Origin of the sequence: Vibrio sp. WZ-1 (genome assembly GCF_052037695.1) — a bacterium.
Taxonomy (GTDB): domain Bacteria; phylum Pseudomonadota; class Gammaproteobacteria; order Enterobacterales; family Vibrionaceae; genus Vibrio.
This window is the reverse complement of the sequence record NZ_JBQEQR010000067.1, coordinates 115,344-173,014: the sequence shown is the minus strand read 5'-3', so window position 1 is coordinate 173,014 and position 57,671 is coordinate 115,344. Positions and strand designations below refer to the sequence as shown.

Annotated in this window: 56 protein-coding genes (2 of these 56 cut by a window edge); 36 read left to right on the top strand and 20 right to left on the bottom strand. The window is 43.3% G+C overall.

Annotated features, from left to right (window positions below):
- The 3 genes in view from zwf to gnd are tightly spaced (at most 40 nt apart) and all read left to right on the top strand, a layout consistent with a single transcriptional unit that may run on beyond the window.
- Positions 1-1,475, top strand: the 3' portion of a protein-coding gene (gene zwf / locus ACTS60_RS09775) for a glucose-6-phosphate dehydrogenase (RefSeq protein WP_440888069.1). 28 nt of this gene lie to the left of the window's left edge; only the last 1,475 of its 1,503 coding nucleotides appear in the window; the start codon falls outside the window, past its left edge; it ends in the stop codon at positions 1,473-1,475.
- Complete coding sequence (pgl, locus tag ACTS60_RS09770; RefSeq protein ID WP_440888068.1) at positions 1,472-2,188, top strand: 6-phosphogluconolactonase; 717 nt, start codon at positions 1,472-1,474, stop codon at positions 2,186-2,188. The genes zwf and pgl overlap by 4 nt, the downstream gene beginning before the upstream one ends.
- Before the next feature lie 40 nt (positions 2,189-2,228).
- Positions 2,229-3,677, top strand: coding sequence for a decarboxylating NADP(+)-dependent phosphogluconate dehydrogenase (gnd, locus tag ACTS60_RS09765; protein ID WP_440888067.1), 1,449 nt, complete (start codon positions 2,229-2,231; stop codon positions 3,675-3,677).
- 358 nt (positions 3,678-4,035) lie between these two features.
- Here the strand turns inward: gnd and ACTS60_RS09760 are convergent, their stop codons facing one another.
- On the bottom strand, positions 4,036-4,746 hold the full coding sequence (locus ACTS60_RS09760; RefSeq protein WP_440888066.1) for an EAL domain-containing protein: 711 nt from the start codon (positions 4,744-4,746) through the stop codon (positions 4,036-4,038).
- Positions 4,747-4,923: 177 nt separating this feature from the next.
- A complete protein-coding gene (locus ACTS60_RS09755) occupies positions 4,924-7,227 on the bottom strand; it encodes a collagenase (protein WP_440888088.1) in 2,304 nt (767 codons plus the stop codon).
- A gap of 270 nt (positions 7,228-7,497) precedes the next feature.
- Between ACTS60_RS09755 and ACTS60_RS09750 the strand changes: the two genes are divergently transcribed.
- Complete coding sequence (locus ACTS60_RS09750) at positions 7,498-10,533, top strand: M6 family metalloprotease domain-containing protein (RefSeq protein WP_440888065.1); 3,036 nt, start codon at positions 7,498-7,500, stop codon at positions 10,531-10,533.
- A gap of 864 nt (positions 10,534-11,397) precedes the next feature.
- Positions 11,398-12,306: a LysR family transcriptional regulator gene (locus tag ACTS60_RS09745; RefSeq protein ID WP_440888064.1), complete on the top strand. Its 909-nt coding sequence runs from the start codon at positions 11,398-11,400 to the stop codon at positions 12,304-12,306.
- 47 nt (positions 12,307-12,353) lie between these two features.
- Here ACTS60_RS09745 and ACTS60_RS09740 read toward each other — a convergent pair whose 3' ends face one another.
- Complete coding sequence (locus tag ACTS60_RS09740; RefSeq protein WP_440888063.1) at positions 12,354-12,800, bottom strand: A24 family peptidase; 447 nt, start codon at positions 12,798-12,800, stop codon at positions 12,354-12,356.
- A 193-nt stretch (positions 12,801-12,993) separates the two neighbouring features.
- Between ACTS60_RS09740 and ACTS60_RS09735 the strand changes: the two genes are divergently transcribed.
- The 14 genes from ACTS60_RS09735 (at position 12,994) to ACTS60_RS09670 (ending at position 24,952) form a co-directional block, all read left to right on the top strand.
- A complete protein-coding gene (locus tag ACTS60_RS09735) occupies positions 12,994-13,242 on the top strand; it encodes a Flp family type IVb pilin (protein ID WP_440888062.1) in 249 nt (82 codons plus the stop codon).
- Positions 13,243-13,283: 41 nt separating this feature from the next.
- Positions 13,284-14,045 carry a pilus assembly protein CpaB gene (locus tag ACTS60_RS09730; protein WP_440888061.1) on the top strand — a complete coding sequence of 254 codons (762 nt, stop codon included), beginning with the start codon at positions 13,284-13,286 and terminating at the stop codon, positions 14,043-14,045.
- Positions 14,045-15,391, top strand: a complete 1,347-nt coding sequence (locus ACTS60_RS09725; protein ID WP_440888060.1) for a type II and III secretion system protein family protein — start codon at positions 14,045-14,047, stop codon at positions 15,389-15,391. Before ACTS60_RS09730 ends, ACTS60_RS09725 begins: the two co-directional genes overlap by 1 nt.
- Complete coding sequence (locus ACTS60_RS09720) at positions 15,391-15,840, top strand: hypothetical protein (RefSeq protein ID WP_440888059.1); 450 nt, start codon at positions 15,391-15,393, stop codon at positions 15,838-15,840. Before ACTS60_RS09725 ends, ACTS60_RS09720 begins: the two co-directional genes overlap by 1 nt.
- Before the next feature lie 3 nt (positions 15,841-15,843).
- The gene (locus ACTS60_RS09715) at positions 15,844-17,043 is read left to right on the top strand and encodes an AAA family ATPase (RefSeq protein WP_440888058.1); all 1,200 of its coding nucleotides are present in this window, start codon (positions 15,844-15,846) and stop codon (positions 17,041-17,043) included.
- Positions 17,040-18,305 carry a CpaF family protein gene (locus ACTS60_RS09710; protein ID WP_440888057.1) on the top strand — a complete coding sequence of 422 codons (1,266 nt, stop codon included), beginning with the start codon at positions 17,040-17,042 and terminating at the stop codon, positions 18,303-18,305. Before ACTS60_RS09715 ends, ACTS60_RS09710 begins: the two co-directional genes overlap by 4 nt.
- Positions 18,302-19,216, top strand: a complete 915-nt coding sequence (locus ACTS60_RS09705) for a type II secretion system F family protein (protein ID WP_440888056.1) — start codon at positions 18,302-18,304, stop codon at positions 19,214-19,216. Before ACTS60_RS09710 ends, ACTS60_RS09705 begins: the two co-directional genes overlap by 4 nt.
- Positions 19,216-20,082 carry a type II secretion system F family protein gene (locus tag ACTS60_RS09700; RefSeq protein ID WP_440888055.1) on the top strand — a complete coding sequence of 289 codons (867 nt, stop codon included), beginning with the start codon at positions 19,216-19,218 and terminating at the stop codon, positions 20,080-20,082. Before ACTS60_RS09705 ends, ACTS60_RS09700 begins: the two co-directional genes overlap by 1 nt.
- Positions 20,082-21,170 (top strand): tetratricopeptide repeat protein, encoded by a 1,089-nt coding sequence (locus tag ACTS60_RS09695; RefSeq protein ID WP_440888054.1) that lies wholly within the window; start codon positions 20,082-20,084, stop codon positions 21,168-21,170. The genes ACTS60_RS09700 and ACTS60_RS09695 overlap by 1 nt, the downstream gene beginning before the upstream one ends.
- Complete coding sequence (locus ACTS60_RS09690) at positions 21,167-21,709, top strand: TadE family protein (RefSeq protein ID WP_440888053.1); 543 nt, start codon at positions 21,167-21,169, stop codon at positions 21,707-21,709. The genes ACTS60_RS09695 and ACTS60_RS09690 overlap by 4 nt, the downstream gene beginning before the upstream one ends.
- Positions 21,699-22,277: a tight adherence pilus pseudopilin TadF gene (tadF, locus tag ACTS60_RS09685; RefSeq protein ID WP_440888052.1), complete on the top strand. Its 579-nt coding sequence runs from the start codon at positions 21,699-21,701 to the stop codon at positions 22,275-22,277. Before ACTS60_RS09690 ends, tadF begins: the two co-directional genes overlap by 11 nt.
- 1 nt (position 22,278) lies before the next feature.
- A complete protein-coding gene (locus tag ACTS60_RS09680) occupies positions 22,279-23,661 on the top strand; it encodes a TadE/TadG family type IV pilus assembly protein (protein ID WP_440888051.1) in 1,383 nt (460 codons plus the stop codon).
- Position 23,662: 1 nt separating this feature from the next.
- A complete protein-coding gene (locus tag ACTS60_RS09675; protein ID WP_440888050.1) occupies positions 23,663-24,226 on the top strand; it encodes an OmpA family protein in 564 nt (187 codons plus the stop codon).
- Positions 24,227-24,421: 195 nt separating this feature from the next.
- Positions 24,422-24,952, top strand: a complete 531-nt coding sequence (locus ACTS60_RS09670; RefSeq protein ID WP_440888049.1) for a chromosome segregation ATPase — start codon at positions 24,422-24,424, stop codon at positions 24,950-24,952.
- A gap of 203 nt (positions 24,953-25,155) precedes the next feature.
- Here the strand turns inward: ACTS60_RS09670 and ACTS60_RS09665 are convergent, their stop codons facing one another.
- Positions 25,156-25,362, bottom strand: coding sequence for a hypothetical protein (locus tag ACTS60_RS09665; protein ID WP_010448329.1), 207 nt, complete (start codon positions 25,360-25,362; stop codon positions 25,156-25,158).
- A gap of 271 nt (positions 25,363-25,633) precedes the next feature.
- Here ACTS60_RS09665 and ACTS60_RS09660 point away from each other — a divergent pair, with 271 nt between their 5' ends.
- Positions 25,634-27,154, top strand: a complete 1,521-nt coding sequence (locus tag ACTS60_RS09660) for a DUF1254 domain-containing protein (protein WP_440888048.1) — start codon at positions 25,634-25,636, stop codon at positions 27,152-27,154.
- Positions 27,155-27,251: 97 nt separating this feature from the next.
- Here the strand turns inward: ACTS60_RS09660 and ACTS60_RS09655 are convergent, their stop codons facing one another.
- Entirely contained in the window at positions 27,252-28,154 is a 903-nt protein-coding gene (locus ACTS60_RS09655; protein WP_440888047.1) for a LysR substrate-binding domain-containing protein, read from the bottom strand.
- Positions 28,155-28,497: 343 nt separating this feature from the next.
- Between ACTS60_RS09655 and ACTS60_RS09650 the strand changes: the two genes are divergently transcribed.
- Positions 28,498-28,635: a hypothetical protein gene (locus tag ACTS60_RS09650; RefSeq protein ID WP_167381313.1), complete on the top strand. Its 138-nt coding sequence runs from the start codon at positions 28,498-28,500 to the stop codon at positions 28,633-28,635.
- A 60-nt stretch (positions 28,636-28,695) separates the two neighbouring features.
- Here ACTS60_RS09650 and ACTS60_RS09645 read toward each other — a convergent pair whose 3' ends face one another.
- Positions 28,696-30,459, bottom strand: coding sequence for a sigma-54-dependent Fis family transcriptional regulator (locus ACTS60_RS09645; RefSeq protein WP_282064403.1), 1,764 nt, complete (start codon positions 30,457-30,459; stop codon positions 28,696-28,698).
- 247 nt (positions 30,460-30,706) lie between these two features.
- Between ACTS60_RS09645 and exaC the strand changes: the two genes are divergently transcribed.
- Complete coding sequence (gene exaC, locus ACTS60_RS09640; RefSeq protein WP_138954054.1) at positions 30,707-32,227, top strand: acetaldehyde dehydrogenase ExaC; 1,521 nt, start codon at positions 30,707-30,709, stop codon at positions 32,225-32,227.
- A 333-nt stretch (positions 32,228-32,560) separates the two neighbouring features.
- On the opposite strand, the gene ACTS60_RS09635 is transcribed toward exaC, so the two are convergent.
- Positions 32,561-33,712, bottom strand: coding sequence for an HD-GYP domain-containing protein (locus ACTS60_RS09635; RefSeq protein WP_409587718.1), 1,152 nt, complete (start codon positions 33,710-33,712; stop codon positions 32,561-32,563).
- 321 nt (positions 33,713-34,033) lie between these two features.
- Between ACTS60_RS09635 and ACTS60_RS09630 the strand changes: the two genes are divergently transcribed.
- Entirely contained in the window at positions 34,034-35,005 is a 972-nt protein-coding gene (locus tag ACTS60_RS09630; RefSeq protein WP_010448314.1) for a TAXI family TRAP transporter solute-binding subunit, read from the top strand.
- A gap of 69 nt (positions 35,006-35,074) precedes the next feature.
- Here ACTS60_RS09630 and ACTS60_RS09625 read toward each other — a convergent pair whose 3' ends face one another.
- The 5 genes from ACTS60_RS09625 to ACTS60_RS09605 form a co-directional block, all read right to left on the bottom strand.
- Positions 35,075-36,811, bottom strand: coding sequence for a methyl-accepting chemotaxis protein (locus tag ACTS60_RS09625; RefSeq protein ID WP_440888046.1), 1,737 nt, complete (start codon positions 36,809-36,811; stop codon positions 35,075-35,077).
- 156 nt (positions 36,812-36,967) lie between these two features.
- The gene (locus ACTS60_RS09620) at positions 36,968-37,738 is read right to left on the bottom strand and encodes a sulfite exporter TauE/SafE family protein (protein WP_440888045.1); all 771 of its coding nucleotides are present in this window, start codon (positions 37,736-37,738) and stop codon (positions 36,968-36,970) included.
- Positions 37,739-37,891: 153 nt separating this feature from the next.
- Complete coding sequence (locus tag ACTS60_RS09615; RefSeq protein WP_409387958.1) at positions 37,892-39,418, bottom strand: tripartite tricarboxylate transporter permease; 1,527 nt, start codon at positions 39,416-39,418, stop codon at positions 37,892-37,894.
- Between the two features lie 20 nt (positions 39,419-39,438).
- Positions 39,439-39,933 (bottom strand): tripartite tricarboxylate transporter TctB family protein, encoded by a 495-nt coding sequence (locus tag ACTS60_RS09610; protein ID WP_440888044.1) that lies wholly within the window; start codon positions 39,931-39,933, stop codon positions 39,439-39,441.
- 228 nt (positions 39,934-40,161) lie between these two features.
- Positions 40,162-41,139 (bottom strand): tripartite tricarboxylate transporter substrate binding protein, encoded by a 978-nt coding sequence (locus ACTS60_RS09605; RefSeq protein WP_440888043.1) that lies wholly within the window; start codon positions 41,137-41,139, stop codon positions 40,162-40,164.
- A gap of 284 nt (positions 41,140-41,423) precedes the next feature.
- On the opposite strand from ACTS60_RS09605, the gene ACTS60_RS09600 reads away from it, so the two are divergent.
- From ACTS60_RS09600 to ACTS60_RS09565, 8 genes are all read left to right on the top strand, one after another.
- On the top strand, positions 41,424-41,822 hold the full coding sequence (locus ACTS60_RS09600; protein ID WP_440888042.1) for a GFA family protein: 399 nt from the start codon (positions 41,424-41,426) through the stop codon (positions 41,820-41,822).
- A gap of 252 nt (positions 41,823-42,074) precedes the next feature.
- Positions 42,075-42,491, top strand: coding sequence for an NUDIX domain-containing protein (locus ACTS60_RS09595; protein ID WP_440888041.1), 417 nt, complete (start codon positions 42,075-42,077; stop codon positions 42,489-42,491).
- Positions 42,481-42,951, top strand: coding sequence for an NUDIX hydrolase (locus ACTS60_RS09590; RefSeq protein WP_440888040.1), 471 nt, complete (start codon positions 42,481-42,483; stop codon positions 42,949-42,951). Before ACTS60_RS09595 ends, ACTS60_RS09590 begins: the two co-directional genes overlap by 11 nt.
- A gap of 193 nt (positions 42,952-43,144) precedes the next feature.
- A complete protein-coding gene (locus ACTS60_RS09585; protein WP_282064424.1) occupies positions 43,145-43,462 on the top strand; it encodes a hypothetical protein in 318 nt (105 codons plus the stop codon).
- 37 nt (positions 43,463-43,499) lie between these two features.
- Positions 43,500-43,826 (top strand): YceK/YidQ family lipoprotein, encoded by a 327-nt coding sequence (locus tag ACTS60_RS09580; protein ID WP_282064425.1) that lies wholly within the window; start codon positions 43,500-43,502, stop codon positions 43,824-43,826.
- Positions 43,827-44,015: 189 nt separating this feature from the next.
- A complete protein-coding gene (locus tag ACTS60_RS09575) occupies positions 44,016-44,399 on the top strand; it encodes a hypothetical protein (protein ID WP_010448293.1) in 384 nt (127 codons plus the stop codon).
- Between the two features lie 36 nt (positions 44,400-44,435).
- Entirely contained in the window at positions 44,436-44,654 is a 219-nt protein-coding gene (locus ACTS60_RS09570) for a hypothetical protein (RefSeq protein WP_038884798.1), read from the top strand.
- A gap of 16 nt (positions 44,655-44,670) precedes the next feature.
- On the top strand, positions 44,671-45,129 hold the full coding sequence (locus ACTS60_RS09565) for a GNAT family N-acetyltransferase (protein ID WP_440888039.1): 459 nt from the start codon (positions 44,671-44,673) through the stop codon (positions 45,127-45,129).
- Here ACTS60_RS09565 and ACTS60_RS09560 read toward each other — a convergent pair.
- Together ACTS60_RS09560 and ACTS60_RS09555 are read right to left on the bottom strand one after the other, a co-directional pair.
- Positions 45,102-45,287 carry a DUF7661 family protein gene (locus ACTS60_RS09560; protein WP_440888087.1) on the bottom strand — a complete coding sequence of 62 codons (186 nt, stop codon included), beginning with the start codon at positions 45,285-45,287 and terminating at the stop codon, positions 45,102-45,104. The genes ACTS60_RS09565 and ACTS60_RS09560 overlap by 28 nt on opposite strands.
- Positions 45,288-45,322: 35 nt before the next feature.
- On the bottom strand, positions 45,323-46,141 hold the full coding sequence (locus ACTS60_RS09555; RefSeq protein WP_440888038.1) for a sterol desaturase family protein: 819 nt from the start codon (positions 46,139-46,141) through the stop codon (positions 45,323-45,325).
- A gap of 179 nt (positions 46,142-46,320) precedes the next feature.
- Here ACTS60_RS09555 and ACTS60_RS09550 point away from each other — a divergent pair, with 179 nt between their 5' ends.
- From ACTS60_RS09550 to ACTS60_RS09540, 3 genes are all read left to right on the top strand, one after another.
- Positions 46,321-47,070 carry a tRNA-uridine aminocarboxypropyltransferase gene (locus ACTS60_RS09550; RefSeq protein ID WP_440888037.1) on the top strand — a complete coding sequence of 250 codons (750 nt, stop codon included), beginning with the start codon at positions 46,321-46,323 and terminating at the stop codon, positions 47,068-47,070.
- Positions 47,071-47,242: 172 nt separating this feature from the next.
- Positions 47,243-48,151: an N-acetylglucosamine kinase gene (nagK, locus tag ACTS60_RS09545; RefSeq protein WP_010448284.1), complete on the top strand. Its 909-nt coding sequence runs from the start codon at positions 47,243-47,245 to the stop codon at positions 48,149-48,151.
- A gap of 191 nt (positions 48,152-48,342) precedes the next feature.
- Complete coding sequence (locus ACTS60_RS09540; RefSeq protein WP_138954070.1) at positions 48,343-48,840, top strand: hypothetical protein; 498 nt, start codon at positions 48,343-48,345, stop codon at positions 48,838-48,840.
- Positions 48,841-48,917: 77 nt separating this feature from the next.
- On the opposite strand, the gene ACTS60_RS09535 is transcribed toward ACTS60_RS09540, so the two are convergent.
- From ACTS60_RS09535 to ACTS60_RS09510, 6 genes are all read right to left on the bottom strand, one after another.
- Positions 48,918-49,184: a DUF2960 domain-containing protein gene (locus ACTS60_RS09535; RefSeq protein ID WP_005377584.1), complete on the bottom strand. Its 267-nt coding sequence runs from the start codon at positions 49,182-49,184 to the stop codon at positions 48,918-48,920.
- 74 nt (positions 49,185-49,258) lie between these two features.
- Positions 49,259-51,037 (bottom strand): bifunctional molybdopterin-guanine dinucleotide biosynthesis adaptor protein MobB/molybdopterin molybdotransferase MoeA, encoded by a 1,779-nt coding sequence (locus ACTS60_RS09530; protein ID WP_440888036.1) that lies wholly within the window; start codon positions 51,035-51,037, stop codon positions 49,259-49,261.
- Entirely contained in the window at positions 51,034-51,621 is a 588-nt protein-coding gene (gene mobA / locus ACTS60_RS09525) for a molybdenum cofactor guanylyltransferase MobA (RefSeq protein WP_047479398.1), read from the bottom strand. The genes ACTS60_RS09530 and mobA overlap by 4 nt, the downstream gene beginning before the upstream one ends.
- Positions 51,599-52,318 carry an energy-coupling factor ABC transporter ATP-binding protein gene (locus ACTS60_RS09520; protein ID WP_010448265.1) on the bottom strand — a complete coding sequence of 240 codons (720 nt, stop codon included), beginning with the start codon at positions 52,316-52,318 and terminating at the stop codon, positions 51,599-51,601. The genes mobA and ACTS60_RS09520 overlap by 23 nt, the downstream gene beginning before the upstream one ends.
- Before the next feature lie 43 nt (positions 52,319-52,361).
- Positions 52,362-53,060 carry an ABC transporter permease gene (locus ACTS60_RS09515; protein WP_038896930.1) on the bottom strand — a complete coding sequence of 233 codons (699 nt, stop codon included), beginning with the start codon at positions 53,058-53,060 and terminating at the stop codon, positions 52,362-52,364.
- 6 nt (positions 53,061-53,066) lie between these two features.
- On the bottom strand, positions 53,067-53,885 hold the full coding sequence (locus ACTS60_RS09510) for a substrate-binding domain-containing protein (RefSeq protein ID WP_010448262.1): 819 nt from the start codon (positions 53,883-53,885) through the stop codon (positions 53,067-53,069).
- Positions 53,886-54,228: 343 nt separating this feature from the next.
- Between ACTS60_RS09510 and ACTS60_RS09505 the strand changes: the two genes are divergently transcribed.
- Together ACTS60_RS09505 and ACTS60_RS09500 are read left to right on the top strand one after the other, a co-directional pair.
- Entirely contained in the window at positions 54,229-55,680 is a 1,452-nt protein-coding gene (locus ACTS60_RS09505) for a sigma-54-dependent transcriptional regulator (RefSeq protein WP_088880806.1), read from the top strand.
- Positions 55,670-57,671, top strand: the 5' portion of a protein-coding gene (locus ACTS60_RS09500; protein ID WP_440888035.1) for a sensor histidine kinase. 41 nt of this gene lie beyond the right edge of the window; 2,002 of the gene's 2,043 nt are visible here — the first part of the coding sequence; it begins with the start codon at positions 55,670-55,672; the stop codon falls past the right edge of the window. The genes ACTS60_RS09505 and ACTS60_RS09500 overlap by 11 nt, the downstream gene beginning before the upstream one ends.

Here is a 57,671-nt window from a genome sequence, read left to right as displayed (position 1 = left end):
TTATTTTTGGTGCTTCAGGTGACCTTACATACCGTAAGTTAATTCCTGCTCTATACCACCTTTATGCGAACAAGCAGCTTCCAGAAAATTTTGCCATTCTAGGTGTAAGCCGCACTGAGTACAGTGATGAGTCTTACCGTGAGAAGTTGAAGAAATCGCTTCAAGAAATGGAAAAAACTGAGCCAGAAACGCTGAATGCATTTATTAACCACCTGCATTACCAAGCAATCAATACATCTGACACACAAGATTACAGCAAGTTGGCGACACGCTTAGACCAACTGGCAGACGAATACCAATTCGAACAACGTAATACGCTTTTCTATCTTGCGACGCCACCAAGCCTATACAGCGTGATCCCTGCAAGCCTTGCAGCACACGGTCTGAACAATGAGGAAGATGGCTGGAAACGCCTGATCATCGAAAAACCATTCGGTTATGACCTTGAATCAGCGCGTACGTTGGACAAAGAAATCCACGAGCACTTCCAAGAGCATCAGATCTACCGCATCGACCACTACCTAGGTAAAGAAACGGTTCAGAACCTGCTTGTCCTACGTTTTTCTAACGCGATGTTTGAGCCACTGTGGAACCGTAACTTCATTGATTACGTGGAAATCACAGGCGCAGAATTCTTAGGCGTGGAAGAGCGTGGTGGTTACTACGACGGTTCAGGTGCGGTTCGCGACATGTTCCAAAACCACTTGCTACAAGTGCTAGCAATGGTGGGTATGGAGCCGCCTGCACAAATTAATGCAGACTCGATGCGTGATGAAGTGGTAAAAGTCCTTCAGTGTCTTAAACCGCTGGATGAGAACGCACTTCGTAACGACCTTGTATTAGGTCAGTACACGGCATCGGATGTTCGTGGTCAGCACCTTCCGGGTTACCGTGAAGAGAACGGCGTCGCAGACGATTCTCGTACCGAGACCTACATCGGCCTGAAAGCTTACATCAACAACTGGCGTTGGAATGGCGTGCCTTTCTACGTACGTACAGGTAAGCGTCTACCGACTCGCGTGACTGAAGTGGTTATCCACTTTAAACAGACACCACACCCAGTGTTTGGTCAAAACGCACCAGAGAACAAGCTGATTATTCGTATTCAGCCAGACGAAGGCATCCAAATGAGCTTTGGTCTGAAAGAGCCGGGCGCAGGCTTTAAAGCGAAGGAAGTGAAAATGAACTTCCATTACGCTGATCTGCAAGAAACCCAAATGCTAACTGCTTATGAGCGTCTACTTCTTGATGCCCTAAACGGTGATGCAACGCTATTTGCTCGTAGCGATGCGGTTGAAGCGTGTTGGAAATACGTGCAACCGATTCTAGATTTCAAGCAAGACCCACAAGCGCTATTCGGATACGCATGTGGTACATGGGGACCAAAAGAAGCGGACGACTTGCTACAGCGAGCTAACCGCGCATGGCGTTTCCCTTGTAAAAACCTAACAGATACGGACTACTGCGAACTATGATCAACCACAAGATCTACCAAACAGCAGAGCAGGTAGTAGAAAGCCTTGCTAACGACATGAAAGCGTTTAGCGAAATGGGCCGACCTGTTCACATCTCTCTTTCTGGCGGCAGCACACCAAAAATGCTGTTTAAGCTACTAGCAACAGAAGCTTACGCGACGTCAATTCAGTGGCAAAACCTACACTTCTGGTGGGGTGATGAGCGCTGTGTTGCGCCTGATGATGCAGAAAGTAACTATGGCGAAGCGAATACTCTACTATTTAGTCAAGTGAGCATTCCTGCTGAGAACATCCACCGCATCCGTGGCGAAGAAGATCCAGAAGCAGAAGCAGAACGTTTTGCGAAAGAGATGGCAGAAGTGATTCCAACTGAAAATGGCACTCCTGTGTTTGATTGGATCTTGCTTGGTGTTGGTGCAGATGGTCATACCGCATCACTGTTCCCAGGTCAGACAAACTACGATGATGAGAACCTATCAGTATTGGCTTCTCATCCTGAGTCTGGTCAGATTCGCGTATCGAAGACGGCACGCGTATTAGAAGCAGCGAAGCGCATCAGTTACTTAGTACTTGGCGCTGGTAAAGCAGACATTATCGAAGAGATTAACAGCTCACCAGCCCGCGTACTTCCATATCCGGCAGCGAAGATCCAAGCGAAAGCGGGTCTGACGGAATGGTATTTAGATTTAGACGCAGCGGCAAAAATCGCTTAATGCGGCCGCTAGTCGAATAAAAGACAATTGGAGAGAAACAATGAAAGGTGATATCGGTGTAATCGGCCTTGCTGTAATGGGTCAAAACCTTATCCTTAACATGAACGACCACGGCTTTAAAGTTGTGGCTCACAACCGTACTGCTGCAAAAGTAGACGAGTTCCTGGAAGGTCCAGCGAAAGGCACAAACATCATCGGTGCATACTCTCTAGAAGAACTAGTAGAGAAGCTAGAAACGCCACGTAAAGTGATGCTTATGGTTCGTGCAGGTGACGTTGTTGACACGTTCATCGACAACCTAATCCCGCTTCTAGACGAAGGCGACATCATCATTGACGGTGGTAACACTAACTACCCAGACACAAACCGTCGCGTAGCACATTGTCGTGAGAAAGGCATTCACTTCATCGGTACGGGTGTATCTGGTGGTGAAGAAGGTGCACGTTTTGGTCCTTCAATCATGCCTGGCGGCGCGGCTGAAGCTTGGGAAGCGGTTAAGCCAATCTTCCAAGGTATCTCTGCAAAAACTGACGCTGGCGAGCCATGTTGTGACTGGGTTGGTAACGATGGTGCTGGTCACTTCGTTAAGATGGTACACAACGGCATCGAATACGGTGACATGCAGCTTATCACTGAAGCTTACCAGTTCATGAAAGACGGTCTTGGTATGTCTGCAGACGAGATGCAAGCAGTATTCGCAGATTGGAACAAGACTGAGCTAGACAGCTACCTTGTTGAAATCACGGCTGACATCCTTGGCTACAAAGATGAAGACGGTGAGCCTCTAGTTGAGAAGATCCTAGACACAGCTGGTCAAAAAGGTACTGGTAAATGGACTGGTATCAACGCACTAGACCTAGGTATTCCACTTACGCTTATCTCTGAGTCTGTATTCTCTCGTTGTCTATCTGCACTGAAAGACCAACGTGTTGAAGCTGAGTCTCTATTCGGCAAGACAATCACACCTGTTGAAGGCGACAAGCAAGAGTGGGTTGATGCACTACGTCAAGCACTACTAGCATCTAAGATCATCTCTTACGCTCAAGGCTTTATGCTAATGCGTGAAGCGTCTAACGAAAATGGTTGGGACCTAAACTACGGTAACGTAGCACTAATGTGGCGTGGTGGTTGTATCATCCGTTCTGCGTTCCTAGGCAACATCCGTGATGCGTACGAAGCGAACCCAGATATCGCATTCCTAGGTTCTGATGAGTACTTCAAAAACATTCTACAAGGCAGCCTAGCAGCATGGCGTAAAGTAGCAGCGAAATCTCTAGAGTCTGGCATCCCAATGCCATGTATGATTTCTGCGCTATCTTTCCTAGACGGTTACACAACAGCTCGTCTACCAGCGAACCTGCTTCAAGCTCAACGTGACTACTTCGGTGCTCACACTTACGAGCGTACTGACCGTCCACGTGGTGAATTCTTCCACACAAACTGGACTGGTACAGGCGGCGATACAGCGTCTACAACTTACGACGTTTAATCCGCAGTCAATAAACGGATAAAAGCAAAAGGATGCCCTAGTGGCATCCTTTTTTAATGACTGTTGCAGTCTGTTTTCATTGAGTGTGAGCCCGGCGTAACGCTCTGAACCCTCATCTTGACGTCTATGGTTATATTTCGTCCTCATTTTATTAGGCGTTGTTTTAGAAAGGTGATATATACATGATTAGATTAAGGTTATTTGACCTGAAACAAAATGAATCTGATGAGAAAACCGAGATCAACACCTTAGCTGTACTACGGATTATTAAGTTTGAATGCGGCTTGAAAAAACGTCCAAAGCGGTTATGTCGGGTGTTTTAGTATCTGTGGAATACCTGAATAAGGAAAGCCTTTTGTTAGGAGCACAGCGAGACCGCTTGCCCAGATTGTAATGGGTAAGGGCGTGAATAGTGATAGCCTTGTACCAAAGATTGGCTATCCTTAAGCATCTGATGGTGCTGGACGTTTTCGACGCCTTCAAAAATCAAACCACGAGAGCAAAATGGTGCTAAGAAGTAGTTTAATGCTTGTATTGACTCTAGATCCGCGTATTTGAGGAAGCTTTTATCGATTTTGATTCGATCCCAAAAGATAGTGTCAAGAGACATATTTGCTAACTTGTTGTTGCTATGATAGTCGTCCAGCCAAATTTCGATGTTGTTTGCTTGTAACTTAGTTAAGTTCTGGTGTATTTTTTTCGATTCGGTGTAGCAATCAAGCTCACTGATTTCTAATGCGAATTTGGCGCCGTTGAAGCTTAAGAGCTTTTGTACAAAGTGCTCATCCGCCAAGCATGAAAGCTTAATATTAAAAGAGTGTCGCTGATGTGGGTATTCGGCTAGAGAGAATTGAATTTGCTGAAAAGCGAGCATTTGAATAAACGAATTATCTACAATTGAAAAGAAGACGTCGTTGTTAATGTTGTTTTTGTCAAAAGTACAAATCTTCGATAACGTTTCGTAATATTGGACTTCTTGGCTCTTAGGACAAATGATAGGTTGTATTAATGTTTCTATATCAAAGTCAGTCAATTTGAAGTTAGGCAAGTAAGATTTATTCCTTTTCATATTTTCCACTTTCTCAATCTAATATTACGACGTTATACTTACACTTAAGCATTGTTTCTTATGTTATGTCTAAAATGCTTTCGTTGGGAAATTAAGATTTATAATAGTGCTATAAATTATATTTAATGTTCATTAAGCACCGTCAAAAAACAGGGCTTAATGAACATCGTGAGAGGTTTATTTTGCGACCACAGACAGTTCGACGTCAAACTCGTCACGACCGCTGATGCTGAAATAGTATTGACCAGTTTTTATGGTGCCGTCTTCATTTTTTGGAATTGAAATGGATTCGTTGCTGCCATGAGTAAAGTTGGTCCACTCGTATTCAAAGTAGTGACATACTTTGTCGTAACAAGCATATAAATCGGCGTCACCGTTACCAGTAATCGATACTTCCAATTGATTGAAGCTCTGCGTCACGTCAACGAAGAAGAGTTTCTCTGAGAACTTCTCACCGCTAACTTGAACGTTGCTATTGAGCTCAATTTTCTTTGGCGTTTCTTTTGGCTTAGGCTTGAAAATATCCGTGTCATCAATATCTTTGGTTACTTCATCAAGCCATGAATGGAACTCTGTGCTGTAGGTAGGACCTAGTCGTTCAAGAAGTTTAACCCATTCTTTGTATTGTCCGGTACGTGAATATCCTAAAAGCTCCGTCACGTCTTCAGGATGTTTTTCTAACATAAAGCGCACGGCGAGGTAACCCCAACGGTAAACGCGGTTCAAACCATCGCTGTAGTTGGTACGGAACACTTCATCCAAAGTGTGGGTTTTGTCTTTACCAAGTACCAATGCGGCGGTGTAGCCGTCCTTGTAATGCATGTATTCGGCAAAACCTTCCAACCACCAAACAATGCTACCTTCGCGCATTGTCTCGTGGAAGTCACCGTATTGGTTAAATCTTCCGTCCAAATAGTGAATGTACTCATGCTCTAAGTTTAGAATCGAAAAGTTGTCATCCCATCCATTTTGATAAGCGACGAATCGAGGTACATTTCCTTGCTTGGAAGGGTCTCGTTCGAGGAATTGCCCGCCGTTGTTGGTCGTGTTACCAAATAGGAAGCTAGAGTAGGTTGAATAGTCGTTTTTGGTTTTAAAAACAATAACGTCTACACTGTCACTATGATCATCAGCGACAGGCTGATATCCCGTGTTGACAATTTGGTGGAAGTCATCTTCTTTCAGGTTCAATGTTTCGCAGCTTGCCACTGCTTGAGCTTCAGTCATCTCCTGAGCGAGTATTTGTGCAGGTCCACGACAGTTGTAGCTGAATGTCATTATTTTGTGTTTTAGGTCTTGCTTCGCGTTACCAAGCCCAAGTTGTTCTAGGTAATCTGGCGCGTAAGCATTGACCATTTCAGCAATACCAACCCAAATCCTGTCCGACTTACCGCCGAGTGGGTAACGTGCCAGCAAGGTACGTAAAGTATCGATGATGACTTGTTTTGTGTCCGCATCTTGGGTTTTTACTAGTCTAGAGAGCTCACGTGCAGCGTTACCGAGTAATTGTTCAGAATCCGTTCCGATCGCCCATTCATTGTTGGTGATAAAAGCATTCAAGCGATGGATATAACTCGGATCAGACTCGATGAGGTCATAAAAAGCTTTGGTTTGAGAATGGCCTGCCATAGCGATAAAGACATTGTTGATCGCTTTGCGATAGTAGTAGCTTTCGCTTTTGTCTTCAGAAAAGCTGTCGAGAACGGCGAAAACATCGGGCGCGGCGATGGCAAGTTGTCGAATGCTATCAACAACAATCAACATAGATGCCAGTGCTTCTTGCTGCTCGTTTCCATCTGCCAATGCATGTGGTGAGCGCAAAAACTGCTGGATCGTAGCAGCGATCTCTGCGCCCAATTCCGAAGGAAAAGGTTGCAGGTTTCGAGCAAAGGTATCGTGTCGGTTCTTATATGCTGCTTTGATAAACTCGCCCAAGTAATAGATTTGCTGAGCTTGTTCCTTTGTTCCGTTATAAGCGTCAATTGCCTTTTTTAAGCCTGCATTAATTTGACTGACACTTATTGTGCTAAAAACGGTGTCCGCTTGTTCTTCGGAAGGAGAGAACCAAGTTCTCATGCACTCATAGTCACTGTTGGCGACACGCGATTCGATATTAACTTGGTCAAAGTTAAGTTCAGTTACAGTACATTTTCCTTTGTGTGGGAATAGTTCGGTATCGTCATTCGCATCAGTATCGTCGTCAGTGGTTCCGTCATCTTTGGTAGAGTCATCATCACCCGTAGAGTCATGATCTGAGTCTTTATCATCATCTGATGTTGTATCATCGTTGGTAACGGTGTCGTCATCATTGACAGCATCCGTATCGTCATCATCTACTGTTGAATCTGAATCTGAATCTGAATCTGAATCTGAGTCGGTAATGTCACCATTTTTATCGCCGGAATCAACATCAGCGATAGGAACTGTCGTAACACCTCCAGAAGAGTCATCCCCACCACATCCAGTTAAAACACCAAGCATGGACAAAAGAAGACATGCGGTTGTAATATTTTTCATAGAATTAGTATTGTAATTAAAATGGGATGCAAATATATAATTTTACTAGTCTATAGTTAAATAATAGGATGTAATGAGAAAATAAGTATGCATTATAACCTTTGAAGGTGAAGGTATTTAAATGTGATATTAATCAGATAACCAATTTTTCTGATTTTATTAGAATTGTTAATTGGGAAGAGTAAATCTATTTTGATATAAATAATGTCAATTTTAACCTTAGTCGATGAGTATATGAAAAAAATATATTTTCCGATTATCAGTTCGCTGATGGTTTCTTTTTCCCATGCTAATACATTGCCAGCACCCACTTGGCATGAATTCCAATTAAATGACGGCTCTAGGAAAGAGCTAAAACTATATGGTGACCAAGAATCTTTTTGGTATCAAGACCGGGAAGGCATTATCTATGTCTATGACGAAGATACAGGATGGTTTTATGGTCAACACGAAGTGGTTGATGGTCGCTTTATTGCGACTTCAATTGGTGTGGAAGCCAAAGTAGAAACACCACAATCAGTGAAAGCACTGTTAAAAGAAAAAGTCAGTCCGACGTCCTCTTTAGTACCTTCTGGTCGTATTGATCCGCTAAGCGATGCTTATCTTGAGCAAACGCCACTTCGAGCGGTTAACGCGACAGATGACCCAAAGCATCAGCCTTTGTTGGTTGTCCAAGTAAGCTTCAATGACGAAGTGTTTGTGAATGACTTCACCGATGTAATTTTTGGTGACAACCAACAAAGCGTCAAAGACTACTTCCACAAGAACAGTTATGGACGTTACATCGTTGAGCCAGCGAGAGAAACAGAAGGAACAGCGAATGATGGTGTTATCGATATTACGTTAGACATTGCACATCCGAATTGCCATTCGAAAAATGATTCGACGTGTGACGGTAAGCTAAAAGCGGCGTTCAAGGCGGCTTACGATAAGTTGGATCGTTACGTAGATTTGTCGACTTACGACGACAATAACGATGACAAAATTACCCCTGATGAGTTGTCGGTAATGTTTGTTTTTGCAGGATACGATAAATCTGCGGGCTCAATTAACATGCCATATATCTGGCCTCACCGTTTCAGTCACGATATCGTTGAGATCGATGGTAAGACGATCCGTGATTACTGCTTGTTTGCGGACTTCCAAGGCGATCATCAATCTACGATGGGGGTCATTGCCCATGAGCTTGGACACTTGATGCTTGGACTACCGGATTTGTACTCCTACAAGCATTCTGGTTCTGTGGGTCAATGGGGACTTATGGGCGGAGGAAGCTGGGCAAACAAAGAAGGCGATAGCTACGCAGGGGAAACCCCGGTCAATATGCTGGCGTGGAGTAAGGAAGCTGCTGGTTTCATTAAACCTAAGGTAATTGATACTTCTGGTTCCGTGACCATCGAGACGGCACAGGGCGAGGGAGTGATGTATCTCGACCCTTACTTGAAGCAACAAGGTCCAAGAGCGTACTTCGAAAACCGTCGCAAAAACCAATATGATCGTGCATTGTTGGGTGAAGGACTCCTAATCACAGCAGTGAGTGTGGACAACCGCTTTAACGACAATGGTCCAATGCAAGTACAGGTATTCCAAGCGGATGGTCTTGATGAACTGCAAACGCGTGGGTGGTCTGATCAGGGAGATGTGTTCCCTGGTTCGAGCAATGTAGTGGCGGTTACGGACGATACATCGCCTTCGCTAAAAACAATCACTGGCGGGCGCGAAACCAATATCTCAATTAATGATATTGCGAGTACTGCGCAAAATGGATCGTTACGAGCATCAATTCCTTCGCCAAACAACAAATCGGCGTGGATTACATCGCTGTCAAGAACTTACGTTTATGAAGACTCACGCAATAACACAATAGGATTTGGTTTAGATAACAACGAAGGTTACAAGACATTGGTAGGTTTCTACTTGTATGCGAAACCAATTCAGCCAAATGCCAATATGCGCTACCGCATGTTTAAGTATGACCTAACGACTACCCGCTGGGGGAATGCATCTGTCAACGCTGATACTCAAGTTGAAGTGTCATCGGGTACAATTCCTGATTCTGGCGGTCGAGTGATGTTTACATCGCCATTCGACATTGATGAAGGCGAACAACTGTTGGTGATTGAGTTAGAAAACGCGAAGCCGGAGTACAGCTACTCATTCTTGGATGCTTACTTGTCTAACGGACAGAAAAAGAAGCAGTTTTTCGGAACTACAAATACGTACAAGACGAACGGTTTAAGCGAAGGTCGTGGTCGTAACTATCCGTTTGCTGCTTTGTTAGAAAAACCTCAAGCAAAACCGAGCATCACTGCCCAGAGAGACTCTGTGACGTTGATGAGTGGTAAAAGCGTTACGATTGATGTACTAGCGAACGATCGTTCATCTGATGCAAATAACACCATTAAGTTGGACAAAATCACGACAAAACCAGCGATTGGCAGTGCAGAAATTGCTGGGCAGAAAATTCGTTACTCAGTACCTGTTTCAGATATTCCGGAGCAGAGAACAGTGATGAAGTATCAAGTGTCTGACGATTTTGGTACGACGGCTGAAGGTGAAGTTGTTATCACCGTCAATTCTCCAGTTGTCACTGCGAGCAACCTTCAATACAAAACCCAAGAAGACAAGCCTTTAGCACTTGAATTGCGTCAGCAGCAAGGATTGGAGAAGGGTGACACCATCGTGATTAAAACCGCGCCTAAGCATGGTAAGTTAGATGGCGATACCTACCAAAGTGATGAAAACTATTTTGGTAACGACCAGTTTGAATTTGCAATTGTAAAAGAAAACGGGCGTGAATCTAACACTGCAACGGCTGTAATAACGATTGATGCGGTCAATGATGAGCCAACGTTTGCGGTAAAAGCAAGCCCTAAAGAAGGTCTAGAAAACGACAAAGTTACATTATCAGTCCTAGATCTAAAAGATGTTGATTCAGCTGATCATTCGTTCAAATGGCGCCAAGTTTCAGGAACCACAGCTAAGTTTACCACCACAGATACGCCAAACGTGGAAGTGACTTTACCTAAGGTCACCAAGAAAAGTGAAAAGCTGACGTTTGAAGTGTCGGTAAACGACAAAGATGGCGCGATCGTTACCAAAACCGTTGAAGTGGTCGTTAAACAAGCTGTTGTGGTGGGAACGGAACCTGGGAAAAGTGAAGAAGGAGGTTCGATGGGCTTGTGGGTTATTTTGTGTATGACGCTAATTAGTCTAAGAACGAAGAGTGATATTTTGTACAGACTCATGATAAAGAATGATGATTTGTAGGAAAGCATTGTGATGAATTGCCTTCTATGCGTTGGCTGAATGTAATTTGACGAAAACAAATAATAACCTCCGTGTTGTAGCTCTCGTTATGATAGGGAGGATTTTTGTATCGAAGATCTGGGAAACAGCAGCAGAAATTACAGAGTATAAAAATCTCATGACTTACGCTATTACACCAAATAACCGAATTATTAGTTGGTGACGAAGTTGAGAGTCATTCTGGTTAAGTAGTTACATGATTTTTCTCAGGCGGAATATCAGAAAATAAAGTTATTGAATGCTTAAACAAACTAGCCACATGATCGTTAATCACAACTCGTAAAGTGACCACATTAACGGAAATCTGATTTTTAACCCAAACAGATAGCAAACGTTTGCTTTATTGTTTGCATAAGTGATGGTTTTATCATTATTTATATAAAATATTATTATGACCATATATCACTATTCTTATAATTAACTTAATTTCCATTAATAAAATTGTCGTTTGTGTATTGTATATAATTTGTCATAAATGAAAATGACATTCATATTATTAAGTAATTACTCTATACTAAAGTGGCATTTAGGCCTTGTGGCGGGGGTGGTTAGGACATGGAATTATAAAGTTATCTTTTTTTGGTATTTGTTTTACTGTATAAAATAATAGTATAAACAGTGATTTAGATTACTTTTATCTAATTGTAACTATTTTGAATTTGAAGGATAAGAAACCTAATGCTTATATCACTGTTGAATACTTAGACGTAAAATAAGCCACAAAGTTATATCGTAAGGCTAATCATAAAATTGCTTAATGTATAACTTTATGGATGTATAACAATTATAACGATCGGAAGATTATTGGGTCTTGGTGTTAATTAAATGAAAGCTAATAAACGAACCATTGATGTAAAGTACTTAAGAACTTTTTCACATGTTGCTAGGCACAGAAGTTTTACTGCAGCGGCAGAAAGTCTATATTTAACTCAACCAGCTGTCTCTCAGCATATTAAAAAACTTGAATGTACTATAGGTGCAGAAGTCTTTGACCGAAAAGATGGATTTAATTTGACTAAACATGGCCAAATATTGCTTGATTATACGGACCAGACGATGTCTTTATATGACCAATTATTTGATGAGCTAGCTCAAGTTGATATGTTTGACCGGTATTCAATTGCAATCTCTGATTCATTTGCCCCTGAGTTAGTTGCAAACGTGATTAGTTCTTTCAGAGTATATAACGACGTCGAGTTGGCTGTGACAGGTTATAGTGATATAAGTTGCGTTGATAAAGACAACCACGATTTAGTATTTGCTATTGGTGATATTACATCGGTGGAAGGTCGAGTATTCCCCCTCAACAGAGAACAATACATGTTAGCTTGTGATTGCGCTGTTGATCCAGAAGAGTGCTATCCAGAACGAATCGTCTTCTGTAATTCCCTGTCTAGGAGAGATGCCGAAGTACTGCTAGATTCTTTCGGTATTGATATTTCTAAGGTAAAGCATTGGCTTACGACATCATCGTCAAGGTTAATGATCAATGAATTGCAAGCTGCGAACACTTTTGTTATTTGCCCAAGTTGGACCTTAGGTAATTACAAATGTAGCCGATATTTGTTACCTAAATATATCGAGATGTATGTTTGGTGCAATGATTCTGCCGCTAAGAAAATTGATCAAGAACGCTTGAGGAGTTTGATTACCGAGACCTTTCGACTCAACTCGAAAGGAGTGGCAAGTAGAAAACCTGCCGGTTCCTTACTGACAAGTTGTGAAGTAATTTAGTAAAACGCCATGTCTATCATAAATAGGCATGGCGTTTGTATTTATACTCAAGAAGCAAGTGATAGGTAAAAGAAAATTAGTCCACTGATACCAATTGGTATCGTGTAAGGAATGCCATTTCCGAAAGGAGATTTTTTACGAAAAATGGCAATTATCCACATTAACAGAATTTGAACCCCGCCCAGTAGTCCAATAGTTACCATCGCTGATAACATATATTCACTATGCACCCCTAAAAATAGTGCGCCAATTAACTTTACGTCACCACCTCCAACCACATGCATCATCCAAAGCAAAAAGAACGCAATAAAAATGCAAGCGCTCACCGCTACTTGACTAAGAGGCGCGGGAGAGTAATACAAGCTAGCCAGTGAGGTAATGCTGATAAGAAAAACAAACCGATGTTTCACCATCCTATAGTAGATATCACTATAAAAAATACACATCACGTTGATAAGGCTAATTAGCCAAAAAGCAATCTTTATATAATTCATTACACTACTTTAATAGAGGTGGGTGGGAATTCAATTGGTTCCTTATAATAAATTGTTATGTAATGGTTTACATGTATTTTATAACGACTCTTTATAAATAAATAAAAAAGCTTAATTGGTGTGATTATTTTTATTGATGTAGATTCTCTACGTTCACGAAATGAGTGATTAATTCAAGGGAATAGAGGTAAACATGCTTTTAAATATCAATTCTAAACTTCGTAATATCCGTAACAAATTCAAGTCAGACAAGCGTGGTGTAACTGCAGTAGAATACGCAATTATCGCTGTAGCAATGTCTTCAATTATTTTGTTCGTATTTAAAGATGGCTCTTTGAAAACAACGTTAAATGATGCTATGGGCAAAATTTCAACGTCAATGGAAAGTGCTAACAAATCCGGTGAAAAGACATCTTCGGAAGGTGATAAAACTGCTGGATAAGTTTAGAGAGGGGAAACCCTCTCTTTTAAGGTTTTTATTCTATGAGTAGAGCATTAATTTTTGTATTTGTTGCCATCACTATGTTTTTGGCTTTCTTTTACGTCAGTGATTTTTTTGGACAGACTGAGCCTGAGCCCGTAGCTGTGGTTCAAAAAGAGGTTTTTGTAAAAGTTGCATTTGTTAATCGTGCATTTAAAAAAGCGGAACCGATTAACATCGAAGCGATAGATATTCGTGAATTGCCTGAGCTGGAAGCAAAGCAGCATTCATATATGCCTTATACGAGTATCAAAATTGAATCTGGTGCTCTATGGGCAAAAGATGTCAACGAGGGTGAGCAATTAACACCAAACTTAGTGTCGAATCCTGGAGAGAAAGATTATATGTATCTTTCGCTTAAAAAAGACCAGGTGCCTTATTACTACCTTTCTCAAGGCAGTAGCATTGTAGAAGCTCTCCCAATTCAACCTGGTGACCGTGTCAGTTTTGTTGCCACAACCTCATCGCAATCCAATTTATTAGAAAGTGGTTACTCCGATATAGATAACCTAACGAGTAACGTCATTATTGATGGCGCTTTGGTTTTGCAAGCAATGGACGTTTCTGAAGATGATGATTCATCAAATGAAGAATATGGCTTGATTATCGCGTTGACAGTTAAGCAAGTACTTAAGCTTGAAATGGCGCAGAAGATCGGGGCCATTACTCTGGTTCCAGCAAAGATGGTTCATAAATACTTATCTGTGAAAAGTAGCGATTTGATTGAGCATCGATTTGGCGTTCGACAGCTGAGAGGGAATTAATGGTGTTCAATAAAAATATATTAACAGTTACGTTGGGGTTGGTTTTATTACTTCCAGCTTCTGTATCAGCAGGAGAGTTACTGAGCCTAGATAAAGGTGCCGCGAAGACGATCAACATAAAACGCAATATTGACACTGTGTTTGTCGCGGATACTCAAATTGCAGATTACAAGGTCATCGCAAACGGAAAATTGGTCATTTACGGCATTGGCCGTGGTGCTACTTCCATTATTGCTTATGATCGCGCAGGGAATGAAATTTACAACGCAGAAGTGGTAGTAAACAAGAGTCTAAGACTTTTAAAGCAAACTATTATTGCGAGATATCCAGACGAAGATATTAAGCTGACCAATATTGGTGAGCAAATTGTTATTGATGGCGTCGTCAGTAGCGAAGAGATCAAAGAGAAAGTTTACCGCCATGTTGGCGAAATGATGAAAAAGGGTAAGCAAAGAAACACTTTTGAACTTTCTGGCGCAAATGGTGAATCTGTCGATCCTTTAGATTATACAGCGACCTATGTGTTTGAAGACATTATAAACAACCTAAAAGTTCTCACCACAGATCAAATCAATGTCAAGTTGACGGTTGCAGAAGTTTCAAGTTCATTCCTAACTGAGTTGGGAGTCTCATATGCTGAACAAAACGGCAAGTCCATCGGTGGAGCTGGTCAGTTTGTCAATAAGATTTTGGACTTTACTGCTGAGGATATCGTTGCGGTTATTTCAGCGAGTGGTAATGACAGCATTGGGCAAGTGCTTGCTGAGCCGAATCTATCTGTGATTTCCGGTGAATCGGCGAGTTTTCTTGTCGGTGGTGAAATACCTATTACGGTTCGTGATAACGAAGGTATCTCTGTTACTTACAAAGAGTACGGAGTTAAGCTGTCGATGGTTGCTAAGGTGACGGATTCTGAAAATATTCGCTTATCACTGTTACCTGAGGTGAGTTCTATTGATAAGACCAATGGTGTCAACTCAGGTCTTATCAGCGTACCTTCTTTGAGGACTCGAAAAGCCCAAACAACGGTACAACTAAAAGATGGTCAAAGTTTTGTTCTGGCGGGGCTGTTGACATCAGAAGAGCAGGAATCATTAGCCAAAATCCCTTACTTAGGTGACATTCCGATTTTGGGCGCGCTGTTTAGTAAAACCAATACCGAAAGAAGAAAGACAGAGCTAATTATCGTTGCGACAGTAAATCTTGTTGATCCTGTTAAAGAAACAGATATCAAACTGCCAAAGTTTAAGCGTACGAGTGATCTAGAGCGTTTGCTGAAACTGGACCTTTCAAAGGTTGATGACGAAGAGTTGGAAAATACGATAAAGGCGGGAGGCTTTAACTAATGAAGGCTAACCTATTTTTGGTGGTTTCTATTTTACTATCTGGTTGCTCGGTATCGGTAATACCAAACAAAACTGCCGTAGACACTATTGTAGAAACCTTTGAGTTTCGAGTCACAAACAAAGAAGTGGCGATGGATAAATCGGTTAACTTCGTCAATCAAATCAATCTTCAGTATCCGAAGTCGACATTTGCAATCAATTACGATGCCAAAGAGAGTCAATTTATCGATGGTTTTGTGAAAGAAATCAGGGCAAAAGGCGTTAATAAGTTGCGCTATACGTTGAGTGCAAACAGCGAAAGTAAAGGCGTAAAAATCGTCGCGAAATACCACAAAATGCAAGAGCAAACTTGTGATGCGATTTCATTTAATACCCTTAAAAGTCATCCGTTTGGGTGCAGCTTGGAATACAACAGACGTTTGAGTATGACGAATCCTGTGGCGGAGTAAATAATGGATTTAGATAACCTATTCAAAACGACTTCATCGAGTAAAGATAAGAAGAACAACACCATTGATCTGATTGTTTCAGACGATTTAGCTTTTCTTCAAGCAATCGATGAGCTCTATGCAATCGAAGGTTTCACTTCACCTTTAAAAGTCGACGATATTGATGACGAGAGTTGGCATAAAACCAACGCTGAAATAAAGCACGTCATTCTCGATTTAAGAGCATGTGGTGAGTTGATTTCAGAAGTTGCGGAGATCTCTTCAAGATTAGACGTCAGTATTTCTCTTATTGTAGTGAGTAACATGGACTCAATCTTGATGCGAGATAAGGTCTTGTCATTGGGAGCCAACTACATTCTTTGGGACCCTGAACTTGATGGTTTGTTAGGGGCGCTTAAAGAGTCAAGTGCAACGACATTCTCACCAACGGTTAAGAAGAAGCATCGTATTGCTAAGCGAGTCTTGATGCTAGGTAGTAAGGGCGGGGTGGGCGTATCGACGATCAGCGCCTTTCTTTCACATAGTTTAAGTCAACAAGCAAACTTAAAAACATTACTCGTTGAACATGACACAATCGCACTCAACTCAGACATTTTTTTAGGTTTAAAAGGGTTAAAAGCGCAGCAAAACAGCATTGATTTGAACCAGTCTGAACTTGATGCCGCGATTGCAGGAAGCTATGTAAAGCCAGTTAAAGATAGGCTTAACTTCCTCACATTAGAAAAGAACGTTGCCTGCTTGAGCGATCATGTGGATTCGTTGTTTCGTATCTCTAATGAATTGGTTGGTCAATACAACTTTATCATTGATTCCATGCCACTCAGTGCGATTGACGAGCTGACTGCAGAAGATATTAGTGACAGATACAACCGTATTTTTATTGTTTGTGAACCTTCCGTGGCGTCACTAAGAGCGTACCACTCGATTAAAAAGAAGCTGGGTAAGTCTGAGCATCGAGTGATCTTCTCAATGACACGATCTCAGAAAGACTACATGATGCCTCTTCAAGGGGCGAAAGAGAAAATCAAAGCCAAAGACGTGATCGATTTTGCTTATGAAGCCAATTTAGAAAAGCTCATTATTCAACAAGGAATTCAAAACACGGCAAAGCTGAAGTTTGCTCCTGCTATTGCCGATATTGTGAACTCGTTGACGGGTAAAAAAGTCAAAGTACAGAAAAAGTTCGCGTGGTTTAAGAAATGAATCACCTGAAAGAAGTTTATATTGAGATCCGAGACGAAATCTTTGATGCGTTAGATGCAGCTTCATTAGTTGACGTTGAACCACTAGAGCTTGAGAGCCAGTTAAAAGATTCTGTAAATATTCTCATTGAGAAGAAGCAACTGCAAATCAGTAGCTTAAAGCGTTTAGACCTGGTTAAAGCACTGCTTGACGAGCTTAAAGGGCTTGGGCCACTTCAGGCTTTGGTCGATAACGATGATATTTCGGACATCATGATCAATGGTCCCTCAGATATCTTTATCGAATTGAACGGTAAGGTAGAAAAGTCTCCAATTCAGTTCGTTAACGAGAAACAGCTCAACACTATCGCTAAGCGTATTGCTTCTAATGTAGGTCGTCGAATCGATGAATCAAAACCGCTTTGTGATGCCCGATTGGAAGATGGAAGTCGTGTAAATATCGTTATTCCGCCTCTTGCTATTGATGGAACATCCATCTCGATTCGTAAGTTCAAAGAGCAAAAGATCAAGCTAGAAAACTTGGTCCAGTTTGGTGCGCTATCGGTTGAAATGGCAAAGCTGCTTTCGATTGCAAGCCATTGTAAGTGCAATATCCTTATCTCTGGGGGTACGGGTTCGGGTAAAACGACCCTGTTGAACGCATTATCGGGTTTCATTGGTAGCGGTGAACGTATCGTTACCATTGAAGATGCGGCTGAACTTCAGTTGCAGCAGCCACACATCGTTCGATTAGAAACTCGCCAAGCGAGCGTCGAAGGGACGGGCGAAATCACTGCGCGAGATTTGGTGATCAACGCCCTTCGTATGCGACCAGATAGAATTATCGTCGGTGAGTGTCGTGGTGGTGAAGCGTTTGAAATGCTCCAAGCAATGAACACAGGTCACGATGGCTCAATGTCAACGCTTCACGCGAACACTCCTCGTGATGCAATTGCTCGTGTCGAGAGTATGGTAATGATGGCGACAGCCAGTCTGCCGCTTGAAGCGATTCGTCGCACCATTGTGAGTGCGGTTGACCTGATAGTCCAAGTACGAAGACTCCATGATGGTAGTCGTAAGATCTTGTTTATCAGTGAAATTGTCGGTCTCGAAGGTGACAATGTTGTTATGGAAGATATCTTCCGGTTTGAAAACAACGGAATGGGTGATGAAGGTAAAATCTCGGGCGAATTCCGAACTCCTGGTCTTTCTAAACGATCTGTAATATACGAACGAGCGAAGTTTTTTGGCTTGGATGGGGCGCTACAGGAGCTGTTCTCATGATGCTGATCGTCATTTCGCTATGGGTTGTCATTGCGTTGTTTCTGTTTATTGGGCATTCGAGAAAACAGAAAGAAATTATATCGATCATCGAGCAGTCTAACACGTTCGAGGGCGTTTCTGGCGCTCGATCGGTTATCGATTCAGAAAGCTTTGATATAAGTTACCGAAAAAAGATTAAGGATAAATATAAGCAGTTGAAAAAGCTGTTGAGTCCTAATGCGGGACTCAAGTTGATTGGCTTTTTTGTGGGCTCTTCAATAGCGGTTTACTTTATTAATGATTGGTTTTTCATGTTTGAGTACTGGAAGGTATTGCTTGCTTTGGAGCCAATATTGTTCGTGATGTTTATCCTCAAACTTAGTGGCATTCAAGCGCAGCGATTCAAAGATAACTTCCCTGATGCGCTGAATATTCTTTCTGGCGCACTTTCCTCGGGCCAAAGTATTGTTCATGCGTTCGAGTACGTGGGTACCCAGCTTGATAATGAAGTAGGCGAAGAGTTCAAGAAGATGTCAGAGCGCCTCCTTATCGGTGAAGACCCAGATGATGTTTTGGCGCGAAGTGCTTCGTCTTTCCCTTATGTTGAGTACTTCTTCTTTGCTGCAACGATTCGAATCAACTTAAGTCGAGGTGGTCAGCTAAAAGACGTCATCAACCGTATCAACCGTATTATGTTCGAAGCAAGGGCGATCGAGAAGAAGAAAAATGCACTGACGTCAGAGGCACGTGCTTCGGCAAAAATTATCGCAGCTCTACCGGTTATCTTTATCATGATTTTGAAGTTCACAAGCCCAGATAACTATAACTTCGTGATGTTCGAAGAAGGGGGGAAGCCCATCTTTTATTACGTGCTGATCAGTGAAGCCATCGGCTTCTTCTTTATCTACATGATATTGAGAGGAGTAAAGTAATGGACGACATTAAGTTAATCTTCTTAGCATTTGGTTTGTTCATTTCATTATCTGTAGCGTATTACTCGTTGAAAGTATTTGATAAAACAAAAGCGAATATTTCGACAAAGAAGATAATTGACTCAACCCAAGAAAAGACTCCTTTTACGGATAAGTTAGCAGTACAACTTTCGCGTCTGTCTTTTAATAAAGAAGAAACGAAAAACAACTTAGTTAGGGCAGGGATTCATAGTGATTTTATTGCACAAGCCTATTACCTGCTGAAGATCATACCGCTGCTATTTTGCTTAGCATTTATTGGCTATTCCTACATGCAAGGAGACATGGAATTTTCATCTGCGTTTATTTCATTCTCGCTTTCGATGCTTGTGTGTTTGATTGCGCCGGATATGTACATTTCATCGAAAGGGAATGCGAATATTCATCATGTTAGTAGTCGATTGCCTTTCTTACTTGACTTGATGAATGTGTGTGTCCATACCGGTATGACGCTTGAAGCAAGCTTAGAATATCTATCGAATGAGCTAAAAACGGTTGATGAAAACCTGGCTTATGTTGTTAAGAAAACATCAGAACGAGCCAAGATTGTTGGTTTGGATCGAGCACTTACTGAATTCTATGATCTAGTTCCAACCACCGAAGCGCAAAGCTTTGTCATGACTCTTACTCAAAGTTTGAAGTACGGCTCATCAGTAGGGGCGGTATTAGCCTCCCTCGCTTCTGATATTCGAGAAATAAATATGCTCAATTTGGAAGAAAAAATAGGAAAGATGGGAGCAAAAATGTCCATACCAATGATCGCTTTTATCATGGTTCCTATTGTTGTTCTAATTGCAGCACCAGGGATAATGAGGATGCTAGGATAATGAATGTAAAAAACTATATTTCCCTTTTTGTTTTACTGGTTTTGAGTGGTTGTTCCACCATTAATCAAGAATTAGTAACCAAAGAAAAACTGCTGACTAACTCTGGGCAAACTGAACAATTGATTGAGTTTTATAAAGCGAATTTGGTTGAAGTTCCAAGTTATAAGATAAAACTAATAAATTTATACCTCGATAATAAAGACCAAAAGTCTGCCGAGTTATACATAAATACTCTTGAGAAGAAAGACCTCGAAGATCCAGAGATTATTTACATCTTAGCTAAGTTGGAATATCTAAAACGTAATTATGACGCAAGCGAGCGCTATCTAGATGACTATCTAGAAAATGGTGGTCCGAAGGGGAATTATTATCTTTTAAAAGGCAAGATTTTAGCGCGTAAGAAAGATTACAACGGTGCAATCGCTAACTTCAACGACAGCAAGAAGAATGGCGCATCGGACCGGGAAGCAAACAACAATATTGCGGTCGTGATGATGCTACAAGGTCGTCCAGAACCTGCGATGGAACTGCTCTACAGCCTGTTTGCTGCCAATCCAAACGATGAAAAAGTCCGATCAAATCTACTATTAGCTTCGACTCGATCACGCCGACCTGATGTGGCTTTGGAAGTATTAAAGCACGACAGCAGCGAGCAAGAAGCGCGAGTCAAACTGAAAAAACTCATGCAGAGCGTTAAACCGCTTCCTAAACAAGTAATGAAAAAAGCTCCACCAAAACAGGTCGCTAAAGTAAAGGAAAAGAAAAATATGGAAATGGAAACGAACTCGGTCGATTTGACACCAAAGTACGTGACACACTCAGTTCTAGATCCACAAAACTTACGTCCTAAAGCGCCGTCAATTTACCGAATTCAAGTTTTGGCGACTTACAAGGTGATTCCTTCGGATTACTTAAACTACCTGAAAGGCAATTATGGAAGTGTGTATTCCTACACGCACGGCTTATGGAAGCGTTATTGCATTGGTGAGTTTAGTGATATCAATGACGCAAAGAAGTTTCTTGAAAATATGGATATTAAAGGTGCCTTTATTGTGGATTACACCAAGAAAAGGTACGTCGAGCTATGATCAAGTTTCAAAAAGGAAGTTTGACGGTTGAGACCGCGATGGGTCTACCGGTTTTACTGATGGTTCTGTTTACTTGGTTTGACTTGTCGGTTCTAACGTACTCGATGGGGGTGACGGATCATGCGTTAACTACAGCAGTGATGAGTAGTAAAAAGCAAGGCAGTTCTCACAGCACTGAAAAAGTTGATTATCAAGACGTAATAAATACTAAGCTTGAATCAAGCGGTGGAGCTCTATGGTCGAAGGTTGTTGACCGATCTACGGTATTTGCATCTGTTTATTACTTTAAAAACCTAACTGATTTTGTCCAATGTAATCGTAGCGGAAAGGCGTTAAGTGAATGCCCAAACATCAAAAAAGGTAACACAGCTGAAAACTCAGTCAACATGCCAATTGCCATATACCAATTGAGCTTCACTTATCATCCTCTATTCAATTTTGTTATGCCTAGCATGAATATTAGTCGTGAGATGGTTGCTGTTCAGGAATACGAGCGCTGCACCTTTAAGCTAGGAGAGGGGACTGCTTGTGGTAACTAAGTTAAAGCAAAAAGGTGCGTTTGTTGTTGAACTTGCATTGGTCTTACTCTTTTTTAGTTCCATCATTGCCATGCATATCAACTACACCATCGCCGTTAATAAAAAAGGGCAGTTGGATCGAGTGGTGTATTCGGTCGTAAGTGTCATTAGTGAGCGCCGACAGTTATTCGGCGATGAGCTTGATATTTGTGGCGCTGATGGTAAGCAGTGTGACACGCAAATGAATAATTCATTCGATATGGCAAAAGGGATGCTAAAACGTACGCTACCAGATTTTGATGAAAACGAGGTGGGAATGCGAATCATGGAGCTATCTTTGAATGATAAAGATAAGAAGCTCGTTAGAACCACGACCTTAAAAGGTATGACGGCCGGATGTAACTTTCCAGATTTAAGGGAAATTACAGTCGAACAAGCGATAAAGCTATTGCCGTTGACCACGCAGAACAGACGTCTGCCTCTTTATCATGTGTCGCTTTGCTACAAAACACCGTTTAATATTATCGGTCTAATGAGCGGTGAACCGATAAAAGTAGTGACCAGTTCTTATTCATTTGCAAGGATTTAGTATGAAGAACTTTACCATGCAAAAAGGGGTGGCTGGGATAATATTTCTTTCATTTCTTCCTATATTGATCATCACTTTCTCGTTTTCTGTCGCTTATACGCAACGTTTGTTAGCTCACTCGAAAATTGAAGAGGCGGCTGAAGTCGCTAGTCTTGCCTTGATCGCTAGTCCGGGTAAAGACAACCAAGAAGACCAAGACTACGCACAGAGAATTGTCGATTTATACATCACTGACAATATCAGCGATATTCAGATCAACGTATCGACCAAGAAGTGTGAATACAAAGGCGACTGTGTTCAGAAAGCCAACGAGCTGTCTCCATTTGAAGACTTCACAGTGGTCGCCACTTCTGAGCATGAATCATGGATCTCTCATAATGAAATTGGCGTAGAGCCAACGTTCAAAGTATCTGGTGATTCGATCACTCGAAAATATCTCCCTCAACCGGTGGATATCTATTTCATATTAGACACCAGCGAATCGATGAGTAACTCGTGGTATGGTCAAAACAACAAAACTCAGATGGAAGTGGTGAAAGAACAGATCATCAAGGTTGTAGAAGATTTGAAGGACTTTAAAACCGGTGCGAAGAAGAAGAGTAGAGTTGCGTTACTGACTTACAATGCTTACAACGTGAAATACGATAAAAAAGATCGCAGACTAAAATTCTACGACTATGCAAGTGAGTTTTCTCACACTGAAGCATCGTTTAAAAGTATTGTCGATAATATGTTTGATCAGTCTGTCGATGAACAAAACGTGTATCACGCTAGCTATTATAATCAGGCGCGAGATATTCCAATAACAGACAACTATCAGGATTTTATCAATATATTGAATTCCAGCAAGGTAATGCCAGCAAAGGGGGGCGGTACCTACTCTTGGTTAGGTTTGATCGCAGCAGCGAAAGAAGCGGACAAAGTTAAGAAAGAAGATCGTAACCCAGAACAGGTGTTTATCTTCCTTTCTGATGGCGCAGATTCAGATGTACGATTCCCTGACGAACTCCACAAAAATAGTACATATAGAAAGAAATACGATGTGGTCACAAAAAGTTACAAAGACGCGTATGGGAATGTTCAAAACCGGCAAGTTTACGACAGGTTCTTGAAGTCATTAGTGAGTGAACACAAACTTTGTGAGGAACTCAAAAAGAGAATCTCTAGCAAAGAAAATAAGTTTCAAAGCGAACAAGTGAAGCTAGAAGGCGAAAAAACAAAAGTCACTATGGGCGTTATAGGTGTTAACTACAATGTACAAAAAGGCGATGGTTTCGGAGACTGTGTTGGCGAGAAAAATATTTATCACGCTGAAAATGGTAAAGATGTTTACAAATACATATTAAATCTAATTAACGAAGAGACAGGACGACTAAAAGATTAAAATGAAAAAATTATTATCAATCGCGATTATTTTTACCTCAAATGTCGCACTCGCTAATTGTATTAATCATGATGAAAACTACGTGACTTCTAAAACCCTTACAAGCTCTGAAACTAAAGTAACTCAGGTCGTCGGTAAGTTAGCGGTGATGGTAAATGAAGAACGCTCTATCGTACAGGATAAGAGAGTGGTTAAGGTTGAAGGGTTGAATGCGACCGACAGTTGCACCTTTGATAAGAGCTCAATGTCGTTGATCCTCAACTATGATACTGATAAATACCGTTTAACAGACACTCACAAACAAGCTATTTCACAATACTTGGAACTGGTTGACGAGGGTACTCGCGTCCTTGTTGAAGGGCATACTGATGAAGTCGGTTCTCAAGCTTATAACAAAGGCTTGTCAGCTCGTCGCGCGAGTGCCGCAACAATATACCTGAAACAAGGGTTAGGTCTAGGTAACAGGATTGTTGAAAAAGCATTCGGTGAGTCTGCGCCAATTTGCAAGATAAACGAGAACAAAGTATCTGGTTGTAACCGTCGAGTTGTATTAACGATAGACTAATGTGTAATCCACTATTTGCTGTTGTAATTATAATCTTCATGTGCTCACTATTAAGTGGAGTTGTTTAGTAAAAGAGCTTGGTATTGACCAAGCTCTTTTATTACTTATATTTATTATGGAATAATAAATGTCTATTTCATTTTTCAATCATTAATCGATAGCATTTAATTTTGTTTTTATACAACGATAATTAAAATGTCTATTGCTCGATGCATTATCGCTTCTATCTTTTTTCTTTTCATCAGCCACCCTGTATTTTCAACGGAGCTTGTTGTAGGGCCAAGTATGAGTTCTCAGCTAGAAAGGGTGATATCAAATCCTTCAATTAAGAAGGACGTATCCGATTCATTGTTAGGAATCGACAAAAATCAAAATCACATCCGAGACGACGTAGAAGCGGTGTTAAAAGCACTCAAAATCAGTGAAATTAATCACGACTTTCTTTTACGCTATGTTCAATATTCATCTAGCATTTTGCAACACGATTTTTCGAGTAATGATGCTGATAATCAGCTCTTAGCATACGAGATCTACAAACACTATCGTTATGTCAGGCATTGTTTTAAGGAAGCAGGAGTCGATGGTAAAGATCTTTATGATGCGATACATACGATAAATCGATTGATCTTCAACACCGATGCCCGAATAGTCGCATACCTGAATTACGAAAAGTATATCGACATAAGCATCATGTATGAAGGTATCACTTACGATTGTAATAATTAGGAGTAATTGAGATTTCGAGCTGATTGTTGCTGCAGTTTGTGTACTTTGTAACTCCAGTAGGGAAGAATTTAGAGAACTTAAATCGGTCTCTAGCACTTTGGATAGTAGTAGCTACTATCACGAGTTAAAGAGAATCGATAAGTTCATCAAAGAGAATATGAGCACCAGTTCGGATGGGTGATAGGAAGTAACTCAAAGAGCGCTTAAGCGCTCTTTTCTTTTGTATTGCCTTTGTGGTGGGGACCGAATTTGTCATTCAAGTAGAGTAGTCCGCTGACGAAGAGTGCCACAACGGAAACCGTAAAGAGGGCATACATACTTAATACCCAAGCGAATGTGGCTGTCAGAAAGGCAATGAAGGAAAACATTCTGCTGAATGACATCACATGACCTAATTTTTTACTTTTCATAACGCCTCCCAGAGCTTAGTGGGTAGTGTCAGAGTGTTCTCACTCCGCATTTGTATTGTCTCTTTTTTGCTCAGAAGATACCCAAAAAACGGGCTAAATATTTCTCAAAAAAGATTAAATATTGACCTAGTAGACAGTTTTGAATAGAGATTTGTTGTGAGTTTTATTGCATAAAAAGCGCGTCAGCAATTTTGATTGTGGCGAGCATCAGAATTGATTCCTAACTTTAAGTAGAGTGAATGTATCGCAACTGATAACGCAGGAAATTCTTATGCTAAAGACTCAACTCAAACGTATCGCTGTGCTGACTGGCTTACTGGTTTCATCTTCTGTTCTGGCAAATACCAGCAACTACAACACAGATATTCCAACAAGCATCATGACGCCGAATACGGTAGAAACAAGCATCGGTACTTTGAATTTCAAGGATGGTGTGCCAAGTCAACAAACCATGGATACGCTTTATAACAATCTCGATACTATGCGAGCGACAGAAGTATTCATGAATGCCATCCCTATGGCGTCGTTAGAAGCGCTACGTATGGGACATGAAAAGATGGGGTTGACGAAATCCAATCAGGTGATGCTATTTGATAACTTGATGGATTCAAATCCTTTATTCCTAACCGGTAACACGGATACGGTTTACGCATCGGCATTTCTTGATTTAGAGCGTGATGGTCCAACGGTTGTGGAAATCCCGCCGGGCATGGGGCCAACTACAGTCAATGATGCCTTCTTCCGTTTCGTGACCGATATGGGCGTAGTAGGGCCAGATAAAGGTCAGGGCGGCAAATACCTTATCTTGCCACCAAGCTACGATGGCCCAGTGCCTGAGGGCTACCATGTTTCTCAATCGACAAGTTATGTGAACTGGTTTATTGCACGAGGCTTCTTGAAAGATGGTAAAACGGATGCAGCGGTCAACTCGTATCATACTGGTTTGAAGATTTACCCTTTATCTAAGAAGGATGATCAACCGAAGATGGCCTTCACTTCAGGTAGTGGTAAAGCCTTCAATACTATTCACGCCAATGACGAACATTTCTATGACGAAATCAAAGTGGTTATCGACAAAGAGCCTATTGATTTCATCGACCCAGAAATGCGCGGTTTGATTGCGACAATTGGTATTCAAAAAGGTAAGCCGTTCGAACCTGATGCGCGTATGCAGAAGATCCTGAAAGATGGTGCAGCGATTGGTAACGCAACGGCTCGTGCGCTGATGTTCAACCCACGCACAGAAAACGCGTACATTTGGGACGATCGTAACTGGAAAACTGCTTTTATCGGCAAAGATTACCAGTGGCTTATTGATGAAGGTAAAGGCGGACGTAATCTGGATGCGCGTACTTATTTCTTCTACATGGCAACGGTAAACACGCCAGCGATGGCGCTTAAGATGATTGGCAAAGGCTCTCAGTATGCCATTGTTGATAAAACGGCAGAGGGTAAGTTCTTTGATGGCGGTAAGAATTACAAGCTGACGATTCCTGCGAATGTACCAGCGAAGAACTTCTGGTCTGTGGTCGCGTACGATACGCAAACACGTTCAGAGCTACAAACGAGCCAACCGTTCCCAAGTAAGAACGATAAGCGCGACAAGATGGTTGAAAACTCAGATGGTTCGGTCGATTTGTACTTCGGTCCAACCGCTCTGAAGGGTAAAGAAGCAAACTGGATTCAAACGGTTCCAAACAAAGGCTGGTTTAGTATCTTACGTATGTACGGTCCTTTAGAACCATGGTATGACGGTTCTTGGAAGCCAAGTGATATCACTGAAGTGAAATAAGACCATCGTAAGGTGCGACAAACTGAAGATGAAAGCCGACCTGTTAATTGGTCGGCTTTTTTTATTCCTTGGCTATGCGGCAACAAAAATTAGCGGCTTAGCTAAGCGCTCGTTTAATAAAGGTTTCTACTTGTGCAATGATCGGGTGTTGGTAAAAGGCTCGATGGTACTGAATCCCGACATCAAACAACATTGACGTTCCGTCTAATTTTAACGGTAATCGACAAATTCCCGCGGGTAGCTCTTGATCGTCGATATACATACCAACAAACACATACGGGCTGACTTTGACACAATCGAGCGCTGCAGTCATTGAGGAGACGGTCAGCTTCTGTTCTAGATTCACACCCGTCAGTTTACGCATTCGCTCATAATAGGCGCTCACATCGAGCGAACCCATGGAGACTCGCACCGTTTCAAGGTTTTCAATGTCACTGAGTTCAAGTTCGGTTTGTTGGTGAAGAGGGTGTTGGGCGTTCACATACGCAAAGATGGGGACGGAAGCCACCTTACGTTCTACCATTCTCTCGTTGAGCTCATTAGGAAACCCACCAATCCCAATTGAGACAGCGCCGCGCTTTGGGTTCTCTATGCTTTCTATCGACCAATCAATAAAGGAAATCTTAGGCTTTTGTTCATCTGTGGTAAGAGCGGTAACCAAAGGAATCGTTAACATGCCAGAAAGAGGGTTGATGATGCTGAAGACGTACTCGTTGGAATGTTGGTTTGCATTAAAGGTCTTTGCCAACTGCGGTATCTGCTCAAGTTGCTCTAGAGGCTCCCCGATAGCCTCACACAATTGTTGACAGAGCAGCGTAGGGGTATAAACGCCTTTCTCTGCATTGAACAGTTCGTTATCAAATCGCAGCCGGCACTCGGCGAGTTGCCTAGTAAAGGTTGCTTTGCTGATGTCTAGCGTATGACACACTTTCGCCTGCGACTTTTGCTGGCTCAGTAGATAAAGAAAGCGATACAAATTTAAATCGATGGTATTTTTCACGAAGTAAGCGCCTCAAAACGTTAAGCTTTAAGTATCAACGTCTCTCATCCTCTGTTCCAATAAAATCGAAAACAAATTTTCCTTTTGTGACATGAGGTTAGGTCGTAAGGGTATGGTGTATTAAATCTGATTAAGAAACAAAGATTGCATAAAAGGTGAAAAAGAGTGCTAGGTAAGCCTTTGAACTCATCCTATAATTAGCTTGCATATGGAGGATGTTTGATGGTCAAACATCCTCTATTTTTTGAAACCTACAACAAGGATCCGGCATAAGATGTTTTTTGCTGGTGTTGTTTACATTTACCAAGAAGGTGATTTAACACTATTAATTGAGGTTCTTAAGATGACTCTTAACAAGTACTTTGTTTTCATTCCGACTGATATGGACCAGGAAACGCACAAGGAACAGAAAGTGAATTCAGACACGGAAACTCAACGTCAGGCATTAGTAAAACAGGCGCAGCAAGAAGGCGGACTGTAAGGCTAGGTTTCAAAATAAGAAGAGCACCCAATACGGTGCTCTTTTTTTATTCCTCAGTTATTACTTGAGAATACCAAGGCTTTTAAGCTTGCGATAAATGGTATTGCGACTTAGCCCGAGCATACGTGAGGTTTTGCTGATGTTGCCTTGGTTTGCTTGGTAGGTTTTTACCAGCTTATCTTCTACAGTAGAACGCATGTCTTTAGTGTTTGGTGTATCAGCATCGACAATATTGGGTGATTGACCAAGTTTCTTAGCCAGATGGTTGGGTACGTGGCTAAGCTCAAGTTGGGGTTCACCTTGCGCCATCAAAGCAGAGACTTTTACTAAGCTATCAAGCTCACGTAGGTTCCCCGGCCAACCATAACTCAACATCAGTGACAGCAGGTGAGGGCAAATACTTTGCTTTGATTCAGAGTGGCGGCGATGAATGTTTTCAATCAGCGCTTGCTTATCACTGCGCTCCTCAAAACGAGGAAGTTCTACGATTAATCCATTTAGTCGGTAATAAAGATCCTGACGAAATTCTCCTTGGTCAACCAATAACTCTAGGTCTTTATGTGTTGCGGCGATGATTTGCGTATCAACTTGAATGGTCTGGTTAGAGCCTACGGGCAACACGGTTTTGTCTTGGAGCACGTGCAACAACCGGCTTTGCGCTTCTAATGGTAAGTCTGCAATTTCATCTAAGAACAAGATGCCTTTGTGTGCTTGACGGATTTTACCTTGGTAACCTTTGCTGTTTGCGCCTGTGAATGCTCCGCCGACGTAGCCAAATAGCTCTGATTCGACCAAGTCTTTGGGTAGCGCACCACAGTTGACGGAAACCAAAGGCCCATTCTTTCTCTTGCTGTTTTTGTGCAGAGCTTTAACAAATTCATTTTTGCCTACTCCCGTCTCGCCAAGGATCAATAAGCTAATGTCTTTGTCTATAACACGATTCGCTTGTTGCCAGCAGTGCTCTACGTTTGCGTCGCCATAATGGAGATCATTTGAGGCTGAAATGGAGCGAGATTGAGTTTTAGGTTCCGAGAGTGGCTGAGTTTTAAACACTAAAGATTGATTGCTGGCAGAACCGTCGAGTATCGATGCCAGTGATTGTCCAACAACGTTAGTTTGAGCCAACAATTGTGAGGCAACTTGGTTATGAGCCAGAATTTGACCTTCTTCATTGGCGATGATGATGCCTTGCCAACCGCTATTGAGCAGACCTTGTTCACAGGCTAAATCAACTCGAATATGCCCTTTGGGAATTTGGTTGAGGAGTTGGTTTTCTACCTGTTGAACCATGTTTTGGACTAAGACTTGTGTTGAAAAGTCATGCTTCTTTTGCTCACTGGTAATGTCCAGTACACCAATCAAATTACCCAAATGATCAAAGATCGGGCTCGCTGAGCAACTGATAAAGCGATGATGTTGTATAAAGTGTTGGTCACCAATCACGGAAACGGGTTTTGCTTCCACTAGCGCAGTGCCAATGGCGTTGGTGCCTTTGAGTTTTTCCTGCCAACACGCGCCAGAACTAAGCGCAATTTCTGTCAGCTTTTCACGGAACTTAGGTTGCCCCCAGCTCCCAATGATCACGCCTTCGGCATCGGTCAGTATCAATCGACTGTCGCTGTGGGAGAACAATTGATTAAACAAAGGCAAGGCAAATTGCTTAACGGCATCGATTAAGAAGTGGAGCTGGTGGCGTCGGTCCTCAAGTAACGCTGAGGTGACACGAATATCGTCTGGTCGACGTCGCTGTTTTAAACCCGCTTGTTCACTTCTGTCCCATGAAGTGGAAAGCCAATTGCTGTTGGTAATGTGTTGAAGTTCCATGACTGTACCATTTTGTCACAGTGAGGGTGTGCCATTTTGGAACACTTGAACACTGGTGTTCACACCATACATCCGCTCAAACGTCACTCACTTAGTTTGTTATCGCTTGGTAATCATAGTTTTACATTTAATTAACAACAAGGTGCTCATTGTTGGCATGTGACTTGAGTGATGTTCTTGCAACAATGCTGAGTTGAACACTCGGTTGTTTAAAACAAAAAAATGAACGAGAACAAAAGGAAGAGTTATGATCTATGCACAGCCAGGTAGTGAAAATGCCATCGTTAATTTCAAATCGCATTACGACAACTACATCGGTGGCGAATGGGTAAAACCAACGGGTGGTGAATACTTCGACAATACATCGCCAATCAATGGCCAAGCGTATTGTAAGGTCGCTCGTTCTGGGGAAGCAGACATCAACCTTGCACTGGATGCAGCGCATAGCGTAAGAGCACAGTGGGCAAAAACCAGCGTGACTGAGCGTGCGAATATACTACTAAAAATCGCAGACCGCATTGAACAAAACCTTGAAGAGCTTGCAGTTGCTGAAACATGGGAAAACGGCAAACCCGTTCGTGAAACGTTAGCGGCAGACCTTCCTTTAGTAGTGGATCATTTCCGTTACTTTGCAGGTTGTATCCGTGCTCAAGAAGGCAGTGCGGCTGAGTTAGATGAGCATACTGCAAGTTATCACTTCCCTGAGCCGATTGGTGTTGTGGGGCAGATCATTCCTTGGAACTTCCCAATGTTGATGGCGGCTTGGAAGTTGGCTCCTGCGTTGGCCGCGGGCTGTTGTGTGGTACTTAAGCCTGCTGAGCAAACGCCGACTTCAATTCTGGTTCTGATGGAAAAGATTGGTGACCTTCTGCCTGCTGGCGTGGTGAACGTAGTCAATGGCTTTGGCTCAGAAGCTGGGCAAGCACTGGCGACGAGTAATCGAATCGCTAAGTTAGCGTTTACGGGGTCAACTGAAGTGGGCAACCACATCCTAAAATGTGCGGCGGAGAGTCTAATTCCGTCGACGGTTGAGCTCGGTGGTAAGTCTCCGAATATCTATTTCCCAGATGTGTTTGATCACGAAGATGAGTATTTAGATAAGTGTATTGAAGGTACTTTGCTTGCTTTCTTTAACCAAGGCGAGGTATGTACTTGCCCATCACGTGTGCTGGTACATGAATCTGTGTTCGACAAGTTCATTGCTAAAGTTGCAGAGCGTGCAAAAACCATTAAACAAGGCAATCCACTGGATACTGATACTCAGGTTGGCGCTCAAGCCTCGCAAGAGCAGTTCGATAAGATCCTGAGTTACCTAGAGATCGGCCGCCAAGAAGGAGCGAAAGTCGTATTTGGTGGAGATGTAGCGAAACAAGAGAACGACTTGGAACAGGGTTACTATATTCAACCGACTTTGTTACAGGGTCATAATAAGATGCGAGTTTTCCAAGAAGAGATCTTTGGTCCGGTAATCGCAGTGACTACTTTTAAAGATGAAGCAGAAGCGCTGGCGATTGCCAATGACACTGAATACGGTCTGGGAGCGGGTGTGTGGACGCGAGACCAAAACCTTGCTTATCGCATGGGTCGAAACATCGAAGCAGGGCGCATTTGGATTAACTGCTATCACGCATATCCTGCACATGCTGCGTTTGGTGGCTACAAGAAATCCGGCATTGGTCGAGAGACGCATAAGATGATGCTCGATCACTATCAGAACACGAAAAACCTGTTAATCAGCTACGACGTCAATCCGCTAGGATTCTTCTAAATACATCGCCTTCAGGCAAAAGAAAAAGCAGTAAAACAAAGCCCCGAGTGTTCGGGGCTTTTCTTAGGGTCTGTTGTTCTTTCGTGGTTAAATTTTGTTCGAGATAAAATTGTTTTAGGCGAGGCAAGGAGTGTGTAGCCTAGTCATTCTAAGCAAATACTTCTTAACAAAGCATGAAACGATTTTAGCCGAACCCTCTGGGCAGCGTATGTTGGTTATTCCTACTTCACTATCGACTTCTCATGTAGGCTAACTACACATCAAAATCTCTGCCTTGTGTAACCGCCCGACAATTCGCTGCAAAAATCAGCTCGAAAGGTCAGCAGACCCTAGTTAACAAGCAACGGCGTTTTGGGTACCTTCGTGGTCTCGATGATGCGCGCGGATTGCTAAAAACTCATCTAGGTGTTCGATCAGCATGTCGACGCAATCTGGGTCGAACATCAATAACCTATGCTCTTTAATAAAGTTTGCCGTATCAGACAGTGACCAAGCAGCTTTATACGCGCGCTTACTTAGCAAGGCATCGAATACATCGGCCAGTGTTACGATCCTAGCTTCTAAGGGAATGTCCTTACCACACAATGCATCGGGTAAACCTGTACCGTTGTAATACTCATGGTGATGGCGAATGATGTTCTTAATAAATTGCACTTCATCTGGTGCAATCATTGATGTGTCAGACAGCGCGACAACGTCTTCAATGATCCGCTCTCCAAAAATGGTGTGCTGATTCATAACTTCGCGTTCAGCTGCTGTAAAGCGCTTATCACTGAAGAGTACATCGTCAGGGATCTTGTATTTTCCTATATCATGAAAGGGGGCATATAGCCTGATACGGTGGATAAACTCAGGGGTAATAGACCTATTTTTATCTGCTAGTAACCGTGCAAGTCGCTCACTGTATTTTCCCATTCGTATTAAATGCTCTGCTGTTTCAGGGTCTCTTTCGTGTCCCATCTTCAAAGCAATCGCTAAAGCTGATTGAAAGTGCTTTTGTTTTTCATCTAGCTGAATGAACATACCCGATATGATTTGGCTCAGGTAGGCGAAGTCTCGCTGCGTATGCTCATCCGAGAAAAACTTGGTTTTTGTTGCATTGCAGAAAAGGAAACCAATGATAGAACCACGATTATATATAGGTGATGCATAACTGCTTTTGTGGCCGAGTTTGATCAGTTTCTTTATGCGTTCGGTGTTGTCGAAGTTTTCTAGGTCATCAACGATTCTAACTTGGCAGTTATAGGCGACCTCCGTCAATGAAGAGTTTATACGAAGCTCTTGGTCCTCAAAATCAAGACCAAATGGTTGAGCTATAGTGTCATTTACATAGTAGTTAGAAGCCTTGTTTCCTTTGATTAATACCACAGAAAAGCGGCTGAACTCTGGGTAACTTGTTTGAGCGAGCTTAAATAGCTCATCCAGTATTGCTGTGGTCTTCTTTTCTTTGGTCGCTGTTTTACTTAATAGGGGATAATCGAGCATGTTTGCCAACCTTTGTTGCACATGTTTGCTTTTTATAATGGAATCGATTTCTCATAATTTAGACTTAAAATGTAGCACCCGAATTACATTCAATTAACCCATCTTACTTTGAAATTAGATTCCCATCATAAAAGTAAGGTTATATATGTAACAATATAGTAAAAAAGCTTGAAGTAACCACATATAACGAGAATGTTAGACATTACTTAACTATCTGTATTTTTAAATTATTCATGAATTTCTAGGATGTGATCTTGTGCGTTAACAACTTGTTAATAGTTGCTATACTTACTTCACTACAACAACGGAGAAGGACATTCAATGTTTAAGTTAAAACAGCTCGCAGTGGCGGCATCGCTAGTTGCAATGAGCGCAAGCTTTTCAGTTTCTGCTAAAGATACGTTTGTGACCATTGGTACGGGCGGTGTAACTGGCGTGTATTACCCTACGGGTGGTGCAATCTGTCGTTTGGTGAATAAATCACGTGCTGACCATGGCATTCGTTGTTCAGTGGAAAGTACTGGTGGTTCGATCTACAACATTAATACCATTCGTGCGGGTGAACTGGATTTAGGTATCGCTCAGTCAGACTGGCAGTACCACGCTTACAACGGTTCGAGCAAGTTTGAAGACAAAGGCCCATTCAAAGAGCTTCGTGCTGTGTTCTCTGTACACCCAGAACCGTTTACGGTTGTTGCTCGTAAAGATGCCAACATTCAATCGTTCGATGATCTAAAGGGCAAACGAGTTAACATAGGTAACCCTGGCTCTGGTCAACGCGGTACGATGGAAGTACTGATGAAAGAGTACGGTTGGACGAATGACGATTTCAAATTGGTGTCTGAGCTAAAAGCATCAGAACAGTCTAAAGCGCTGTGCGATAACAAGATTGACGCAATGATCTACACCGTAGGCCACCCAAGTGGTGCTATTAAAGAGGCGACCACCTCTTGTGACAGCAACATCGTAACTGTGGCTGGTCCGCAAGTCGATAAGCTAGTTTCTGATAACAGCTTCTACCGTATCGCAAACGTACCGGGTGGTATGTACCGCGGTTCAGACAGCGATGTACAAACCTTTGGTGTGGGTGCGACGTTTGTTTCTTCTACGGCAGTACCAGATGAAGTGGTTTACAACGTAGTGAAAGCGGTATTCGAAAACTTTGACGATTTCCGCCGTCTACACCCAGCATTCGCGAACTTGAAAAAAGAAGAAATGGTGAAAGATGGTCTGTCTGCGCCGCTTCACCCTGGTGCTGAGAAGTACTACAAAGAAGTTGGTTTGATTAAGTGATCTGTCGCTACGCCAATAAAAAACGCCATCGTATTTCACGATGGCGTTTTTGTTTGTCGTTCGTCAGTGTTATTGCACTTTAAACCGCGAAACTACATCACCCAGACCAGTAGAGGTTGCTTTCAGTTCGTCGCTGACTGATGTTGTTTGCGAGGCGTTCTCGTTGAGCTTGCGAATGATCTCTTGAATCGCGCTCATGTTACGGCTGACTTCCTGAGTTACCTGACGCTGCTCTTGAGCAGATGTCGCCATCAAAGTGTTCAAGTCGTTAATCTCTACCACAGAATCTGTCACTACGTTTAAAGAGTCCATTACCTGATTGGTGCGATCTGCGGTTTGTTGACAACTTGAACGCGTTGAGTCCATTTCATTGACCACATTATCAGTGGTCGACTTCAATTTCGCTAACATCTCATTGATTTGAGAGGTGCTTTGCTGTGTACGAGCGGCGAGGGCACGCACTTCGTCAGCGACGACTGCAAAACCACGTCCTTGCTCACCGGCACGGGCGGCTTCAATTGCAGCGTTTAATGCTAGTAGGTTTGTCTGTTCTGCGATCTCTCCAATCACTTGTAACACAGAGCTGATCTGCTTGGTGTCTTCGCTCATTGTTCCAATGGTGTCAGACATAGAGGCGACCTGTGTGACCATGTCACTTACGCTTTGAACCGCGTTTCCAACAGTACGCTTCGATTCCTCTGCATAGCGATTGGTACGGTCAGTAAGCTTAGCTGCATCATCAGCACTGCTCGCAATAGACTCTGCCGTGGCGCTCATTTCTTCAATGGCAGTGATGGCTTGTTCTGATTCAATAGTGTGCTGATTTAGAGTGCTACTATTGTTATCCGACTGTTTGGCAAGCTCACCAACCGCGTGGTCGATATGCGCAGATGAATGAGACACTTCAACAAACATCTTCTGCAGTTGGGCAATGAACAGGTCTATTGATTGGGATATATGGCCGATCTCATCCTTGCTGTTGATATTGAGTCTTTGAGTTAGGTCGCCGTTGCCATCTGACAGGTCACTGACTAATTTCTTCAATTGCTCAAGCGGCTTAAAAGCAAAGTGGAGCAAAACAATACTACCCAAAATGATTGCAATGCCAGCAATTGATAGCGCTAACGTAATCATCCAATTCAGCTTGTCTGTGTTAGCTTGAATGTTACTTTGGTCAATATATCCAATCAGCTGCCACTGGCCATTGCCGAATGAGATGCTTCGCTCTACAGGCGTTAAGTTATTACCTTGCTTATTACTGTAAATAACAGTTCCATCACCGATAAGCTCAGCAAAGCTTCCCTCAGCCGCAAGTCCAACAATGACCTTACTTAAGGAAGCCAGGTCGTAAGTGAAAAAATCAACGGAATCGTCAAATCTTTTGATTGAGAAAGTGATGTATGGGACAGTGTCTTTGACAGTGATAGGACTAATACTTAGTTGCTCAGTTTGCGTCTCTGCAGCGTCGATAAAATATTGAGCATCTTCTTCACTCATGTTACCCGTATCATCGAACGCGTAACCGTTGACGATTTTCACAACCTGAGCAAAACCAGAGGTCTCTTTTGCATCCGCAATGTCCATCATGCTGAAGTTGAGATTGGTGGCCTGAGCAACTTTACTATTAAGTTCAGCTTCGAGTTTGTCGCGAGTGATGTCAATGATATGGGTGATGTTCTTACTGTCTGATTGATGAATGTAGTTGCTTATAAAGTGGTTGACGCTGAAGTAAGAGATAAGAGTGGTTGTGGTGATGATCGCGACGATCAGCAACACCAGTTTATTCTTAAACGAAAGGTGAGCCATATTACCTATACATCCTTGTTGAGTGACCATAAAAAAGACTGCAATCCGGCAGTCAAACAAAATTACGTTTTTTGTTGAATTGGCTCAATAATAAGACACCTGTATGGTAAATGTAAATAAGTTCATATATTTATGTTATCGCTTGAGGCTCGATTTTTAAGTGTAAACATCGATAAAAAAGTAGATAGTGATGGCGACAGAAGAAAGGGCAACGAAACCTCTTACATGGTTTGGGTTTAGTTGACGGGAGATTCGTGCTGCCAAGTAGCCGCCCACTAATGTACCAACCATTACAACGCTGCCTTTAGTCCAATCGATTGAACCGTTAGCAACAAAGATCACGATAGCAATCAGGGATACACAGGTCGAAACCAGCAGCTTAAGCCCGTTCATTAAGTTGATGTCTTGGTGTCCTGCAACCACTAAATAACTCAAGACGATTACGCCCAAACCGGCATTGAAGAACCCACCATAAGCAGAGACCCCAATCAAAAGAAGACTCAGCGCAATCACACCCAGAATACCGGCGTGTTTGGTCTCTTTGGTCAGAGATTTAATCAACGCAGTGATGCGAGAGCCAGTTAAAAAGAGTACGGTTGCGAATAACAGTAGCCATGGAATCGCTTCAAGAAAAACAGATTCTGGCGTATTCAGCAGAAGATAAGCACCTACTGCGCCACCAATCAAACTGAAAGAGATAGTGAAAGCCAGCTCTTGCTTGTTCTTCATGATTTCTTCGCGAAAACCGATCGCACCACTGATGTAACCTGCGCAAGAAGCATAAGTATTCGTCGCGTTCGCCATGATGGGAGGCACGCCAACCGCCATCAATGCAGGGAAGGTTATGAAACTACCACCACCGGCGACGGAGTTCATGATCCCACCAACGACGCCTGCAGCAAACAAGAGAGCAAATTCCAGCAGCATAAAAGGTCCTTTTTTGTTCTTATAATTTTTGTTTCATAACTGTTAACACTACGCAACTCACTCAAAGAAATAAAGTAGCGATTAGTCCAATAAAAAAGCCACCGCAGAGGGTGGCTTGGTTTCAAGGTCTATCTTGAGGGAGAGATAGAATGCTTATTGCTCAACTTTCACTGGTTGTGCTTTAAGCTTTTGAAAGAGTTTTACAAACAGTGGACTGCCAAGTACCAATACTGCAAGCACGGTGAATGTCAGTGTGATTGGGCGTTCCCATAAGAAGCTCAGTTCACCGTCGGAAATCATCAATGCACGGCGCAGGTTCTCTTCCATTAATCCACCAAGGATAAAGCCAAGCAACAGCGGTGCGAGAGGGAAGTTTGCCAGCCTTAGTGCGATGGCAGCCATTGCCACAAGTAACATCACAAACACGTCCATGGTATTGAAAGAAACCAGATACACACCGGTGATAGAGAAGAACAGAATCATTGGCAACAACACGGTTCTTGGTACTGCAAGTAGCTTTGAGATGTATGGGATCAACGGCAGGTTAAGAATCACCAACACAATATTGCCGAAGTACATGGAGATAATTACCGACCAGAACACATCTGGATGTTCAACAAACAGGCGAGGGCCCGGTTGAATACCGTATGCGATTAACGCTCCTAGCATGATTGCGGTTGTACCAGAACCCGGGATACCAAGAGTCAATAGAGGAACGAAAGAACCACTTGATGCTGCGTTGTTTGCAGACTCTGGAGCCACTAAACCTCGGATGCTGCCTTTACCAAACTGTTCTTTTTTATCCTTTGGAGCAAGATTACGTTCCATGCCGTAGCTTAAGAAGGCGGCGATGGTTGCACCTGCGCCCGGGAGCACACCAGTAAAGAAGCCAAGGATTGAAGAGCGAATAGAAACCGGTGCTACTTCTTTGATTTCTTCCTTGGTGACTTTCATCGAGCCAATGTTGCTCAGCTTATCTTGTTCCTCATCACGAGTGTCTTCAGATGGTTTCAAAATCCCCATCAAAGTTTCACCAAGCGCAAAGGTCGCCATCGCCAACAATAGGAAGCTGAAACCATCCATCAAATCTGTCAGACCAAAGGTGAAGCGTTCGACACCGACGCCTTTATCAATACCGACAGTAGACAACATCAAGCCCAGGATAGTCATCATCCATGCTTTTATTACTTGTCCTTTGCCAGCGAACGCAGCCACTGCGGATAAGCCAAGAAGCATTAGCGCAAAGTAGTCAGAAGATTGGAAGCTTAACGAGACGTTAGCCAATGCTGGTGCCGCCACAAGCAGCATGATTGCTGAAAGCGTGCCACCAGTGAAAGAAGAGTAAGCCGCCAGTGCAAGAGCTTTACCTGCTTGTCCTTTCTGTGCCATTGGGTAGCCATCAAACGCGGTGACTACGGTTGATGAACAACCCGGTGCGTTGATAAGAATAGAAGAAGTTGAGCCGCCAAATACTGCACCATAGTAAACACCTGCCATCAGAATCAGACCCGACGACGGATCCAAACCATAGGTGATAGGGATCATCAGAGCGATGGCAGAAATAGGACCAAGCCCCGGTAACATGCCGATAAATGTACCGACAAAACAGCCAACAATCACCATCATGATGTTCATTGGCATCACGGCGGTGGTTAAACCTTGTAGAATTCCATCTAACATAATTCAGTCCTTTCTTTTGACTACCAGATGGTGAGAATCAGACCAGGCTCAAGGTAGATATCCAGACCTTGAGTGAGCAACAAGTAAAACGCGATAACGAACGGGAATGAGGCACCAAACAGCACCGATTTACGTCGTTCGCCAAGAAGGTAAAAGCCCGCAATCAGGAAGAATCCTGTCGCTAATACAAAGCCGATGTAAGTCAAACCCAGACCATAAAGCGCCATCAAAACTAAAAAGGCGATGAGCAGTTTCCAGTTGAATGACATTACGGCGCCGCTTTGTTTATCGGGCTGACCGGTTACCAGTAGCATTAACGCTAAACCAATCCCGACGTAGGTCAGAATGGTTGGTAAGGTGCGAGCCGTGAACGGTTCGTATTCATCTCCCGGAAAGAGAGGGATTTGCGTAGTTTGGTAGCCATAGCATAGGCAAAACAACAAAAAGATCATCGCACCGACACGATCGCGGCACAGCAGATTCTCTTTGGTAAAAATATTGGTTGAATGAGACATATCCAACTCCTAGAACAACAGGAAAAGACCGTATATGGGCGTTAATGAAGAAGGACTAAGTCATTAACAATTAAGCGCATCGCTGCTAGTCGAGTTACTTAGTGTTTACCAATCAATAAACAAAGGAGTTTTTACTTGTCGATTATCGACAATGCCCATATACGGTGAAATTAGAGTGCAAATACAACTGGGGCTAGGGATAGCCAACCCCATAAACTCGGATGGGAGTTATTGCTTCTTAAGGAAACCTAATTCGCGCATTAGATCGCCCATTTGCTGCTCTTGCTCTTCTAGGAACGCGAAGAACTCTTTATCCGCTTTGTAGTTGTCAATCCAACCATTGCGGTCACGAACAACTTGCCATTCGTCCGTTTTGTACATCTTGGTTAGAGCTGCGTTCCATTCGTCGAGCTTGGCTTGGCTCGTGCCAGGAGCGGCAAAGAAACCGCGCCAGTTCGCGAACACAGTCTCATTGCCATATTCTTTTAGGGTAGGGATATTTGGTGCAGCGTCTAGACGTTTTGGTGCCGTAATCGCCAGTACTTTTACCTGACCAGATTTCGACATCTCTAATACTTCGCCAAGACCGGTTGAAAGCAATTGTGTTTCGCCAGATAGAAGCGCTGCCATTGCTTTGCCGCCAGCATCGTACGCGATGTAGCGAACTTTACGTGCGTCAAAACCTTCGCCTTTAAATGCGGCTGCGACGACTAGGTGATCCATCGAACCGCGAGCAGAACCGCCAGCGATTTTTACTTTACGTGGGTTAGATTCGAAATCTTTGACCACATCTTCCCATGTGTTGTATTTCGAATCCGCGGAGGTCACGATAGCGCCGTAATCAGCAATCGTTGCGGCTACTGGCGTCAGATCTCGGAAAGACTGCGGGAAGATACCCGTCAGTGAACGAACAACGATTGGGGTGGAGTTCACCATCAGTGTGTCAGGTTGGCGTTCAGCGGTTTCGATGAGGTGTGCAATCGCTTTGCCACCACCGCCACCAGAGAGGTTTTGGAAAGAGACACTTTCAACGATGTCGGATTTAACCAGTACATCACCTGTACCACGAGCCGTCATATCCCAACCGCCACCAGCACCACCTGGGATTAGAAAGTGGATTTTTTCAACATCAGCAGCAAAAGCGTGGAAAGAAAATGAGGCTGCAATGATGGATGCGGTGAGCGTTGGTTTGAGTACCTTTAACATGTTTCACGTTCCTTATGTTGGTGACTCTCTTGTTTTGAAGAGTCTTATTATTTGTTCTCCTAGCGAGGTAGGGTGACTCGCTAGTGATGAGCTAAAGGTTAATAAGGTGTTAACGTGATGTCTCTAATGCGTAGATAAAGAGAATATTGAGCATAAGCGACATTTTGTTCATAAAGTTCACGCAAACATGCGGGCCGGAGAATGTGGTGAAAGACTAGGTTGGTCACATCAATTAAGAGTCTAAAACCGCCATAATGATGGAGGTTGAATAGGGAGGAACAGCGATGAAAGGAACATGTTTATGTGGCGCTATTGAAGTGACCGCGCCTAAACACAATGAAGTGAGCTTTTGTCATTGCGACATGTGTCGAAAGTGGTCAAGCGGCCCTTTGCATGCGGTGCATTGTGGGCCGGGTGTAAGATTTAGCGGCGCTGAGCCTAAACGTTATCAATCATCCCAATGGGCAGTACGAGGTTTTTGTGGTGAATGCGGCACGAACATCTATTACCACTTATTGGCAACGGATGAATACACTCTTTCTGCGGGATTATTTAATGAGCCAGACTTCAAATTAAGCTTAGAGATCTTCACTGATGAGAAGCCCGCGTACTATGATTTGCAGCCACACAGCAAGAAAATGACAGCTCAAGAAGTTTTTGACCAATACGCGCCTGAAGAGTAGATAATAATGAAGTTTCTCTGGTTAAAGGTTTTACTGACAGTAGCGGTATTTGCAGGTTTATTTTTGATTGTCTATCAGCAAGTACAAAGTGGCGTGAGCTAAAGATTGAGAAAACCGAGTTTACCTCGGTTTTTTTCACCCAAAAACAATAACCTCTTACAATAGGCGTTACGGTTGTTATTAAGTTGTGTAATATGTTGCACATAAGGTTTGTGCAAAGACATGATAGGTGACGCAGGGAGGCGCTCTTAGATGAAGCAACAGCGCGCAGGGGTAGTTTTGATTAACCGAAACTTCCAATTATTGCTCATTGAGAGGAACAAGGACGGAAGATATTATCATGTTTTCCCGGGCGGTTCAGTAGAGAATGATGAATCAATAGTTGAGGCAGCTAAGAGAGAAGCGCTGGAAGAGACAAGCATAGTACTCGATTTGTTGGAGCATGTGTTCGAGATTCGAAATCAAGCGCGAATCGAACATTACTTTCTATCGTATGTCGACAATCCAACAGTAAGACTTGGCTGCGGCCCTGAACAACAGCGAAGATCGGATACTAATCAATACAAGTTAAAATGGGTTGGCTATGAAGAAATAGCTCCTCTCAACCTTTATCCAATTGAAGCAAAGAAGCGTTGTTTAAGAAATAAGGAATGGTTTGGTGATCGATAAAGTATGTCCATTGGTGTTGAGAAACCAAAATAGTGAGATTCTTCTTTTCAAGCATCCTCTTGCTGGTATCCAGTTGGTGAAAGGTACCGTCGAATCATTTGATGGTGATTTGTTGAGTGCCGCTAAAAGGGAATTAGCAGAAGAGTCGGGCATTGATCAAGTAAAGCAAACAAGCTATTTAGGTCGTTGGGAAAGTGAGTTCCAAGAGCAAGTGTGGCATTTTGTTTTATGTGAGTGCGGGGCTCTTCCAGAACAATGGGTATTTCATACAAAAGATGATGGTGGGCATCATTTCGCTTTCTTTTGGCATGACATTACGCAAGATATCACTTCACACGCGCATCCTGTTTTTCAACGTGCTTTAGAGCAGGTCCGTGAGTTTATCCGCCTCGGTAAGATTGATTTACCAGTATCAGAGAGGGAAAACGTTGACGTTCTTATACCATCGAGTTCCATGTAATCTAACGGGAGAGGTATTACAACCCCTTAACCGTCTAAGAGAATCACAGCCTAATCTGTATCAACAGCACGTTAAGAAATACGAGTATCGACCACATGCCCTGCAACGACGCGTGCACGGCTTAGATTGCTATTGGAACGATGTTTTGCACTTTACGCTGATTCATCCGCGCAAGATATTAGAAGGATTGAGGATGTGCGGTAGTGAAACGGTAAAGTTAGGTCGTTGGTTCCAGTTTGACGTAAGAGAGCTGGGCATAAATAAACACAATACTGTGATCTTTTGGTCGCCGAACCAAATGTTTGGTGATTGGGAGGAGTCTGAAGAGGACTTTGCGCCTTATCAAGAACTCAAACTCTCAAGACTAGGTGAGTTGCCTCAAGGGACTCAACAGTTTTACAAGGAGCAATTAAGCTCAGGAAATCAACCGCTTCTCTTCTTTCGTACGCCGCATATCTTATTTAGAGGATCTGTTTCTTTAAAGTGCGAGTACGACATAATAGAAGTGTGAACGACTTTATTAAGGACTTACAAAACAAGGAAAGTAAATGAAAAAGCAACTCGCTTTGATGGCAGCACTAACGATGCAAGGTTGTGCAACAGTTGAAACTATAAACCCACCTAATAATCACGTGAGAATATCCCATGAAGGGAAGCGAAGTTACTGTCAGGATATTCCAAGAATTTATAGTGGAGTGAATTACAACATGTGTTTATTGAATGGTGAACCAAGCTATTCAGAAAACACAGGCCCCAAAATAGACGGAGTACCGTTCTTTGTATTCGATACCGTTTTTTCGGCTATTGCCGACACCTTGGTCTTGCCGTACACAATCACCATGCAAGCTGAAAAAGGCTCAATAGACGTTAATTAAGTAGTTATGCGACCTTTCTGATGAACGACTATTCTTTGGGTATTGGTGTTCAACCGCGAGAATGTGTGACTTTGGGACTGAGATAGCCGTTTTTAAAGCATGATCGCTCTCAAAAATGAACATCAAATTATTGATATCTCACATAGTCTAGTATGATTCGCCATCAAAACGATGATAAGGAAGCCAACAATGAAGGAAAAGTTTGCAGTATTCATCCTTTGTTCGTATCTGCTTGTAGGCAGCGTTATACATATTTATGACAACGTAACTGGTGGTTTCTTGCCATATACCGAAGTGCCGCAATGGCTTAATAGCTACTGGACGAGTTTAGGGATATTAAACTTACTCTCAATCTATTTGCTTATTAAACACCGCCGCACTGGTGTATTGATGTTGATTCTGACGATGGGCAGTGATGTCGTCTTTACCTCATATGCACACTACAACTTTGGGCTTTTTAGCGACGAAGTTCCTTTGCAACTTCAATCAATGATCTTTGGTTTTGCTTTAGCCGCATCGTTATGGTTATGGAGTGCAAACAGGGTTAGAAACTCTCGTCAGATATTCCGCTAATTTTATTTTTAAATTGTTTTCTAACAGGGATGAGTTATGAACAACGTTAAGGATCTTGCGAGCTTTGGACTTTTCGCAGCGATCTCTGGCTTTAGCTTTGGTGCAATCTTTTTTGGGATTGCGTTTGTTTACTCTGCTATCAACAAACAACAAGATGTGAGTATGTTAGCGCTTGCGTCAATTGTGTTAGGTGTTATTGGCTTGTTTGTTGGCGTAACCCAATCAAACAAGAAGCGCGATTTGATCAAAGCCTAATTCCAGCAGAGCATAAATGCTTCAACACGTTTCTAGTGGAGACCCTTCGGTCGAATCCCTTTCCAGAGATTGCTTTCATGAACTGAGAGCAATCTACTCCCCAAACAAAACCGCAAAACCAACTTCAGGCAAAGATGAATGGGTCACTTACGCCTATTATATTGAAACTAAGGTGGTTGCTTGCATCAAAGTCAAATTAACAAGCAGCGAACTGCAATTATCGGGATTAGCCGTCGAAAGAGCATCTCGTAAACAGGGCATCGCTCGCCGCTTAATTGCGGCTTTGTGTGAGTTATATGATTCGGTGAATTGTTTGAGCGTCTGGTGTGTAGAAGAGACGGGTAATGTTGTTGTTTTTGAAGCACTAGGCTTTGAAGTGCTACAAAGTGAGGAGTCGACGCTATTCTCATTAACCAATGGTACCCCTGCAACGGAAGTTAAGCTGGTTTATTCAATCCGAAACACACTGGGATGAGTTGTAGTCGCATATTCGTGATACATATCATCTAGGTAGATCAGTAACTCATCTTCATCGAGAAAGGGCGGCACGACAAAATCTCTAACAGGGCGTTTTATCGATGTTTCCGAGTCGATATAAAGCGTCCAAACTCCACCTTTGCATTCCGCGAACATGATTCTTCCAAACACATTCACTTTCATCGAACTGGTCATAAAGAAGACTTGTCCTTAAAACGAAATGGCTGTGTGAGCAGTTTATCCAATCTTTGCTCGTCTTTGTCGCGGATCTCTGGAACACCAATCACAACATTATCATGACCTAATTCCGGCTGAGCGCGGTAGGTGCCAAACAAACGATCCCAGATAGACAAGAAAAAACCAAAGTTAGAATGGGTTTCTCGCGCGATGACAGAGTGGTGCACGCGGTGCATGTCTGGCGTCACAATCAACTTACGTAACTTCGCGTCCCAAAGCAGTGGCAGCTTTGCATTGCTATGGTTAAACATCGCGCTAGCATTTAATACGATTTCAAACACTACGATCGCGATAGGAGAGACGCCCAAAGCGAAAACAGCGGTGATTTTTACAATCATTGAGAGAATGATTTCTATCGGGTGGAATCGTGTTCCTGTGGTGACATCGATATCCAGATCGGCGTGATGCATGCGGTGAAGCTTCCACAGCGGTTTAACGCGATGGAATACTAAATGCTGTAGGTAGATGATGAGATCGAGTAATACGACGGCAATCAGCACATGTAACCAAGTTGGTAAGGCGAATGCATTGAGTAGACCCCATTGGTTTTCATAAGCGATGATGGCAGCTTGGAAAGCGGCAATAGGCATGACAATAGCAATGATGACACTATTTAAAGCGACCAGCGTAAGGTTGTTAAACCAGCGAAATGAACGCTCGACCGTAAGCTTCTTTCTCGGCAGCTTGTTTTCCCATAGCGTACAGAGCAACAACACACCAATGAAGATGCTAAGCCTTAGCCAGGAAGGGTCGTTAAATGCAGTTTCAGTCACTCTAATTTCCTTGATTAATTCGCTTAACTCCTAAGACCTTACGACATCAATGTATCTTTCACCGAAAGGGAGGAAGGTGAATTGCGGTCTGTTTGCGAGCATTCCTTGAGACTAACAGACGATGCAAGTAGAATCGCGCTCTACTTTAAAAAGACCCTAACAACTGGCACTTTCTATCCATGAGAATCCACGCTTTCCATCGTTTATACCAGCACCGTCAATCTATCTCAACGAAGCCATTTAATGCTCGTGGTTGTAAAGTGGTTCGTTGTCCATATTGTCAGGTTTCTGAGCAATTTTGTTTGTGCGACATTCAACCGAACATCGAATCCAATATCGCGTGTATGCTGATTGTGTCTGAAAACGAAGTGTTCAAACCAAGCAATACCGGGCGTTTAATTGCTGATACGATTCAAGAGACCTACGTGTATCAATGGAATCGTACAGAACCTTCTGAAGAGATGCTGGCGTTGCTAAAGAACGACGCTTATCAACCTGTGGTTGTCTTTCCTGCAGATTACGTCGATGAGCCTGAGCGTTTGTTAGACGGTTTGAATCCAGAGCGATTGAAGGCAGCCGATGGCTCAGGGAAAAAATGGTTGCTGATTTTCATTGATGGCAGTTGGCGTGAAGCTCGCAAGATCTTCCGCCGTTCAGAGTTTCTTAAATCTTTGCCTGTGCTTTCTATTGAGCCGGAATCACTGTCTGAATACATTATGCGTCGTTCAGATAACGAGCAGCATTTATCTACGGCTGAAGTGGCGACGTTAGTATTCAAACAAGCGGGAGAAGAACAAGCGTCAGAGTGCTTGCAATTGTGGTTTGAAGCATTCCGTGAAACTTACATGCTAACAAAAACTCGCGTGAAAACTGACTGGTCTCGACCGCATCTGAAACGTTTCAAAGAGTGGGCTAAAATCGAGAGCTAACTCTAAGGAATGAACTTTTGTTGATGGCTTGTTGTTCAACTGGCTTTAATGAGGGGATAAATCTGCATTCGGTCACGGTTTGCAGGCGTACAGATATGGATAATGCCTAAAGTTTATATTTTTGACTCCAGCATTTTTTGGGAGTCGTTTGAGCATTTTAGGAGAGAATTGCATGTATTACGGCTTTGATGTCGGTGGCACTAAAATCGAGTTTGGTGCGTTTAACGATAAACTTGAGCGTGTAGCAACAGAACGTGTACCAACACCAACAGACAACTACGATTTGCTGGTAGAAACCATCGCAGGTCTAGTAAACAAATACGATGCTGAATTTGGTTGTGAAGGTACGATTGGTCTTGGTCTTCCTGGTATGGAAGATGCCGATGACGCAACGGTACTAACGGTTAACGTACCTGCGGCGAAAGGTAAACCACTTCGTGCGGATCTAGAAGCAAAAATTGGCCGCAGCGTAAAAATTGAAAACGACGCAAACTGTTTTGCGCTTTCAGAAGCGTGGGATGAGGAACTTAAAGACGAACCATCGGTACTTGGCTTAATCCTTGGTACTGGCTTTGGTGGCGGCTTCATCTACGAAGGTAAGGTGTTCTCTGGTCGTAACCACGTAGCAGGTGAGGTGGGTCATACTCGTCTTCCCCTTGATGCTTGGTTCCACCTAGGTGAAAACGCACCGTTACTAGGTTGTGGTTGTGATAAGAAAGGCTGTCTAGATAGCTACCTATCTGGTCGTGGTTTCGAACTTCTTTACACGCATTACTACGGCGAAGAGAAGAAAGCGATCGACATCATTAAGTCACACGCAGAAGGCGAAGCAAAAGCGGTTGAACACGTTGAGCGCTTTATGGAGCTTCTCGCAATCTGTTTTGCGAACCTATTTACTGCAACTGACCCACATGTAGTTGTGTTGGGTGGTGGTCTATCTAACTTCGAACTGATTTACGAAGAGATGCCAAAACGTATTCCTAAGTACCTACTTTCTGTAGCGAAATGTCCGAAGATCATCAAAGCAAAACATGGTGATTCAGGCGGTGTACGCGGCGCTGCGTTCCTAAATATCAAGTAATCGTCAGAGTTTTCATTAAGAGAAAACATTTAAGACAAAGATTGAAAGCCTCGCTTCCCTTTAAGGTAAGCGAGGCTTTTTATTGCTGTTATGCCGTTGCTATCTTTACCCAGTTTTACGCTTCATTTACGTCTCTTGAACTCGTGATTGATAAGCTGTTTCCATTGCTTCCATGAACAGTAGGAATGAAGATGTTCAACTCGTTAAGATTTCGGTATGGTGTTCTTAGTATCGCTTTAGTTGGTATGGTCTCGCCGACGCTTGCAAAGCCGCCAGCACCTAAGCCCCAAAAACACGTAAAGAAAGTGGTGGTAGTTAAACCTGTTTATCGTCCCGTTTATAAAGCACCTGTTCACCGTGTTTATCATTACAACAAGATCCCAAGAACCGCGACGTACCTAGTGATTGCGGGGATCACTTATGCAGTGGTTGATAATGTCTATTACAAGCGAAGTGGCGATCAGTACATTTACGTTGAGCAACCACCGGTCTCTGTAAAGAGCGAAGTGAATACAGCGAGTAGCACTGTCGTAGCAAATAAGGGAATGGCAGGTAAGATAGTCGATGTGTTGCCAAATGAAGCGACTACGGTGACCGTTAATGGGGCGACTTTCTATGTCCAAGGCAGTGATTGGTATGCGCCAATTGCAGGAACGAACCAGTTTGTGATTGTTGAGCCTCAGTTATAAAGCCTTACCCTTGGATTTCATGCATAAAAAACTCGCGACGAATCGCGAGTTTTTTGCTTTGACCTATTTGGTTAGGCTTATTTGTTCTTTTTACCTACGCCCAAGTTTTCTTTTTGAGCTAGGGTGATTTTGCTAAAGCCTAATTTTCTGAAGTAGTTGTCGCGGTAGTTGCGCACTGCTTTAGTGTCAGATACTGCTTCGATTTGTTGCTCCATCTTTAGGAACTCAGTGATGTCGATACCTTCTGCTTCTGCAACAGCTTCTTGAATGTTGCGGTGTTGCTGGTACGAGAACGTCAGTTCTTTGTCTTGGTCTTTGTAAGTGTAAAGAATGGTGCGAGCCATAGCTGTCTCTCTGAAAAATTTTTCTGTAATCAATAAAAAGGCCAGACATGCTGACCTTTGAATTCTGAATTGGCCTAGATTCTGCCTTGAAGCGGGATAATTGTCACGCTTTCTCCCGCTTTTACTGTATCAACAGCAGGGGAGATTTCGATTAAACAGTTTGCCTCACTCATTGAACGTAAAATACCAGAACCTTGTTTGCCCGTTGTGCGAACCGTTAGGCGACCTGTTTCGTCTAGCTCGTAGATACCGCGGCTAAATTCGGTACGACCTTGGCGAGAGCGTAGATTTTCTGTGGCAATGGCGCTGACTTTAAGTGGCTTCCAGCCTTGTTCGCCTTGCATCTTACGCAGCGCTGGTTCAACAAAATTGATGAATGAAACCATCACAGCCACAGGGTTACCCGGCAGACCAAAGAAAGGCTTATCGTTGATTTGACCGAATGCAAGCGGACGACCAGGACGCATGTTGATACGCCAGAAATCAATTTGCCCCAGTTTATCCAATGCCAGCTTAATGTAATCTGCATCGCCAACGGATACTCCGCCAGAAGTCATCACTACGTCGGCTTGCGCAGAAGCATTTTCGAGCGCTTCAATCATCAACTGCTCGTTGTCTTCTAGAATCCCGAAATCCAAAATTTCGCAGCCAAGTTTCTCTAACATGCCCATGATAGTGAAACGGTTTGAGTCGTAGATTGAATTCGCTTTCTGTTCTGTACCCGGTGCTTGTACTTCGTCACCGGTAGAGAACACAGCAACTTTTAACTTGCGGAACACATTCGTTTCACCAAAGCCAAGAGAAGCAATCATGCCCATTTCAGGAGAGGCTAGGCGAGTACCTGCAGTAAACACATCGCTACCAATTGCTAAGTCTTCACCCGCTTGGCGAACGTTTTGACCAGTTTTGATGCTCGCACCATTGAACGTGACAGTATCGCCATCCTGTTCCGCTTGTTCACGCATAACAACGGTATCACCATTGGTAGGTGTTGGTGCGCCCGTCATGATCTTAACCGCTTGACCAACTTCCAAAGGCTGATCGTAAGCATGACCCGCCATCACTTCAGCAACCACTTGGTAGCTGTCGCGCTCGACATCATCACCGCGAATCGCGTAACCGTCCATCGCTGAGTTGGTGTATTGCGGAACGTTCACTGGTGACACAACATGATCTGCAAGCACACGACCATACGCATCTTCAATATTGCATGCTTCGGTTTCAGCAACCGTGTTCACCAAAGAAAGGATCTTTTCTTGTCCTTGAACGACAGAAAGGAAAGCTGGAGAAAGGGTATCGCAGCAAGCGGCTTCTTTCTCTTTACTCTTTGGTGCTTTCACTTCTTGAACATACTGAATAACGAACTGAGCAATCGCTTCAAGATCGTTGATGTTCATTTGTGGCAATTCAGAATCCAATTCGCCGCTGTCAGAAGCAATGGCGATGATGTTTTCATCGTTTGGATGAAGCCAAGGCTTGCCAACTTCTTCACGATGCAATTCGATCTTAGGGAACGCAATGTTTTTGCAGCCTTCCACTAGAACCACGTCTAGCTTGTCTTCGTCGAAACGCGTTAGTAGGTAATCAAACTCAGATTCCGACTCAGGTGTTTCTGTCATCAGCGCAAAACGGTTACGAGAAGAGATCAGCATCTGCGAAGCCCCCGCTTTACGCAGGCGGTGGCTGTCTTTGCCCGGTTGGTCGACGTCAAAGTTATGGTGTGCGTGTTTTAGCATACCAATGCGTAGACCCGCTTCGGTCAACTTCGGTAACAAGGCTTCAAGTAGCGTAGTTTTGCCTGTACCAGAGTAGGCAGCAAAACCAAGAATAGGGATGTTTAGCGTGTGTTTCATGATTCGAGTTGTCCAAATTGCGCCAGTTCTTCTGGAGTATTTAAGTTGACGAAACAGTTTGGTGAGTCGCTAAAGTCAACGTAACTGGTGTTGCACTCTTTATAGAGTAGGATGATCTTACGATCGCCACGTTCTAAAAACGCAGTCAGTTTTGGCAGTACGCGCTTGTGGTAAAGCGTGAAGACGGGTTGCTGGTGGTCGCCATCATGAGCAACCAAAATATCGGTGTCTTCTTTTACCGCGTGGCAAAAACGCTCAACAAGATCGGTGTTAATTTGTGGGCTGTCACAAGGGACGAAGCCAACCCAATCGGTTTCTGCATGAACCAAGCCCGCGTGGATACCACCCATCGGACCTGGGAAATCTTTGAATTGATCACTGAAGACGAAACCAAACGCGCGATAGGCGTCTTGGTTTCGGTTTGCATTGATTAGAATGCGCGGTGTTTGCGGAGATAAACGTTCGATAACGTGTTCGATGAGTGGTTTCTGATTCAGTTCGATCAGGCCTTTGTCTTTTCCACCCATACGGCTGGCTTGGCCACCAGCTAAAATGACCCAACTAGTTTGTGTTGGCTGAAGCATATGCGTTCTCTTGGGATGTTTCTTTTGGTATGACATACAAGAGTGGAGACTCTACCAAAGTCTTGTCTTTAATCCACCACTGTTTTTTACATAAATCCGTCAACGCGTTCGCTTGGTGGCTAGTCACAACAATACTAGAACCTCGATCAAGCAGATCTTTTGCCATGATGACCAGACGTTCAATCGACTCTTGGTCGAGAGAGGCACTTGGTTCGTCCATCAACAAAATCGATGGTTTTAAGATCCAAGCTCGTGCCATTGCTACGCGTTGTTTTTCGCCACCGGACAATACAGAGATGTGTTCGTCGGCTAAGGTTTCTAACCCTACCATGCGCAGCGCACTAATAACTTGAGCTCGCTTATCTTTTGCCGAGTCTTGTTGATATTTAACTCCATAAACGACGTTCTCATATACAGTGCCGTCAAAAAGGTAAGGAGATTGATGGAGATAAATCACATCAACACGACCACTACGACGCGTCCACTTTTTAAGCCAAGTGTCTTTAGGTGCAACCACTTTGCCCGTGGAAGGCTTTAGCAAGCCAGCTAGGATTTTGAGTAGGGTAGTTTTACCAACACCGTTGTCGCCTTTAAGGTAAATCGCGTCATTTGGACCAATAGCCAATTCAGGAATGTGAAAAAGCACGCGCTCTTTAAAGCGCATGGACAATTGCTCGGCGGTAATTTTTATAGTCATAATACACCCTTATATTGGGATGATGGCGAGTCGATTGCTTGCTTCATGTTCTTAGATAACCTTTGCCTCTCATACTAGATAAGAGAAAGTTGAGCGCTAACGCTAGAGATAATAATACAATTCCTAATGCAACTCCTTGCGCAAAGGCACCTTTACTACTTTCCATAGCAATGGCAGTCGGAATATTGCGGGTCACGCCCATAATATTACCACCAACCATCATCGAGCAGCCTACCTCGGTGACGATTCGTGAGAATCCCGCGATGATAGCCGCCAATAAAGGAAAACGAGTCTCCCAGATCATAGTAGCAGCGATACGGGGTATTGATGCACCTAACGTAATCGCAGTTTCAACCGCGCGACGGTCACTCGATTGAAGCGCACCGTGCATCATAGAAACCAGAACCGGAAAACAGACGACCATTTGTCCTAAGATCATGGCTTTTTGCGTAAATAGCATCTGCCAATCACCCAAAGGGCCAGCTCTTGAAAGCATCATGTACAACAGCAAGCCAATCACTACCGTAGGGACCGCTTGTAGCGTGTTGACGATGGACAACAAGAACCACTTACCACGAAAGTCGGTGTAGGCTAAGACAAAGGACATCAAAATAGACGGCAATACCACCAAAGATATTGCCGTAATAGAAACACTAAAGGAGACCGCAACGATCTCCCATAGGTCTGCATCAAAATTCACCAGTAAGCGCAGGGCTTCTAGTGTTGTATCAGCAAGATTCATATTGCGTTATTTGCTCTCAGCATTCGCAACGAACAATTGTTTACCATTCAGACGGAAGCCATTGATCAGCTCCTGACCGCGTGGGTTCACCAACCAGTCACTGAATGCCTTCGCACCTTGGTAGTTGATGGTTGGGTAACGCTCTGGGTTAACCAAAATCACTTGGTACGGGTTAAACAGTTTTTCGTCGCCTTGGAATAGAATCGCAAGATCCAGTTTGTTTTGGTAAGCCAGCCATGTACCGCGGTCAGTCATGGTGTAGCCTTGCATCTCTGACGCCATATTTAGAGTAGGGCCCATGCCTTGGCCTACGCTGCGGTAGCCACCAAAGTTTGGTTCCATCTTAGTTTGCGCCCAGATGCCCAGTTCTTTTTTGTGTGTACCAGAATCATCGCCACGAGAGATGAAAGTCGCGTCTTTGTTTGCGATCTCTTTGAATACGTCTAGCACTGACGCATCGTCTTTCACCTGTGCTGGGTCAGCTTTAGGGCCAACGATAACGAAGTCGTTGTACATCAGTTTACGTGGAAGGACGCCGTAGCCGTTTTCAACGAATACACCTTCTGCTTTAGGCGCGTGCGTCATGACCAAATCAACGTCACCGTTTTCACCCATCTTCAGTGCTTTACCAGTACCTGCAGCGATGATGTCCACTTTGTAGCCAGTGTCTTTTTCAAATTGAGGAAGTAGGTAGTCCAGTAAGCCAGAGTGGTAAGTACTTGTTGTCGTAGCCAGACGGATATGTTCGCCTTCTTGAGCTGAAAATGCAGAGTAGCTTACAAGAGTGATTGACGTTGCAGCTAGAGTCAGCGCAATTTTTTTCATTTTAGTTGTTTCCTTTCCAATGATTCTTTGGCTTCTTAAGTCTTGGGGTACTAAAGAAGTCGCCAGAGCGTCATAGTGCGCTCATATCTCAAGTCATCTTAGGGTGAGGGAGTGAGGTGCGATGGTTGCGCGTTGATGTCTCCCGCATCCTGAGACCACTTGGACACTCCATATAGCAAACAAGATGCCAACATTTTACAAGCTCAAAATGTTTGATTTATGCGCTAATTCATGGACTTATTTGCATAAAAATTTGCGTTGGTACAAAATGTCGCACTTTTTGTAGGGTATCTCTGTTTAAACTTGGTACACTCTGTCCCATTCGAATCCAACTGGGGTAAATATGTCTACTCAATCCCATATTAGTACAAACCAACAATACAACGCTTTTTCAGTACTGGTCGTTGATGACGAGCTCGGTATGCAAGCCATCCTTAAAAAGGCTCTGGGCAAACTGTTTTCGCAAGTCGATACAGCGGGCAGCATTGAAGAAGCGGAAGAGCTACGTAACTCGCGCCACTACGATTTGATTCTGTTGGATATCAATTTGCCAGGGCGTTCTGGGATTGAATGGGAAGAAGCCTTTGAGGATGACGACAAACGCGCCGATGTTATTTTCATGACCGGTTACGCGGATTTAGAAATCGCGATTCGAGCACTTCAGCTCGGCGCATCGGACTTTATTCTCAAGCCATTTAACCTAGAACAGATGTTGAAAGCGGTCAGTCGTTGTATGGATCGCCGCTTAAACGAGCGCATGCAATACGCGATGAAGCGTGACTATCAGCGTCATCATACCTCAGAGATTATTGGTGGCTCAGAGAAAACGCGTCAACTTAAACAGATGATTGCTCAGTTTGCACCGTCTCGCGCGTCTGTTCTAGTTGAAGGTGAATCGGGCACGGGCAAAGAACTGGTTGCCCGAGGCATTCACCAAGCAAGTGGGCGCACTGGTCCATTTGTCCCACTTAACTGTGGTGCGATAGCGCCGGAGCTTTTAGAGAGTGAACTATTTGGTCACACCTCAGGTGCCTTTACTGGAGCGAAGAAATCTCGTGAAGGTCTATTTCGCGTAGCCAATGGCGGCACATTATTCCTTGATGAAATCGGTGAAATGCCTTTATCCATGCAAGCGTCACTGCTGCGTGTGTTAGAGCAACGCACCATTCGTCCTGTAGGCTCAGAGCGTGAAATCAGTATCGATGTGCGCATTGTTGCAGCGACCAACCGTAACTTACAAGAAGAAGTCAACAAAGGTAATTTCCGAAGCGACCTTTATTACCGTTTAAACGTGTTAAAAATTGAAGTCGCACCTCTGCGTGAGCGTAAAACCGACTTGTTTGAACTGGTGCCGTACTTTAGCAATATGCTGACCAGTGAACTTGGCATGCAAGCACCGAAGTGGGCGCATGAAGATATGGAAGCAATGAGCGAATACGATTGGCCGGGCAACATTCGTGAGCTTAAAAACCTAATTGAGCGCTGTATTTTGTTAGGTAAACCGCCGGCGCATCACTGGCGTGAACTCAATGGCGGTCATGCTCTGCCTAACGTCTCGATTACCGTGTCACATAGTGAAGAGCTTCCGACGTTCAAAGAAGGTAAATCGTTCTCTGGGGAAGGCTATCCAAACTCTTGGACCTTAAAAGAAGTAGAAAAAGCGCATATTCAACAATTGGTTAATTTGCACGAAGGTAATAAGTCAGCAGCGTCTCGAGACTTAGGAGTGGCACGAAAAACGCTAGAGCGCAAATACAAAGAGTGGGATTCCGAGGACGAGGATTATGCCGAGTAATAGTTGGCAGCAACACAAAGGAATGTCGAAATGGACATATCGATTTAAAACTATGGTCCGTTATCGACTGTTGATTTTAACGTCTGCGCCAATCTTCCTAACGCTGATAGCCCTTATTGGTATTACGATCTATTGGTCTATTCACTATACGTGGCAAAACGCACTATTAGATGTGTCTGAGCGTTTGGGCGTTGCGAATAACAGCATTACGCTGCTGCAACAAAAGCAAGCGAATTACGTTAAAGCGTTCTCGGATTCATATGATTTCCGTACACGAGTGAACCAAAATGTCCCACAAGCGCAACTGCAAACTTGGGTGACCGAGCAGAAGAAACGCTACGGGTTGGATTTTTTATCCTTTCAGCGTGTGAACTCGATGGAAAACAAATTCCGCTTTATGGATTTAACCAAGCGTGAATCTTTCTTCGATGTCCTAGATAGAAAAGAGCTGGAGAAGCTTGACCCAGAACTTGCTAAACGCGCTGAAGTACCTATTTTGAAAAATGGCGGCGTAGAAGCTCGTGGCTTAGTGAGTAGAACGGTTATCCCTGTTTATAGCCAGCATAATGACTTACTTGGTTTTTTAGATGGGGGACTGCTGCTTAATAACAGTACGGTGCTGGTCGATCAAATTCGTGATCTTATCTATTTGAACGATAACGACAGGCTACGTCCGGTGGGAACTCTGACGGTATTTTTGGATGATCTTCGTGTTAGTACCAATGTTCCTTTAGATAGTGACCAACGTTTAGGGCGTGCAATCGGCACACGAGTCAGTTCAGAGGTGTACAACAAGGTTCTAGATGAAGGTGAGCAGTGGGTAGATAGAGCCTTTGTTTACGATGCTTGGTACATTACGGCATATCAACCTATCAAAGACCAGTACGATAACGTCATTGGCATGCTTTACACTGGTTATCTGATGTGGCCGTTTGTTAAGGCATACATGACCAACATTGTCGAAATCAGCGTCATTACTTTGGTGCTTTTATTGGCTTCTGGTGTGATGGTGTATCGTGGTTCACGGGATTTGTTTCGTCCAATAGAACGTATTTACAAGGTCGTGAAGTTGGTCCAACTAGGTAAAGAACAACGTATTGGTCCATTAGGTTTAGATGAACATCATGAGTTGGCACAGTTGGCTCGGCAGTTCGATAATATGTTGGACGCGCTAGAAGAACAAAAGCTAGAACTGAAAAGCTCAGCAGCACAATTAGAGTGTAAAGTCCAAGAGCGAACCGCCAGCTTAAAAGATAAAACTGAAGAGTTGGAGCTGCACATTCAACTACTGAATCAAACCCGAGATAAACTGGTTGTAAATGAAAAGCTCGCCGCACTTGGTGAGCTAACCGCGGGTATCGCTCATGAGATCAATAACCCGACGGCAGTAATCCTTGGTAACGTTGAATTGATCCAGTTTGAACTGGGAGAAGATACCAGTAGAGTTCAAGAAGAGATTGATGCGATTCATGTACAAATTGACCGTGTCCGAAACATCACACGTAGTCTGTTGCAATACAGTCGCCAGGGTGGTGTACAAGATGAGATCACATGGCAGCATGTTAATCCAATTATCGACGAGAGCATAACGCTGGTTAAAACTGGTTCCAAAAAGCGCGATATTGAGTTCGTTACCAATTTACAAGCACATACCTCCGTGGAGGTTAATCGTCACCACTTACTGCAAATTTTGGTTAACTTACAGATGAATGGCATTCATGCGATGGACGGTATAGGCAAATTGACCGTCGAGAGTGAAGACTGGATTGAAGACGGTAAACTAAAAGGCGCAGTGATTCATGTGACCGATGAAGGATGTGGTATTAAACCAGAAAACCTGAGTCGAATTTTCTCCCCGTTCTATACCACCAAGCGTGATGGTACTGGTTTGGGACTGTCGGTTTCGCAAAGTATTCTTAGCCAAACAGGCGGCGAGCTAAAAGCCAAGTCGGAATGGGGCAAAGGCAGTACGTTCAGTATCTATTTACCGA

What these genes read in the sequence shown, in the direction of transcription:
- ACTS60_RS09510 (WP_010448262.1), bottom strand. Translation starts at nt 53,885, where the DNA reads ATGAAAAAAATTGCGCTGACTCTAGCTGCAACGTCAATCACTCTTGTA.
- ACTS60_RS09745 (WP_440888064.1), top strand. Translation starts at nt 11,398, where the DNA reads ATGAAAGCTAATAAACGAACCATTGATGTAAAGTACTTAAGAACTTTT.
- ACTS60_RS09740 (WP_440888063.1), bottom strand. Translation starts at nt 12,800, where the DNA reads ATGAATTATATAAAGATTGCTTTTTGGCTAATTAGCCTTATCAACGTG.
- ACTS60_RS09560 (WP_440888087.1), bottom strand. Translation starts at nt 45,287, where the DNA reads ATGTTCGCGGAATGCAAAGGTGGAGTTTGGACGCTTTATATCGACTCG.
- pgl (WP_440888068.1), top strand. Translation starts at nt 1,472, where the DNA reads ATGATCAACCACAAGATCTACCAAACAGCAGAGCAGGTAGTAGAAAGC.
- ACTS60_RS09660 (WP_440888048.1), top strand. Translation starts at nt 25,634, where the DNA reads ATGCTAAAGACTCAACTCAAACGTATCGCTGTGCTGACTGGCTTACTG.
- gnd (WP_440888067.1), top strand. Translation starts at nt 2,229, where the DNA reads ATGAAAGGTGATATCGGTGTAATCGGCCTTGCTGTAATGGGTCAAAAC.
- ACTS60_RS09585 (WP_282064424.1), top strand. Translation starts at nt 43,145, where the DNA reads ATGTGCGGTAGTGAAACGGTAAAGTTAGGTCGTTGGTTCCAGTTTGAC.
- ACTS60_RS09550 (WP_440888037.1), top strand. Translation starts at nt 46,321, where the DNA reads ATGAGAATCCACGCTTTCCATCGTTTATACCAGCACCGTCAATCTATC.
- ACTS60_RS09670 (WP_440888049.1), top strand. Translation starts at nt 24,422, where the DNA reads ATGTCTATTGCTCGATGCATTATCGCTTCTATCTTTTTTCTTTTCATC.
- nagK (WP_010448284.1), top strand. Translation starts at nt 47,243, where the DNA reads ATGTATTACGGCTTTGATGTCGGTGGCACTAAAATCGAGTTTGGTGCG.
- ACTS60_RS09635 (WP_409587718.1), bottom strand. Translation starts at nt 33,712, where the DNA reads ATGCTCGATTATCCCCTATTAAGTAAAACAGCGACCAAAGAAAAGAAG.
- ACTS60_RS09570 (WP_038884798.1), top strand. Translation starts at nt 44,436, where the DNA reads ATGAACAACGTTAAGGATCTTGCGAGCTTTGGACTTTTCGCAGCGATC.
- ACTS60_RS09505 (WP_088880806.1), top strand. Translation starts at nt 54,229, where the DNA reads ATGTCTACTCAATCCCATATTAGTACAAACCAACAATACAACGCTTTT.
- ACTS60_RS09535 (WP_005377584.1), bottom strand. Translation starts at nt 49,184, where the DNA reads ATGGCTCGCACCATTCTTTACACTTACAAAGACCAAGACAAAGAACTG.
- ACTS60_RS09760 (WP_440888066.1), bottom strand. Translation starts at nt 4,746, where the DNA reads ATGAAAAGGAATAAATCTTACTTGCCTAACTTCAAATTGACTGACTTT.
- ACTS60_RS09565 (WP_440888039.1), top strand. Translation starts at nt 44,671, where the DNA reads ATGCTTCAACACGTTTCTAGTGGAGACCCTTCGGTCGAATCCCTTTCC.
- ACTS60_RS09645 (WP_282064403.1), bottom strand. Translation starts at nt 30,459, where the DNA reads ATGGAACTTCAACACATTACCAACAGCAATTGGCTTTCCACTTCATGG.
- ACTS60_RS09720 (WP_440888059.1), top strand. Translation starts at nt 15,391, where the DNA reads ATGAAGGCTAACCTATTTTTGGTGGTTTCTATTTTACTATCTGGTTGC.
- ACTS60_RS09680 (WP_440888051.1), top strand. Translation starts at nt 22,279, where the DNA reads ATGAAGAACTTTACCATGCAAAAAGGGGTGGCTGGGATAATATTTCTT.
- ACTS60_RS09675 (WP_440888050.1), top strand. Translation starts at nt 23,663, where the DNA reads ATGAAAAAATTATTATCAATCGCGATTATTTTTACCTCAAATGTCGCA.
- ACTS60_RS09750 (WP_440888065.1), top strand. Translation starts at nt 7,498, where the DNA reads ATGAAAAAAATATATTTTCCGATTATCAGTTCGCTGATGGTTTCTTTT.
- ACTS60_RS09540 (WP_138954070.1), top strand. Translation starts at nt 48,343, where the DNA reads ATGTTCAACTCGTTAAGATTTCGGTATGGTGTTCTTAGTATCGCTTTA.
- ACTS60_RS09735 (WP_440888062.1), top strand. Translation starts at nt 12,994, where the DNA reads ATGCTTTTAAATATCAATTCTAAACTTCGTAATATCCGTAACAAATTC.
- ACTS60_RS09530 (WP_440888036.1), bottom strand. Translation starts at nt 51,037, where the DNA reads ATGAAACACACGCTAAACATCCCTATTCTTGGTTTTGCTGCCTACTCT.
- ACTS60_RS09605 (WP_440888043.1), bottom strand. Translation starts at nt 41,139, where the DNA reads ATGTTAAAGGTACTCAAACCAACGCTCACCGCATCCATCATTGCAGCC.
- ACTS60_RS09625 (WP_440888046.1), bottom strand. Translation starts at nt 36,811, where the DNA reads ATGGCTCACCTTTCGTTTAAGAATAAACTGGTGTTGCTGATCGTCGCG.
- ACTS60_RS09700 (WP_440888055.1), top strand. Translation starts at nt 19,216, where the DNA reads ATGGACGACATTAAGTTAATCTTCTTAGCATTTGGTTTGTTCATTTCA.
- ACTS60_RS09595 (WP_440888041.1), top strand. Translation starts at nt 42,075, where the DNA reads ATGAAGCAACAGCGCGCAGGGGTAGTTTTGATTAACCGAAACTTCCAA.
- ACTS60_RS09610 (WP_440888044.1), bottom strand. Translation starts at nt 39,933, where the DNA reads ATGTCTCATTCAACCAATATTTTTACCAAAGAGAATCTGCTGTGCCGC.
- exaC (WP_138954054.1), top strand. Translation starts at nt 30,707, where the DNA reads ATGATCTATGCACAGCCAGGTAGTGAAAATGCCATCGTTAATTTCAAA.
- ACTS60_RS09690 (WP_440888053.1), top strand. Translation starts at nt 21,167, where the DNA reads ATGATCAAGTTTCAAAAAGGAAGTTTGACGGTTGAGACCGCGATGGGT.
- mobA (WP_047479398.1), bottom strand. Translation starts at nt 51,621, where the DNA reads ATGCTTCAGCCAACACAAACTAGTTGGGTCATTTTAGCTGGTGGCCAA.
- ACTS60_RS09630 (WP_010448314.1), top strand. Translation starts at nt 34,034, where the DNA reads ATGTTTAAGTTAAAACAGCTCGCAGTGGCGGCATCGCTAGTTGCAATG.
- ACTS60_RS09710 (WP_440888057.1), top strand. Translation starts at nt 17,040, where the DNA reads ATGAATCACCTGAAAGAAGTTTATATTGAGATCCGAGACGAAATCTTT.
- ACTS60_RS09575 (WP_010448293.1), top strand. Translation starts at nt 44,016, where the DNA reads ATGAAGGAAAAGTTTGCAGTATTCATCCTTTGTTCGTATCTGCTTGTA.
- ACTS60_RS09520 (WP_010448265.1), bottom strand. Translation starts at nt 52,318, where the DNA reads ATGACTATAAAAATTACCGCCGAGCAATTGTCCATGCGCTTTAAAGAG.
- ACTS60_RS09755 (WP_440888088.1), bottom strand. Translation starts at nt 7,227, where the DNA reads ATGCTTGGTGTTTTAACTGGATGTGGTGGGGATGACTCTTCTGGAGGT.
- ACTS60_RS09620 (WP_440888045.1), bottom strand. Translation starts at nt 37,738, where the DNA reads ATGCTGCTGGAATTTGCTCTCTTGTTTGCTGCAGGCGTCGTTGGTGGG.
- ACTS60_RS09665 (WP_010448329.1), bottom strand. Translation starts at nt 25,362, where the DNA reads ATGAAAAGTAAAAAATTAGGTCATGTGATGTCATTCAGCAGAATGTTT.
- ACTS60_RS09715 (WP_440888058.1), top strand. Translation starts at nt 15,844, where the DNA reads ATGGATTTAGATAACCTATTCAAAACGACTTCATCGAGTAAAGATAAG.
- ACTS60_RS09600 (WP_440888042.1), top strand. Translation starts at nt 41,424, where the DNA reads ATGAAAGGAACATGTTTATGTGGCGCTATTGAAGTGACCGCGCCTAAA.
- ACTS60_RS09695 (WP_440888054.1), top strand. Translation starts at nt 20,082, where the DNA reads ATGAATGTAAAAAACTATATTTCCCTTTTTGTTTTACTGGTTTTGAGT.
- ACTS60_RS09615 (WP_409387958.1), bottom strand. Translation starts at nt 39,418, where the DNA reads ATGTTAGATGGAATTCTACAAGGTTTAACCACCGCCGTGATGCCAATG.
- ACTS60_RS09650 (WP_167381313.1), top strand. Translation starts at nt 28,498, where the DNA reads ATGACTCTTAACAAGTACTTTGTTTTCATTCCGACTGATATGGACCAG.
- ACTS60_RS09580 (WP_282064425.1), top strand. Translation starts at nt 43,500, where the DNA reads ATGAAAAAGCAACTCGCTTTGATGGCAGCACTAACGATGCAAGGTTGT.
- ACTS60_RS09730 (WP_440888061.1), top strand. Translation starts at nt 13,284, where the DNA reads ATGAGTAGAGCATTAATTTTTGTATTTGTTGCCATCACTATGTTTTTG.
- ACTS60_RS09705 (WP_440888056.1), top strand. Translation starts at nt 18,302, where the DNA reads ATGATGCTGATCGTCATTTCGCTATGGGTTGTCATTGCGTTGTTTCTG.
- ACTS60_RS09515 (WP_038896930.1), bottom strand. Translation starts at nt 53,060, where the DNA reads ATGAATCTTGCTGATACAACACTAGAAGCCCTGCGCTTACTGGTGAAT.
- ACTS60_RS09725 (WP_440888060.1), top strand. Translation starts at nt 14,045, where the DNA reads ATGGTGTTCAATAAAAATATATTAACAGTTACGTTGGGGTTGGTTTTA.